Here is a 54305-nt window from a genome sequence, read left to right as displayed (position 1 = left end):
GCGCACAGGTCCAGCCAGTGGGTCCGCACGAACCTCCAGCGCCGCTCGGCCAGCCAGAGCCGCACCACGTAGTCCACCGCGAACGCGGCCCACACCACCCACTCGGTCGCCATGCAGGCGAAGATCAGCGACTCGCCGGCCGAGCTGTACACGATGGGTACGGCGTAGGCGACGGCGAACAGGACCGCCAGCCACAGGAGCGGCCGTTGCGTGCGGCGCTCCCAGCGCTCCCGTGCCGTCGGTTCCTCGGTGCCCACGTTCATGCCCGCATCGTAGGGAAACGGACGAGGGCGGCGGAGCCGCGGCCCCACCGCCCTCGTAGCCGTACGGCGTGCTACGCGTCGCCGCCCGCCACGCCCGGGTCCGCCGCCGTCACGTCGAGCAGCCGGTAGCGGTCGACGGCCTGCTTGAGCACCGACCGGTCGACCTTGCCCTCACGTGCCAGCTCGGTGAGGACCCCGACGACGATGGACTGCGCGTCGATGTGGAAGAACCGCCGGGCCGCGCCCCGGGTGTCCGCGAAGCCGAAGCCGTCCGCGCCCAGGGACTGGTACGTGCCCGGCACCCAGCGCGCGATCTGGTCCGGGACCGAGCGCATCCAGTCGGACACCGCGACGAACGGGCCCTGGGCCCCGGCCAGCTTCCTGGTCACGTACGGCACCTGCTGCTCCTCCTCCGGGTGCAGCAGGTTGTGCTCCTCGCACGCCACCGCCTCGCGGCGCAGCTCGTTCCACGAGGTCGCCGACCACACGTCGGCCTTCACGTCCCATTCCTCGGCGAGGATCCTCTGCGCCTCGACCGCCCAGGGCACCGCGACGCCCGACGCCATGATCTGCGCCGGGATCGAGCCGCCCGTGCCCTCGCTGAAGCGGTAGACGCCCTTGAGGATGCCCTCGACGTCCACGTTCTCCGGCTCGGCCGGGTGCTGGATCGGCTCGTTGTAGACGGTGAGGTAGTAGAAGACGTCCTCGCCGTGCGGGTGCTCCTCGGAGCCGCCGTACATGCGGCGCAGGCCGTCCTTCACGATGTGCGCGATCTCGTAGCCGAAGGCCGGGTCGTACGCCACGCAGGCCGGGTTCGTCGAGGCCAGCAGCTGCGAGTGGCCGTCCGCGTGCTGGAGGCCCTCTCCGGTCAGGGTCGTGCGGCCGGCGGTGGCGCCCAGCACGAAGCCGCGGGCCAGCTGGTCGGCCATCTGCCAGAACTGGTCGCCGGTGCGCTGGAAGCCGAACATCGAGTAGAAGACGTACACCGGGATCAGCGGCTCGCCGTGCGTCGCGTACGCCGAGCCCGCCGCGATCAGCGACGCCGTGCAGCCGGCCTCCGAGATCCCGTCGTGCAGCATCTGGCCGTTCGGGGCCTCCTTGTAGGCGAGGAGCAGGTCGCGGTCGACGGACTCGTACTGCTGGCCGAGCGGGTTGTAGATCTTCGCGCTCGGGAAGAACGAGTCCATGCCGAACGTGCGGTACTCGTCCGGCGCGATCAGCACGAAGCGCCTGCCGATCTCCTTGTCCCGCATGAGGTCCTTCAGGAGACGGACGAAGGCCATGGTCGTCGCGATGGACTGCTGACCCGAGCCCTTCTTCACCGTCGCGTACGTCGCGTCACCGGGCAGCGGGAGCGGCTCGGAGCGCACGACGCGGGTCGGGACGTAGCCGCCGAGCGAGCGCCGGCGGTCGTGCATGTACTGGATCTCCTCGGTGTCCCGGCCGGGGTGGTAGTAGGGCGGGGCGCCGGACTCCAGGTCCTTGTCGGGGATCGGCAGGTGCAGGCGGTCGCGGAAGCGCTTGAGATCGTCGACCGTCAGCTTCTTCATCTGGTGCGTGGCGTTGCGGCCCTCGAAGTTCGGGCCCAGCGTCCAGCCCTTGATCGTCTTGGCGAGGATGACCGTCGGCTGCCCCTTGTGCTCCAGGGCCGCCTTGTACGCCGCGTAGATCTTCCGGTGGTCGTGACCGCCGCGTCCCAGGTGCAGGATCTGGTCGTCGGTCATGTTCTCGACCATTGCGCGCAGCCGGTGGTCGTCGCCGAAGAAGTGGTCGCGGATGTAGGCCCCGGACTCGGTGGCGTACGTCTGGAACTGGCCGTCCGGGGTGGTGTTCATGCGGTTGACCAGCACGCCGTCGCGGTCCTGCGCGAGCAGCGGGTCCCAGGTGCGGTCCCACACCAGCTTGATCACGTTCCAGCCGGCGCCCCGGAAGACCGACTCCAGCTCCTGGATGATCTTGCCGTTGCCGCGCACCGGGCCGTCGAGCCGCTGGAGGTTGCAGTTGACGACGAAGGTCAGGTTGTCCAGGCCCTCGCGCGCGGCGATGCTGAGCTGGCCGAGCGACTCCGGCTCGTCCATCTCGCCGTCCCCGAGGAACGCCCACACGTGCGACTTCGAGGTGTCGGCGATCCCGCGCGCGTGCATGTAGCGGTTCATCCGCGCCTGGTAGATCGCGCCGATGGGGCCGAGGCCCATCGAGACGGTCGGGAACTCCCAGAAGTCCGGCATCGAGCGCGGATGCGGGTACGACGACAGCATGTGCGGCGCCTTGGACTTCTCCTGGCGGAAGCCGTCCAGGTGCTCCTCGGTCAGGCGGTCCAGCAGGTACGCGCGCGCGTAGATGCCCGGTGAGGCGTGGCCCTGGAAGAAGACCTGGTCACCGCCGTCGCCCTCGTCCTTGCCCCGGAAGAAGTGGTTGAAGCCGACGTCGTAGAGGGAGGCCGAGGAGGCGAAGGTGGCGATGTGGCCGCCGACGCCGATGCCGGGGCGCTGGGCGCGCGAGACCATCACGGCCGCGTTCCAGCGGGTGGCGTTGAGGATCTTCCGCTCGATCTCCTCGTTGCCGGGGAAGAACGGCTCGCTCTTGGTCGGGATGGTGTTGACGTAGTCCGTGCTGCGCATCTCGGGCACGGCCACGCGCTTCTCGCGGGCCCGCTCGATCAGCCGCAGCATCAGATAGCGGGCCCGCTCCCGGCCGCGCTCGTCCACGGCGGCGTCGAGGGAGTCGAGCCACTCCTGCGTTTCCTCGGGGTCGAAGTCAGGAACCTGACTCGGAAGGCCGCCAATGATGATCGGGTTGCGATCGGATGCGGAAGCCACGCTGTTCCTTCGCTGTCAGAGGGCCGATTACCGGTTTCTCCCGGTTGTCCGGGCCTGCCCGGGTGTGCGCCGGGAGCCTGCGCCGGACCCCATCGTGTACCCAGCGAGGGGAAACGTCATCTCTACCGTGAGGTAACCGGTTCTCCCGCGGGGATCCGGGGCAAGTTCATTCGAGACTCGTACCCATGGATGGTTCCCAAATACGCAAACGGGGCAGAAGGGTGTGGTGTACGTCACCTTCGGCCGGGATGGCATGGCGGGAGTTGCGGCGACACGGCCGGGATCGTCACCGTTTCGGCGGTCCCAGCCGCCGGGTACTTGCGCGATCCGCCCCGCCCGTGTGGACTACGGCCAATGCTTCGCGCACGCGCGTGGCTGAGTTATTCACCAAGACATGATCAGGAGGCAACCCGTGAGCGCGACCGCGGACCACGCGGAGGAGCGGACGAACCCTGCCGCCAGGCTGGGGTTCCAGCCCGGGCAGGTGGTCCAGGAGATCGGCTACGACGACGACGTGGACCAGGAGCTCCGCAAGGCCATCGAGACCGCCGTCGAGAGCGACCTGGTGGACGAGGACTACGACGACGTGGCCGACGCCGTTGTGCTGTGGTTCCGTGACGACGACGGCGACCTGACGGATGCGCTGGTGGATGCCACCACGTACATCGAAGAGGGCGGCGCGATTCTTCTCCTCACGCCGAAGACCGGACGTTCCGGATACGTCGAGCCCAGCGACATCTCGGAAGCCGCGACGACGGCGGGGCTGACCGCCTCCAAGAGCGTCAGCGTCGGCAAGGACTGGAGCGGCAGCCGGCTGGCGACGCCGAAGGCCGCCAAGTCCAAGCGGTAGTCCCGGCTCCGTCCCCGTGACACGAGGGCGGACGGGCCGACGCCGGTCGTCGGCCCGTCCGCCCTGCCGTCGTACCCCCTGCGTAGGGTGTTCCCAGCGAACAACCCCTCCGAAGGGACGAACACGACGATGGCGATCCAGGTCGGCGACAAGGCCCCCGACTTCGAGCTCAAGGACAACCACGGCGCCACCGTGCGGCTGTCCGACTTCCGCGGCCGCAAGAACGTGGTGCTGCTGTTCTACCCGTTCGCCTTCACCGGCGTGTGCACCGGCGAGCTGTGCGAGGTCCGCGACAACCTGCCGCAGTTCTCCGACCGCGACACCCAGGTGCTCGCCGTCTCCAACGACTCCATCCACACCCTGCGGGTCTTCGCCGAGCAGGAGGGCCTGGAGTACCCGCTGCTCTCCGACTTCTGGCCGCACGGCAACGTCTCGCGCGCCTACGGCGTCTTCGACGAGGACAAGGGGTGCGCGGTGCGCGGGACCTTCATCGTCGACAAGGAGGGCGTCGTGCGCTGGACCGTCGTCAACGGTCTGCCGGACGCCCGCGACCTCGGCGCGTACGTGAAGGCGCTCGACACGCTGTGACCCGACACCGGTGATTTCTCGGCCGCAGGGCCTGCGAGCGGCGGGAACCCGTCACTAGGATCGAATCGTTGATCCGGTATCCACCGCACTTCACCGCACGACATCCGACGCACGACGGGGCGAGGGCGCCCCTGGACACCAATGGAGGACTCGTGGGAGTCAGCCTCAGCAAGGGCGGCAACGTATCGCTGACCAAGGAGGCCCCCGGCCTGACCGCGGTCATCGTCGGTCTGGGGTGGGACGTCCGCACCACGACCGGCACCGACTTCGACCTCGACGCCAGCGCGCTGCTGCTGAACAACGCGGGCAAGGTCGCCAGCGACCAGCACTTCATCTTCTTCAACAACCTCAAGAGCCCCGACGGCTCCGTCGAGCACACCGGCGACAACCTCACCGGTGAGGGCGAGGGCGACGACGAGCAGATCAAGGTCGACCTGGCGAACGTCCCGGCCGACGTCGAGAAGATCGTCTTCCCGGTCTCGATCTACGACGCCGAGAACCGCCAGCAGTCCTTCGGCCAGGTCCGCAACGCCTTCATCCGCGTGGTGAACCAGGCCGGCGGCGCGGAGATCGCCCGCTACGACCTCAGCGAGGACGCCTCCACGGAGACCGCGATGGTCTTCGGCGAGCTGTACCGGCACGGCGCGGAGTGGAAGTTCCGGGCCATCGGCCAGGGGTACGCCTCCGGCCTGCGCGGCATCGCGCAGGACTTCGGCGTGAACGTCTGAGCGAGCACCTCGTCCGTCCGGCGCCGCACGGTTCGCGTGCGGCGCCGGACGTGCAGAACCACCAGGCAGGACCACCCGGGGAGGGATCAGCAAGATGGGCGTCACGCTTGCCAAGGGGGGCAATGTCTCCCTGTCCAAGGCCGCACCGAACCTCACTCAGGTGATGATCGGGCTCGGCTGGGACGCGCGCTCCACCACCGGAGCGCCCTTCGACCTCGACGCCAGCGCGCTGGTGTGCAGCGACGGGCGGGTGATGGGGGACGAGTGGTTCGTCTTCTACAACCAGCTCTCCAGCCCCGACGGATCGGTGCAGCACACCGGCGACAACCTCACCGGTGAGGGGGACGGCGACGACGAGTCGCTGCTGATCGACCTCTCCAAGGTCCCCGTCCGGTGCGACAAGATCGTCTTCCCGGTCTCCATCCACATGGCCGACGAACGCGGGCAGACCTTCGGCCAGGTCAGCAACGCCTTCATCCGCGTCGTCAACCAGGCCGACGGCCAGGAACTGGCCCGGTACGACCTCAGCGAGGACGCTTCCACGGAGACCGCGATGATCTTCGGCGAGGTCTACCGCTACCAGGGCGAGTGGAAATTCCGTGCAGTGGGACAGGGGTACGCGTCGGGGCTGCGCGGCATCGCTCTAGACTTCGGAGTCAATGTTTCGTAAAGCCGAGTACGGCGACGGGGGAGGCCTGCCTCAAGCCGCGCTTGGGGCGGGACCCTCATCAAGGATTGGGTAGCCAGTGGTTCTGAAAACCTTCGGCTGGTCGTTCGCGGTCACCGCGCTCGGCCTGGTCGCGGCGTTTCTCTTCGGGGGGTGGACCGCCTTCGGCATCGTGGCGATCCTCTCCGTCCTCGAGATCTCGCTGTCCTTCGACAACGCGGTGGTCAACGCCGGCATCCTGAAGAAGATGAATGCCTTCTGGCAGAAGATCTTCCTCACCATCGGCATTCTGATCGCCGTCTTCGGTATGCGGCTGGTCTTCCCGGTCGTCATCGTCGCCGTCAGCGCCCAGCTCGGGCCGATCGAGGCCGTCGACCTCGCGCTCACCGACAAGGACCGCTACCAGGAACTGGTGACCGACGCGCACCCGTCGATCGCGGCCTTCGGTGGCATGTTCCTGCTGATGATCTTCCTGGACTTCATCTTCGAGGACCGGGACATCAAGTGGCTGGGGTGGCTGGAGCGGCCGCTGGGCAAGCTCGGCAAGGTCGACATGCTCTCGCCCTGCATCGCCCTGATCGTGCTGCTGATCTCTGCGATGACCTTCGGCGCCCATGCCCACCAGCACGGAGGCACGCACGCCGACAAGGCGGAGACGGTGCTGCTCTCCGGTGTCGCCGGTCTGATCACGTACATGATCGTCGGCGGTCTGTCCGGCTTCTTCGAGGAGAAGCTGGAAGAGGAGGAGGAGCGCGAGCACGAGGCCGAGGAGCAGGCCGCACGCGAGGGCAAGCCCAAGTCGGCGGTTCTGCTCGCCGGCAAGGCCGCGTTCTTCATGTTCCTCTACCTCGAGGTCCTGGACGCGTCGTTCTCCTTCGACGGGGTGATCGGCGCCTTCGCCATCACCAACGACATCGTCCTGATGGCCCTCGGCCTCGGCATCGGCGCCATGTACGTCCGTTCGCTCACGGTCTACCTGGTCCGCCAGGGCACCCTCGACGAGTACGTCTACCTGGAGCACGGCGCGCACTACGCGATCGGCGCGCTCGCCATGATCCTGCTGATCACCATCCAGTACGAGATCAACGAGATCGTCACCGGCCTCGTCGGTGTCGTCCTGATCGGTGCCTCCTTCTGGTCCTCCGTCCGCCGCAACCGCGCGATCGCCGCGGTCGAGGGCTCGCCTCCCAAGACGGAGGTCTCCTCCGGGGTGTGAAACACCCTCCCGGCCCGGGCCGGTTCGCCCCCGGTGCGCCCGCATCGCCGGTGTGAACCCGCCCGCCGTGAGGAACGCTCTTGCGGGGCGGCCGTCGAGGACGACTCCTCGACGGCCGCCCCGTTTTTCGACGCACGGATACGGACGGACGTGGGGGCGGGAATGGGTTTCCTGGACGGACTGTGGCGCGGCCGAGCGACCGACTTCGACTCGGGCAACGCGGCGACCAACGCCATCGAGCTGACCAAACGGCACGGACAGGTCTCCCTGACCAAACAGGGCGCGGCCACCGGCCATCTGCGCATCAACCTGTCCTGGCGGATGCGCACCTCCGACCTCTCGGGCCCGCAGCGGGAGAGCCTGCTGCGGCACCCCCTCAAGGCCCTGAAACCCCCGGAGGTCATGGGCCACAGCCAGAGCATGGTCAACGTCGACCTCGACCTCGGCTGCCTGTACGAGCTCCAGGACGGCACCAAGGGCGTCGTGCAGCCGCTCGGCGGCTTCCTCGGCGACGTCAACGCCCCGCCGTACGTCAAGCTCAGCGGCGACGACCGGTTCGGCTCCGGTTCCGGCGAGACGATGTACGTCAACCTCGACAACCGGGACGCCATCAAGCGGCTCCTGGTCTTCGCGTACATCTACGACCAGACGCCCGCCTTCGACCGCACCCAGGCCATCGTCACGCTGTACCCCAGCAACGGCCCGCGCATCGAGATCAGCCTGGACGAGCGCCATCCGCAGGCCCGCTCGTGCGCCGTGGTGATGATCGAGAACGTCAAGGGCGAGATCCTCGTCCGCCGCGAGGTGAAGTTCGTCTACGGCTTCCAGGGGGAGCTGGACCGGCTGTACGGGTGGGGCCTCCAGTGGGGCAGGGGGTACAAGGCCAAGGCCGAGCGGTAGGGGCCGCGGCCCGACGGCGCGGGGCGCCTACCGCCCGATGAACTGCGGACCCTGCGGCGGCATCCGGAACTCCGGGTCCGGGATCACGGCGGCGGCCGGCGGATAGCCGTAGGCGGGCCCGCCGGCCGGCTGCGGATAGCCGTAGGCGGGCTGCGCGGAAGGCTGCTGCGGATACCCGTACGCCGGCTGGGACGGCACGCCTGCCGCCGGAGGCTGCTCCGGCGGCAGCGGCACGGCCGGGCTCACCGTCGGCGCCTCGGGCGCCACGGGGGCCGCGGGCGCCGGCGCCGGCTGTCCGCCCTCCTCCGCCTCCGACTCGTCCACCGAGATCCCGAAGTCGGTCGCCAGGCCCTGAAGGCCGTCCGAGTAGCCCTCCCCCAGCGCGCGGAACTTCCAGCCCTCCCCGCGCCGGTACAGCTCCCCGCAGATCAGGGCGGTCTCCTCGCCCGTCTCCGGCCGGATGTCGAAGTACGCCAGCGGCTCGCCGTCGGGGGCCGCCGCGTCGTAGAGCAGGATGCGCAGGTCGGGCACCTGGTCGAAGGCGACGCCGTCCGCGGAGGCGACCAGCAGGATGCGGCCGACCGACGGCTCGACGCCGGAGAGATCCGTCTGGATCGTGTCGGTCAGGCCGTCGACGCCGCGCTTCTTGCCGAGCCGCCAGACCTTCCCGGAGGGGTGGCGCGGCTGGTTGTAGAAGACGAAGTCGTCGTCGGAGCGCACGCGGTCGTCCGGGCCCAGCAGCAGCGCGGAGGCGTCGACCTCGGGCACCCCCTGCCGGGGCGCCCAGCGCAGTACGGCGCGTACCGTGGTGGCTTCCAGCGGGACGTTGGACCCCTTCAGCATCGCGTGCGTCATGCCCGTCATCCTGCCCTCTCGGTCCTGGTCACGACAACGCGGGGCGGCCTCGGCGGTTGCCGGTTCCACGGGTGGGTTACCTGAAATTCATGCCCGGTGGGAACCCCGGACACGGGTCCCTACGTACTATTACCGGCCACCTTTGGACGGTTCACAGGTCGCCCACACACCACGGGGGAGTTCATATGCGTCATTTCGGGCATGTTGCGCCTGAGGTGCGGAAGCGTCTCTTCCACAAAGAGCCCCGCGTCTTCACCGCGGACTCCCCGCCCCGGTTGCTGTCCGCCGCGCTGGGCGCCACGCTGTACAGCCCGGCCACCCGCCCGCACCTCGCCGACGACGTCGTCAAGCAGGGCGGACGCGGCGTGGTGTCGATGGTGCTGTGCCTGGAGGACTCCATCGGTGACGCCGACGTGCCGGCCGGCGAGGAGAACGTGGTGCGTCAGCTCACCGACCTCGCCGCGCGCCCCGGGACGGACGTGCCCCTGCTGTTCGTCCGGGTCCGCGCCCCCGAGCAGATCCCCGACCTCGTCCACCGCCTCGGCCCCGCCGTGGGGCTGCTGTCCGGATTCGTACTGCCCAAGTTCACCGAGGAACGCGGCGTGCCCTTCCTGGAGGCGCTCTCCGAGGCGGAGGCGGCGAGCGGGCGCCGGCTGTTCGCCATGCCCGTCCTGGAATCGCCCGAGCTGCTGTACCGGGAGTCCCGGGTGGAGACCCTGGAGGGCATCTTCCGCGCGGTCGACAAGTACCGCGACCGGGTCCTCGCCCTGCGCCTGGGCGTGACCGACTTCTGCTCCTCCTACGGGCTGCGCCGGTCGCCCGACATGACCGCCTACGACATCCAGGTCGTGGCGTCCGTGATCGCCGACGTGGTGAACATGCTCGGCCGGGCCGACGGCACCGGCTTCACCGTCACCGGGCCCGTGTGGGAGTACTTCCGGGTGCAGGAGCGCATGTTCAAGCCGCAGCTGCGGCAGAGCCCGTTCCTCCAGGTGCAGGCCGCCGAGCTGCGCGAGAGGCTGATCGCACACGCCATGGACGGCCTGCTGCGCGAGATCTCCCTCGACCACGCCAACGGCCTGCTCGGCAAGACCTGCATCCACCCCTCCCACGTGCTGCCGGTCCACGCACTGTCCGTGGTCACGCGGGAGGAGTTCAGCGACGCCCAGGACATCCTCCGGCCGGAACGCGGCGGCGGGGGTGTCCTCAGGTCGGCGTACACCAACAAGATGAACGAGGTGAAGCCGCACCGCGCCTGGGCCGAGCGGACGCTGCTGCGCGCCGAGGCCTTCGGGGTGGCGAACGAGGACATCGGCTTCGTGGAGCTGCTCGCCGCCGGACTGCCGTAACGATCATTCACAGCGACCGCAAGGGACACATGAACGACGCACTGGACGACGCGAGGGACGAGGCGGAGCACGTGGCGGCGGACGGCGCCGGGCACGAGGGCGACACCGGGAGGCACGAGCACATGGGCGAAGAGGGCGCACCCGCGGGCGGGCCGGCCGAGGTCTGGTCCGGCAGCTGGGTCGCCGAACGCCTCGGCGTCGAGCTGACCGGTGACGAGCGGCTCCGCGGCCTGCTCGGGCTCGCCCTGCGCCGCAACCCCAAGCGGGCGCACCTGCTCGTCTCCCAGGTGCTGGGCAAGCACGTCCCCCAGTCACCCGCCGTGGTCCGCGGCCACGGCCTCGAGCTGGGCCGGCGGGTCCGCGAGCTGCTCGGCGCCGGGGAGGCCGCCCGCGCCGTCGTCCTCGGCTACGCGGAGACCGCCACCGGCCTCGGCCACTGCGTCGCCGACGGCCTCGGCACCGCCGTCTGCCTGCACTCCACCCGCCGCCCGGTGCCCGGCGTGGCGCGGGCGGGCGGCTTCGAGGAGTCCCACTCCCACGCCACCTCCCACCTGCTGCTGCCCGAGGACCCCGGCCTGCTGGCCGGCTCCGGGCCGCTGGTCCTGGTCGACGACGAGTTCTCCACCGGCAACACCGTCCTCAACACCGTCCGCGCCCTGCACGAGCGCTACCCCCGCGAGCGGTACGTCGTCGTCGCCCTCGTCGACACGCGCTCGCCCGCCGACGCCGGACGGCTCGAGGAGTTCGCCCGCGAGATCGGCGCCCGCGTGGACCTGGTCACGGCCGCATCCGGGACGGTACGGCTGCCGGAGGGCGTGCTGGAGAAGGGGCAGGAGCTGGTGGCGCGGTACGAGCGGGCCGCCACGGGCACCCCGGGCGGTGCCGGACCCGCGGCGACCGCGGCGAACGCCGTGCCGTCACGACCGGCCGCGGAGGACCCCCGCCCGGACGTCGCCCCCGGCCCCCGCGGCGAGGTCCGGCGCGTCGATCTGCACTGGCCCCCGGGCCTCCCCGACGGCGGACGGCACGGCTTCACGCCCTCCCACCGCGCCCGCCTCGACGCCGCCCTGCCCGCGATGGCCGCCCGCCTGGCACGGGCCCTGCCCGCCGGCGCGCGCCGCGTCCTCGTCCTCGGCTGCGAGGAGCTGATGTACGCCCCGCTGCGCCTGGCCTGCGAGCTGGAGCGCACGGCCGGCGCCGAGGTGCGCTACTCCACCACCACCCGCTCACCCGTCCTCGCCGTGGACGACCCCGGCTACGCGATCCGCACCCGGCTGGTCTTCCCCGCCCACGACGACCCCGCCGACGGACCCGGCGACCGCTACGCCTACAACGTCGCCGGAGGCGGCTTCGACACCGTCGTCGCCGTCGTGGACGGCCACGCCGACACCCCCGCGCTGCACGCGCCGGACGGCCTGCTGGCCCGGCTCGCCGCCCACGTCCCGCACGTCCTGCTCGCGGTCGTCCCGTCGTACGTCCCGGGCGCACCCGCCCCCGGAGCACCGTCCGCACCCGGACGGCCGTCCGCCCCCGAAAGGCCCGCCATGCTGCCCGAGCCCCTCCGCGGCCCCGCCTTCTCCTCGTACGCGCGCGAGGAGGTCGGCTGGCTGCTCCAGGACCTCTCGGACGTGACGCTGGAGGCGCCGACCGAGGAACGCGAGGAGGCCATCCAGAGCGGCGGCGCGCACTACGCCGAGTCGCTGCCCGTGGAGTACCAGCCCAGCGAGGAGTACCAGCGGCTGTTCCACTCCGCGCTCCAGGCGTCCGCCGCCCGGCTGGCGCGGGCCGTCGGCACCGTCACCGAACTGGTGCTCGCCGAGAGGTCACCGCGGCCCGTGCTGGTCTCCCTCGCCCGCGCGGGCACGCCCGTCGGCATCCTGATGCGCCGCTGGGCGCAGTACCGGCACGGCCTGGACCTGCCGCACTACGCCGTGTCCATCGTCCGCGGGCGCGGCATCGACGCCAACGCGCTGCGCTGGCTGGCCCGCCACCACGACCCCGCCGACGTCGTCTTCGTGGACGGCTGGACCGGCAAGGGCGCCATCACCCGCGAACTCGCCGACGCCCTGCGCGCGTTCGAGGCCTCCGACGGCGTCACCGGCTTCGACCCGGAGATCGCCGTGCTGGCCGACCCCGGCTCCTGCGTGCGGACCTACGGCACCCGCGACGACTTCCTCATCCCCTCCGCCTGCCTCAACTCCACCGTCTCGGGACTGATCTCGCGCACCGTGCTCCGCGCCGACCTGGTCGGCCCGCACGACTTCCACGGCGCGAAGTTCTACCGCGAACTCGCCGCCGCCGACCTGTCGCCGGTCTTCCTCGACACCGTCTCCGCCCGCTTCGGCGACGTCGTGGACGCCGCCGAGGCCCACGCCAAGGAACTCCTCGCCACCGACCGCACCCCCACCTGGGAGGGCTGGGCGGCGGTCGAACGCATCAGCGCCGAGTACGGCATCGACAACGTCAACCTCGTCAAGCCCGGCGTCGGCGAGACCACGCGCGTGCTGCTGCGCCGGGTGCCGTGGAAGGTGCTGGCCCGCACCGGCGCCGGCCGCGACCTGGACCACGTCCGGTTGCTGGCCGAGCAGCGCGGGGTGCCCGTGGAGGAGGTCGACGGCCTGCCCTACACCTGCGTCGGGCTGATCCACCCGCAGTACACGCGCGGGGCGACCGGCGCCGACGGCAAGGCGGTGACGGCCTGATGACCGTGCTCGTCGCGAGCGACCTCGACCGGACGCTCATCTACTCCGCCGCCGCGCTGGCGCTGACCATGCCCGACGCCCGCGCCCCCCGGCTGCTGTGCGTGGAGGTCCACGAGAGCAGGCCGCTGTCCTACCTGACCGAGACGGCCGCCCGGCTGCTCACCGAGCTGGGCGGCGCCGCCGTGTTCGTGCCGGCCACGACCCGGACCCGCAAGCAGTACCAGCGCATCAACCTGCCGGGCCCGCCGCCCGCGTACGCGATCTGCGCCAACGGCGGCCATCTGCTGGTGGACGGGGAGACCGACCGGGACTGGCACGCCCGGGTGACCGCCCGGCTGGCCGACGAGTGCGCCTCGCTGCACGAGGTGCAGGAACACCTGATGCGGACCGCCGATCCGGTGTGGGTGCGCAAGCACCGCACCGCCGAGGACCTCTTCGCCTACCTCGTCGTCGAACGCGAGCTGCTGCCCGAGGACTGGGTGAAGGAACTCGCCGTGTGGGCCGAGAACCGCGGCTGGACGGTCTCCCTCCAGGGCCGCAAGCTCTACGCCGTTCCCCAGCCGCTGACCAAGAGCGCGGCCGTCCGCGAGGTCGCCCGCCGCACGGGCGCGGGGCTCACCCTCGCCGCCGGGGACTCCCTCCTCGACGCCGATCTGCTGCTCGCGGCGGACCGGGGCTGGCGCCCGGGCCACGGGGAGCTGGCGGACGCCGGCTGGACGGCACCGGCGATCAGCGCCCTGCCCGAGCGCGGGGTGCTCGCCGGTGAGCGGATTCTGCGGGAGTTCCTGAGGACGGCCCGCTCGTCCGGGTGACGGCGGCGGCTCAGTGGCGGCGCCGGGCGCCGGCGCCGGCGTACCGGGTGGTGTCGGCGTGGGCGCCGGTGGCGTGGGTGCCGGTGGTGTCGGCGTGGGTGGCCGGCCGGTCCTCGCGGGGGTCGCGTCCGCCCCGCCTGCGCCGGCCGGCGCCCGGCCGCAGCAGCCGCACCGCGACGAACGCCAGCAGGGCCAGGGCGGCGCAGCCCAGGACCACCTTGGAGTAGGCGGAGGCGACGCTGGTGACCTGGGACCAGTTGTCGCCGAGGGCGTAGCCGGCGAGCACGAACGCGGTGTTCCAGATGGCGCTGCCCAGCGTGGTCAGGCCGAGGAACACCGGCAGCCGCATCCGCTCGACGCCGGCCGGCACGGAGATCAGGCTGCGGAAGATCGGGATCATCCGGCCGAAGAACACGGCTTTGGTGCCGTGCCGCTGGAACCAGGCCTCCGTCTTCTCGATGTCGGCCACCTTCACCAACGGCAGCCGGGCCGCGATCGCCAGGGTGCGGTCCCGGCCGAGCAGCGCCCCCACCCCGTACAGGGCGAGCGCGCCGATCACCGATCCCGCCGTCGTCCACAGCAGGACCGCGAGCAGGTCCATCCGTCCCGAGCTCGCCGCGAATCCGGCGAGCGGCAGGATCACCTCGCTCGGCAGGGGCGGGAACAGGTTCTCCAGCGCGATGGCGATGCCGGCGCCCGGTGCGCCGAGCGTGTCCATCAGGTCGTTGATCCACTGGGGTGCGGCCGTCATACGGCCAGGCTAGGAAACCGGACCTGAAGGGAACCTGAGGAGGGGATTCCGGCGGAGCACGTCCGCCGGCCGGCGGGTCCCGGCCGTCAGCCGCAGCAGCCGCCCCCGCAGCAGCCGCCTCCGCCGCCCGACGGGGGTGCCGGGGCGGACGCGGTGGACGAGCCGCCGACCGCGACCGTCGACAGGAGCTTCACCGTGTCGTCGTGCCCCGCCGGGCAGGGGGCGGGGGCGGAGGACTCCGCCATGGGACGGCTCAGTTCGAAGGTGTCGCCGCAGCTGCGGCAGCGGTACTCGTAGCGAGGCATGCGCACAGGTTAACCGCCCCCGCCGGGCTCGCCCCAGACCGGAAACCGCCCGCTCCGGGCGCGGCCGGGCCCGCAACCGGGCCGGGGCCCGTCCCCGCCCAGGCCGGCGCCCGTCCTCGCCCGGGACGGGGCCGGTCCGCGCGGGACGGGGCCGGTCCCGGGTCAGTGTCCGGCGCCGCGTTCCTCGCGGATCTGGGTGACCACGCGGGCCACCGTCCGCCGGACCGCCTCGGTCTCCGTCAGGAAGTGCCAGTAGTCGGGGTGCCGCCCTTCCAGCGTGGCGACGGCGCGTTCCAGCCGGGCCACCGACTCGTCGAGCGGGCGCGCGTGCCGCGGGTCGGGGGTGTTGCGGCCGGCCATGGCCAGCCGCTGGGCGTCGCGGATCGCGAACCGGGTCCGCTCGATCTCCTGCTGCGGGTCCTTCTGCACGGCGTTCAGCTGCCGCAGCCGGTCGCCGGCGGCCGACACCGCCTCGTCGGTGGAGTTCAGCAGGGCGCGGACGGTCGACAGCAGCGCGGTCGCGTCGGGCCAGCGCTGGTCGTCGCGGGCCGTCTGCGCCTCGGCCAGCTTGCGCTCGGCCTGCCGGACGCTCTCGGCGGCCTGCTCCGGCACGTGCTGGAGGTCCTGCCAGCAGGCGACGGTGAAACGCCGCCGCAGCTCGCTGAGGACCGGTTCGACCTGCTCGGCCCGGGTGGTGAGGGCCTGGGCGCGGGTGCGCAGCGAGACCAGCCGGGTGCTGATCTCCGCGGCGCGCTCCGGCAGCCGCTCCGCCTCGGCACGGACCGCCTCGGCCTCCCGGGTGACCCGTTCGGCCCGCTCCAGGGTCTGCGGTACGCCGTGCCGGCCCGCGCCCTGGTTCAGCTTGGTCAGCTCCGGGCCCAGCCGGGCGAGCCGGGCGGCGAGGTCGTCCGCCTTGAGGCCCGCGCCGCGGGCGGAGTCCAGGGCGTTGGAGGCGGCGAGCAGGGACTGCCGGGCGCGTTCGACGGCGGGGGCGAGCCGGGCCAGCTGGGTCTCGGCCTTGCCGATCAGCGGGCCGAGCCCCTCGGCGAAGCGGTCGAGTTCCTGCTTGACCCGGGCCAGCTCGTCCCTGGCGGCGGTCAGCTCGGTACGGGCGCGGGAGGCGGCGGAGGCCTCCAGGTCGTCCCGGTCCAGGTCGTGGGCGTCGACGGCGGTGATGTAGCGGTGGCTGACCTCGTCGATGCGCCGGCCGAGGGCGGCGAAGTCCTCGACCGCGCGCCGGGCGGCGGGGGAGTCGTCGACGGCCGTGATGGTCTCGATGGAGATCCGCAGGTCGCGCTGGGCGGTGTCCAGCTCGTAGAAGGCCGCGGCGGCGGCGTCCTTGGCGGCCTGGGCCTCCGCCCGCTGGCTCTCCGCCCGGCCGCCGAACCAGCGCCGGGTGCCGCCGCCGGCGAACGCGGCGGGCAGCAGGAGGACGGCGACCAGCGGCAGGCCCATGAGCGCCAGCGTGCCACCCGGCGCACCGCTCCGCCGCCGACGACGCCGGGCCCCGAACGCGCCGCCCGACGCTCCCCGCCGCACCGACGGTCCTCCCGCTGCCGACGCCGACGCCGCCTCTGACTCCGACGGTGAGGCCGACCGCGGGACCGGTGACGGGGCCGACCGTGGGATCGGTGGCTGCGGCTCGCGCGAGGGCGGCGCCGCGTGGGGCGACGGGAGCGACCTGAGCGGCCGGGGCGACCTGAGCGGCCCGGGCTCACGGCCCGCGGCGCGTGGCCCCGACCGTGGGGAAGGCGCGCACGGCATCATCGGCGGCGGTTCCGGCTGCGATGGTGTCGCCGTCACATCCCTCTCCCGTGTCGTCCGCCCTGCCCGGGTTCATTCTCCCACCCGTTAGGGACGAACACACGGCCCGGTCAGTTCGCCGTACGCACCGTGACTTTCCCGTCGCCGCTACGGGCGTTCACCACGTGGGAGGCGGTGTCGTCCCTGGGCACGGACACGTCCACCGCGCCGTCGTCGGTGTCGGCCGACACCCGGTAGGTGGCGCGGGGCAGCTCGACGGTGACCGAGCCGTCGGCGCTGCGGGTCTCCACGAGGTCGGGCACGGCACCGAGTTCGAGGCGGACGGAGCCGTCCTGGGTGTGGGCCCTGACGGTGCGTGCGGAGACCTCCGCGCGGATGGAGCCGTCGTCGCTGCGCAGCCGAAGCGGTCCGGTGGAGTCGGTGACGTGCACGGAGCCGTCCTTGGTGCGGACGGCCAGGGCGTCCCGCAGCCCCCGCGCCCGTACGCTGCCGTCGTCGCTGTCCACCTCGACGGCGACGCCGCGGGGCACCTCGACGCGGTGCCGGGCGGCGCAGTCGGCGACCACGCCGGAGCAGTGCATCCGCAGCACCAGCCGGTCGCCGTCCATCTTCCAGGTCACCTCGGGCTCGTCACCGATCGCGACCGAGCCCTGCCACCACCGGGTGACCGAGACCCGGCCCGCCTCGTTGCCGTCCGCGGCGACGATCTCCAGCGCCGAGTCGTCGGCGTCGACGGTGAGGGTGCGGCCCTGGAGCGCGAAGGACCGGTGCTCGGGGTCGGTGTCGTCCGAGGGGGAGGCACAGGCGCCCAGACCCGCGACGAGTACGGCGACGGCGCCCGTGACGGCGAGCGCGCGGGCGGGAACGGTGCGGGTACGGGCGGGCGTGGCGGTCATGGCGGTTTTCCCCCTGCTGACGGACGGCGAGCCCGGCCGTGCCCACGCGGAACGCGGTGCGACCGGACTCCTCGACCGTACGGAGCGGGGACGCCGCGGGGGATCCGGGACGCTACCGGATCGGGGGTGGGGTTAACCCCAGGCGGAGCCGGTGCCGGCCGCCCGCGGGGTTTGCGGGGCAGTGCCCCGGGCAATGTAGGCTGTCGACTCGTCCTGGGTGCGTAGCTCAGGGGTAGAGCGCCTGCCTTACAAGCAGGATGTCGGCGGTTCGAAACCGTCCGCGCCCACCAGGACCGACGCCGGACGTTAGGCCGGACGTCGGTGCAGAGGCCTCCGGGTGACCTCCCGGGGGCCTCTTCTCGTGCCATCCGTAGGATGGGCCCGTGATCAGTCCCGGGCAGCGCGACCGCCGGCCGCCGACGCGGTGGTGGCGGGCCGTGTCCGTGCTCGGGCTGCTGGCGGGACTGCTGGCCATGCACGGACTCGCCCCCGGCGGCGCCCTGCCCGGCCCCTCCGGCCCGCACACCGGCGCCCACGCCCCCACCGGGGCCCACGCCCACGGCGCTCCCCGTCCGCACGACGGTTCCGGTTCCGTTCACGACGGCTCCGGTCCCGCGGCCGGCGCCGCGGACCACCGCGCCTGTGCCGACGACGGCCACGGCGGCGGCGGGCACGTCCGGCACGCGGACGGCACCTGTGCCTCCGGGGCGGTGAGCGGCGGGCCGGCGCTTCCCGCGCTGGTCCCCGACCCGGTCCCGGCCGTGGCGGGCACCGAGACCGTACGGCCGTACGCTGCCGAGGCGCCCGACGGCGCCCGCGCCCCGCCCTCCCTGGCGGAACTCCAACTCCTGCGGATCTAGACACCGCCGCCGCACCGCGCCCCGGCGGGCGCGATGCTGCCACCTGTCGAAAATCCCTTCCCTCAGCAGGAGTTCACGCATGACGCACACCCACACTCACGTGCACATCGCCCGTACCCGGGCCCGCCGCGCCGCCCTCGCGGTCGCGGCGGCCGGCACCGCCCTGCTCCTCGCCGCCTGCGGCGGCAGCGGCGGCGGCACGGGCGCCGGCGACGGGCACGCCGGCCACGGCTCGGCGTCCGCGAGCGCGACCGCCACGGCCTCGGCGGGCACCGGCGCCGAGGACGGCGCGCACAACGCCCAGGACGTCACCTTCGCGCAGGGCATGATCCCGCACCACCGGCAGGCCCTGGAGATGGCGCGGCTCGCCGCCGGCCGCTCCGCCTCGCCGGAGGTGAAGGACCTCGCCTCCCGCATCGAGAAGGCGCAGGACCCGGAGATCCGGACCATGAGCGGCTGGCTGAAGTCCTGGGGCGAGGACGTGCCGGAGGCCACGGACCCGGCGTCCGGCGCGCACGCGTCGGGACACGGGGGTCACGGCGGGATGCCCGGGATGATGGACGCCGAGGACATGGAGGAACTGGGCAAGGCCGAGGGCGAGGCCTTCGACCGGCTGTTCCTGGCCCTGATGGTCGAGCACCACGAGGGCGCCGTCGAGATGGCCACGACCCAGCGGGACAAGGGCCGCTACGGACCCGCCAAGGCCATGGCCGAGGACATCGTCCGCGCCCAGCAGGCCGAGATCGAGGAGATGAACGACCTCCTCGGCGCGAACTGAGAGCCACCCGCACCAGCCGGCCGGCGCGAGCGCCGTGACCGACCGGCATGAGTGACCGTCCGGACCTGTCCGCCGTCCGGACGGTCACCCTCGCACGGGTTCACGAGCCCCGCCCGGAACCCTCCTCGGGCGGGGCCTCGTGGGCGTGCTTGAGCCGGCTGCGGGCGTCCACCGCGTCCGGACCGGTGAACTCCGACCAGTACCGGTGGGTGCTGACGAAGACCGCCAGCTCGCGCTCCCGCCGCCGCAGCTTCTCCACCTCGGCCTGTTCGTCCTCCGACCAGCCCGGCGAGGCGGGGCGCTCGACCTTGCGCCAGCCGGTGTCGTCGGTGAAGCCGTCCACGGGTTCGACGGACCAGGGGAGCCGTTTCAGCAGGGCCGACAGCTCGGCCCGGACCTGATGCAGTTCCTCCTGACCGGCGAGGAGGTCACTCGGAAAGTCATAGGTCGTAGCCACGGCCCAATGATACTCCTGTTCGATTTTGAGGTGCGCGTTCCGCGGGCTCCTTTCCGGGGTTCACCCGAACGGGTGCCGCGCGGCCCGGGCCGGGGTGAGACTGGGGTCATGTGCCGCAGCATCAAGACCCTTCGCCCGCCCGTGCTGGCCGACGAGGCCACCGAGGAGGAGATCCGGGCCGCCGCCCTCCAGTACGTGCGCAAGGTCTCCGGCTTCCGGGCCCCGGCCGCGCACAACCGCGAGGTGTTCGAACAGGCGGTGGACGCGATCGCCGAGGCCACGGCCGAACTGCTGGCCGGCCTGGAGGTCCGCGGCGCCGGGGCGCGCCGGGCGGGCTGACGCCTGCCGGAGACGCCCCGGCGCGCCTCCGCGTCCCCGGGAGCGGCGCGCCTCCGCGTCCCCGGGAGCCCCCGGGGGGCCGTGGCCTCCGCGTCCCCGGCCCCGGGCGTGCCTGCCCGCGCTACGGGGCCTCGGCCGCCGGTGGCTGCCGGCGCATCACGTACGCCGCGCCCGCCCCCGCCGCGAACAGCGCGGCCAGGGACACCCCGGTCGCCAGCCAGGTCGCGCCCAGCCACTGGCCGCCGAAGTAGCCGAGGGCGACGCTGTAGCCGGCCCAGGACAGGCCGGCCAGCGCGGACCAGGGGAGGAAGTCGCGGGCCCGGCGGCGAGCGGTGCCGGCGACGAGGGAGACGACGGAGCGGCCGGCCGGGGCGAAGCGGGCCAGCACGACGAGTGCGCCGCCGCCGCGGGCCAGGGCACCGCCGAGACGTTCCTGCGCCGTGGTCAGCCGGCGGGACCGGGCGATCGCGCGGTCCAGCCGGGGCCCGCCCCGCCAGGCGAGGCGGTAGGCCACCAGATCGCCGAGGACGGAGGCGGTGGCGGCGCAGAGCGTCAGGGCCAGGATGTCGGGGACGTCCTCGGGGACCGGGGCCGTGGCCGCGCCGGTGCCGGCGGCCGTGCCCGCTGCCGCCGCCGTGGCCGCGGTGATCACCAGAACCCCGCTCGGCAGCATCGGCAGGAACACGTCGAGGAGGACCGAGAGGGCCACCAAGGCATAGATCCACGGGCTGCTGACCAGCGACCCCACACTCTCCAACACCGCGACTCCCCGTGACTCCCCCGTCGGCCGGCCGGCCGCGACGCGCGGGGAGCGGCTGGGGCGGCCATGACAGCCATACAGCGTACGCCCGGGCTGTGACAGAGGGTTCACAGGGGGCTCGGACGACCGCCACGGAGTGTTCACCCGGCTGCCGCTCCCCGGAGGGCGGCGGGGGCCGGTGTCCCGTAGCAACGACGGTGGGGGAGCGCGACGGGGGCGTCACCGCGCCCGGAGCCGACCGACACACCGACACACCGGCAACACTGCCGACGAGGAACGGAACACATCATGGTGGCAGGAATATGCGCGGGCGTGGTCGCCGCGGCCGTGCTGGCGAGCGGCGGCACCGACGGCGTCTCGCTGCGCTCGGACGCCCGCTTCGAGCGGGCCGGCACGCACGGCACGCCGCTCGCGGTGACGTACGACGAGGGACTGGTCCCCGCCGGCGCGTGGATCGAGGTGCGCCAGCGCACCGCCGACAGCGGCAGCACCACGGTCAAACTGCGGGTGAAGGGCCTGAAGCCCGGACACGCGTACGGCGTGCACGTGCACCGCAGGCCCTGCGGTGACGACCCGTCCGCCGCGGGCGGGCACTACCAGCACAAGCCGTCCGACGACCCCCGCGCGGCCAACCCGCGCAACGAGGTCTGGCTCGACTTCACCCCCGGCCCCGACGGTGAGGGCCGGGCCCGCGCCCACCACGACTGGGGCTTCCGGCCGGGGCAGGCCAACTCCGTCGTCATCCACGACGAGCCGGGCAACTTCGGGGCCCGGATCGCGTGCTTCACCGTGCCGTTCCGGTCGGTCCGCTGACCCGGCCGGAGGCGGCGGCGCCCTCCCGCGCGTACCGGACGACGGAACGCGCGGGAGGGCACCTTCGCGGTCGGCTCAGGCGGTGACCGGCGTCTGCTCCCCGGTCGCGCCCTTGCGCCCGGAGTCGCGCCGGGCGAGGAGGCGGTCCAGGCCGAAGGCGCCGGAGCCGGTGAAGACCAGCAGCAGGAAGGCCCAGCTGAACAGGGCGGCGCCCTCACCGCTGTTCTGTATCGGCCACAGCGCCTCGGGCTGGTGGACCGTGAAGTAGGCGTACGCCATCGAGCCCGAGGCGAGGAAGGCGGCGGCCCGCGTGCCCAGGCCGAGCACGACGAGGCTGCCGCAGACGAGTTCGATCACGGCCGCGTACCAGTACGGCCAGGTGCCCGTGCCGACGGTGCCGCCGCTGCCGTCCGCGCCGCCGAGCACGCCGAACAGGCTCATGGCGCCGTGGCAGGTGAAGAGCAGGCCGACGACGATGCGGAACAGGCCGACGGCGTAGGGCTGGGCGCTGTCCAGGCGTCCGGTCATGTGGGGGTGCTCCTTCGGTCGGACCGGCCGTGGGGACCGGTCGCTGGGGAGGACGGAACCGAGGGAGCTCACGTTAGGGGAACCTAACCAATACTTGCAACTTCAACATCTTGGTCGGGCTTCGCCCCGGGCGACCGGTGCCGGGGGCGAGGATTCGGGGTTCTCAGCGGGACGGCGGCGACGGCGGCGACAGCTCCGTCTCTCCCACCTGCCGCAGGGCCGGCCCGCCGCGCCCGGTCCGGGCCCGCTCCAGGCGCAGCCGGGCCGAACGCCCGCGCAGGGTCAGGGTCATGAGCTGGTTGCCGAACCAGGGGCCGCCTCTCTTGCGCCAGCGCACCGTCGGCCGTCGCAGCCGTCCGTGCCGGGCGAAGAACCGGCCCAGGGCGCGCGCCGGGGCGCTCCAGCCGAAGCGGAAGCCGAGGCGGATGGAGGCCGGCACGGAGTTGTGGACGGGCGAGCAGGTCAGCTGCACCACCCGCGCCGCCGGGGTCGTGCCGTCGGCCCAGGTGGGCTCGGCCACGTACGCGTGGTGCACGTCCCCGGAGAGCACGCACACCGTCGCGGGCGCCCCCGGCCCCGCGGCCACCTCGGCGATCATGTCCGCCAGGGCGTCGAAGGAGGACGGGAAGGCGGCCCAGTGCTCCAGGTCGGCGGCGCGCCGCAGCTTCTCGCCGAACCGCGCCCAGCGGGGCCCGCGCTCGCCCGCGCACAGGGCGGCGTTCCACCCCTCGACGTCGTGCACGAGGTGGGGGAGCAGCCAGGGCAGCGAGGAGCCGATCAGGAGGTGGTCGTAGGCGGCGGACCCGTCGTCGCCGCGGCCGTCGAGCAACTGGTCGCGCAGCCACAGGGCCTCGCCGGGGTCGAGCATCGCGCGGCGGTCCTCGGCCAGGACGCGCGCCGCGCGGGTGTCCACCATCAGCAGCCGGACCCGGCCGAAGTCGCGCCGGTAGCTCCAGCGGACGGAGGCGGCGTCGGCGTCGGCCCGCGCGGCGAAGGTGCGCAGCGCGTCGGTGCCGTCGGGCGTGGCCCGGACGGCGGCGTACAGCGGGTCGGCGGCCAGCTCGGCCGGGGAGAGGTTGCCGAGCTGCTGGTAGACCCAGTAGGACATCAGGCCGCTCAGCAGCCGCTCGCGCCACCAGTTCGTGGCCCGCATGTCGGCGAGCCAGGCGGCGGAGGTGTTCCAGTCGTCGACGACGTCGTGATCGTCGAAGATCATGCAGCTCGGCACCGTGGACAGCAGCCAGCGCACCTCGGGGTCGAGCCAGGACTCGTAGTAGAGCCGGGTGTACTCCTCGTAGTCCGCGACCTCGGCGCCCGGCGGCTCGCTCAGGTCGCGGCGGGCGGCGAGCCAGCGGCGGGTGGCGTCGGAGATCTCGTCCGCGTAGACCTGGTCCCCGAGGAGCAGCAGCAGGTCGGGCCGCTCGCCCGCGGGGTCGGCGGCCATGCGGGCGGCCAGCGTGTCCAGCGCGTCCGGGCCGACCGGGTCGTCGTCGCCGGGCGGCGGTGCGGCCCAGCGGCAGGAGCCGAAGGCGACGCGCAGGCCGCCGGTCTCGTCCGGGGTGCTGATCACGGAGGGCGGGAAGGGAGAGTCGGGCAGCGGCCACACGCGCGTGCCGTCCAGGAACACCTCGTACGCCGTGGAGGTGCCCGGGGTCAGGCCGGCCACCTCGACCAGGGCGTAGTGGTGGCCCGCGACCTGGAAGGTGCGGGCCGTGCCGGCGCCGCCGTCGGCGCAGCGCACCTCGGCCGCGCACGGGCGGCTCGCCTCGACCCAGACGGTCGCGGACGACCCGTCGGCGTATCTCAGCAGTGGTCCCAGGCGCAGGTCCGGCATGATCCTCCCCTTCTCCGTCGCCCCGTACCGTACGGAACGACGGAGGCCGACGGGGAGGTTCCGCGCCGATCGGTGTGTGCCCGGGGCTCGCTCGGCGGCGTCGGTCAGCAGCTCGCCAGGTGGTTCTGGAGCGCGGACTTCTCGGCGGAGTCGACGGAGAGGCCGTAGTAGTGCTTCACCTGCACCCAGGCGCGGACGTAGGTGCAGCGGTAGGCGGACCGGGCGGGCATCCAGGTGGCCGGGTCCTGGTCGCCCTTGGCCTGGTTGACGTTGTCGGTGACCGCGAGGAGCTGCGGGCGGGTCCGGTCGTTGGCGAAGGCCTCGCGCCGGGAGGTCGACCAGCTGCCGGCGCCGGAGTCCCAGGCCTCGGCGAGCGGCACGAGGTGGTCGATGTCGACGTCGGAGGCGGCGTACCAGGTGGCACCGTCGTAGGGGGAGTACCAACTGCCGCTGACGGCGGCGCACGAGGAGTTGGTGACGACGTTCACGCCGTCGCGCTTGAGGATCGTCTCGCGGGTGTTGCAGGCGCCGCTGACGGTGGACCAGTGCGGGAAGAGGTCGCGGTCGTAGCCGGAACGATTCTCCGTCTTCACGGTGAGGGAGGCGAGATAGCTGCGGGCGGTGGCCCCGCTGATCGGGGTGGGGAGCGCGGCGGAGGCGGACGGGGCGCCCGCGAGCGCCACGGAGGCCAGGGTTCCGGTGAGCGCCGCGACGATGCCGAACCGTCGACGCGCGTAGAACTTGGGCATGTGAACTCCCTCGTGGGGGTGGGGTTTTCGGGCGCGAGCAGGGGAATGCTCGCGACGCCGCGTTGCGCACGGGTGTGCGGTCGGTAAGAAGCTAGTGACGCGTACATGTCGCGTCTATGGGTCGACGGGAAATCGTTTCGGCGCGGTGACGAGGGGGCGGACCGGGACTTTCGGCCCCTGCACGGTCGTCCGGGGCGTCGCGTACGATGGACGGCGCAGAAGGGGAGTAGCTCTTCGCCGGACCGTCGACATACTGCTCAGCTCGCTGAGCCGGCGCCCGGAGGCGGGTCTCGTGCGCGAGGCCGGCCAGCGAGACCTTCGGCAAGCAGTGCACACCCGTGCCCGTGGCGCGGGTGCCCGTGTGCTGCCGTGCCGAGGTGTCGCGTCGCAGGATCCAGCACTCTCGGTGGGGCGGCCCCGACCGATTGAGGACCCGTTGATCAGCTTGACCGTGACGGCGCTCGTGTTCGGCGTCGTCTTCCTCGCCGAACTGCCGGACAAGACCGCCCTGGCCGGACTCGTCCTCGGCACCCGCTACCGGGCGAGCTACGTCTTCGCCGGTGTCGCCGCCGCCTTCGCGCTGCACGTCGCGCTCGCCGTCGCGGCCGGCAGCGTGCTGACGCTGCTGCCGCAGCAGATCGTGCACGCCATCACCGGGGTGCTGTTCCTCGGTGGCGCGGCGGTGCTGCTGATGAAGAAGGACGAGGACGAGGAGGAGGTCCGCAAGCCGGAGAACCAGTCCTTCTGGAAGGTCTCCGGGGCGGGCTTCATGCTCATCCTGGTCGCCGAGTTCGGCGATCTCACGCAGATCATGACGGCCAACCTGGCGGCCCGCTACGACGATCCGCTCTCCGTCGGCCTGGGTGCGGTACTCGCCCTGTGGGCGGTGGCCGGGCTCGGCATCGTCGGCGGGAAGGCGCTGATGAAGCGGGTGCCGCTGAAGCTGATCACGCAGATCGCGGCGTTGCTCATGCTCGGGCTGGGCGTGTGGAGCCTGTGGGAGGCGGTGGCCGGGTGACCCGGCGGCCGGGCCGCCCGGCGGCCGGGCCGCCCGGCGGCCGGGCCCGCGGCCCGGTGGGAGCCGAACGCCGGATGAACGATGTCCCCGCCCGCTGGCGCTACCCCGGACCTGTTTTGTACCGTAGAGAAACAAAGTGGCTTCCGCCCGCTCTCCCTGACCGGCGGGCGGAGCCGCCTTGTACCCGGGGACACCGCCCCTGTGTCCCTCTCCCGTGTCTTGGAGTCTGCCGATGACGGCCACCGCCACCGTTCTCACCGCCCGTGCCCTGCTGCTGGACATGGACGGCACCCTCGTCAACTCCGACGCCTCGGTCGAGCGCGTCTGGCGGCGCTGGGCCGACCGGCACGGCCTGGACGGCGACGAGGTGATGAAGGTGGTCCACGGGCGGCAGGGCTACGCGTCCATGGCGCTGCTGCTGCCCGACCGGCCCATGGAGCAGAACCACGCCGACAACGCCCGCATGCTCGCCGAGGAGACCGCCGACACAGAGGGCGTCGTCGAGATCCCGGGCGCCGCGGAGTTCCTCGCCTCGCTGCGGGGGCTCCCGCACGCCCTGGTGACCTCCGCCGACGTCGCGCTGTCCACCGCCCGGATGGGCGCCGCGGGGCTGGCGCTGCCCGAGGTGCGGATCACCGCCGAGTCGGTCGGCGCCAGCAAGCCCGACCCCGAGGGCTTCCTCAAGGGCGCCGCCGAACTGGGCGTCGCCCCGGCCGACTGCGTCGCCTTCGAGGACTCCGCCGCCGGCATCACCGCCGCGCGCGCCGCCGGCATGCAGGTGGTGGGCGTCGGCGACCGCGCCGGCTTCTACGGACCGGACGCGCTGGTCCGCGACCTGACGCAGGTGCGCGTCGAGACGGTGGGGGACGGCACGATCCGCCTCCACATCACCGGCTCCGGCTGATCGCGGAGCCGCGGGGCGTCACGGCTCGCGCGTCTCCGACTCCAGGCGGCTCCGGGTCTCCGGGCCGTACTCGCCGAGGTCGTCGGAGCGGATGCCGCGGGCCCACTGGTAGTTGCGCAGGGCGTCCTCGACCTCGCGGTCGAAGTGGCCGTCGACGTCGCCCACGTAGAGGTAGAGCTGACGCAGGCGGTGCTGTAGCTCGGTGACCTCCGGGCCGCTGTCGCCGCGGCGCAGGACCGTTCCGTGGTCGCGGTCGTCGTCCCCGCCGCCCCGGCCGTGCCGGTCGCCGGAATCCTGCCCCGGGTCCTCCGCGCGGGCGGTCGTCGCGCTCTGCGTCGGCTCCGCCGACCGGGACGGCGACGGCGAGGCGCTCGGCGCCGACGCGGACGGCGACGGCGACGGGCTCGCGCTCGGAGAGGCGGAGACGGACGGGGACGGCGACGCCGACGTGGGGGACGCGGACGCGGTGCTCGGCGTCGGGCCGGCCGAGGGCGTGTCGGCCGACGGTTCCGGTACCTCCGCCCGTACCTCCTTCGCCGACGCCCCGTCGCGGGACGGCGTTTCGTACGAGAACAGCCCGCCGGCGTACCCGGCCGCGCCGAGTACGGCCACGACCGCGCCCGCGACGCCCAGCAGTGCGCCGCGCCGGCGGCGTGCGGGGCGGGGGGCCGGTCCGTGCCGGCCGGCGTCCGGGCCGGTGGTCCGCGGGGGCGGCGCCGTGTCGAAGAGCGACAGGTCGGTCGCGCTGGGCGAGGCGGCCGGCGGGGCCAGTGGAGTGGGCAGGGAAGGGGAAGGGGCGGTGGCGTCGCCGGACGCGTCGGCCCCGACGGCGCGCAGCGGCATCGTCGCGTCGGAGGCCGGTGCGGGGCCGCCGTCGGCGCGGCCCTCGGGGGTGCCCATGGCGCGGCCCCTCGGGGCGCCTGCGGCGCGGCCGTTCGGGGGGCCTGCGGCGTAATCCCCCGGGGTGTCCATGGCGCCACCCTCGGGGGTGCCTACGGCGTGGCCCTCCGGGGCGCCTGCGGCGAGGCCCTCGGGGGTGTCCATGGCGTGGCCCTCCCGGGTGCCCGCGGTGGTGTTCTGCGGGTGGGCGTCCTCCGTGTCGGCCTCCGGCGCCCCCTCCAGCTCGACGTACGGCCGGATGCGCAGGGGGTCGAAGTCCTCCGCCGCTGCCGCCTCGGCCGTACGGGCCTTGCGCAGTGCGTCCGACGCGCGGGGGCCGCAGCCGCAGGCAGGGGTGTTGTCGGGCTGCCGGGCTGCCCCGCACTGCGGGCACGGACGGCCCGGCGGCCGAGGCTTACCGGGCCCTTCCGGATGCTCCATGGATCTCGTCCCTCCCCCCGCTCGCGTCCCCTCGCGAACTCCAGAGATTATGCAGACCTTCTCCACGACCCGGCGCCCGCGACCCCCGGAACGTCGGCCTCCGGTCGATTCCGCACCGCCTCCCGGGAGGAGTGAACCGGCCATAACGGGTCACACCGACCTCGAGGGACAGGTGACGAGAACCTCGGGAGGCCGTATGGCCGACGAAGCGCACGAGACGACCGCCGCCGGTGGGGCGGAACCCGGGGAAACCGGGGAGGGGGCCGCCGGGGCCGCTGGGGCCATCAGGCCGAGCGGCTCCACCGGCTCCACTCGGGCCACCAGGGCGAGCGGCTCCACCGGGACCACCGGGGCAGGCGGGGCAAGCGGCCCCACCACGGCCGCCGGGACCACCACGGCCGCCGGGACCGCCGCGGACGCCGGCGACCCCCCGCAGTCGGCCGACGGGCACGTCCCCGGCAACGTCCTCGTCTCCATCGGTGCCCTGCTGCTCGGCATGCTGCTCGCCGCCCTCGACCAGACCATCGTGGCGACCGCGCTGCCCACCATCGTCAGTGATCTCGGCGGCATGGACCATCTGTCCTGGGTGGTCACGGCGTATCTGCTGGCCGCGACCGCCGCGACCCCGCTGTGGGGCAAGCTGGGCGACCAGTACGGGCGCAAGCGGCTGTTCCAGGCCGCCATCGTGATCTTCCTGATCGGCTCGGCGCTGTGCGGCATGGCGCAGGGCATGACCGAGCTGATCGCCTTCCGGGCCCTCCAGGGACTGGGCGGCGGCGGGCTGATGGTGCTGTCCATGGCGATCGTCGGCGACCTGGTGCCGCCCCGCGACCGCGGCCGGTACCAGGGACTGTTCGGCGCGGTGTTCGGCGCGACCAGCGTGCTCGGCCCCCTGCTCGGCGGCCTGTTCACCGAGCATCTGAGCTGGCGCTGGGTCTTCTACGTCAACCTGCCCGTCGGCGTCGTCGCGCTCGCCGTGATCGCCGCGGTGCTGCACATCCCGCGCCGCACCACCCGGCACGTCATCGACTACCTCGGCACCCTCCTCATCGCCTCGGTCGCCACCTGCCTGGTCCTGGTCGCCTCCCTCGGCGGCACCACCTGGCCCTGGGGCTCGCCGCAGATCATCGTCCTCGCCGTGCTGGGCGTGCTGCTGGCCTGCGTCTTCGTCGCCGTGGAGCGCCGGGCGGCCGAACCCGTGCTGCCGCTGAAGCTGTTCCGGCTGCGGACCTTCGTCCTCTCCGCCGTGATCAGCTTCGTCGTCGGCTTCGCGATGTTCGGCGCGATGACCTATCTGCCGACCTTCCTCCAGGTCGTCCAGGGCGTCACCCCGACCATGTCCGGCGTGCACATGCTGCCCATGGTGATCGGCCTGCTGCTGGCCTCGACCGTCTCCGGGCAGATCGTCAGCCGCACCGGCCGCTGGAAGGTCTTCCCGATCGCCGGCACCGGCGTCACCGCGCTCGGCCTGCTGCTGCTCCACCAGCTCGACGAGACCAGCCCCACCGTCGTGATGAGCGCCTTCTTCTTCGTCTTCGGCCTCGGGCTCGGCCTGGTCATGCAGGTCCTGGTGCTCATCGTGCAGAACGCGGTCGCCTACGAGGACCTCGGCGTCGCCACCTCCGGCGCGACCTTCTTCCGCTCCATCGGCGCCTCCTTCGGCGTCGCCGTCTTCGGCACCGTCTTCGCCCACCGCCTCGGCGACGAACTGACACGGGCCTTCGCCGGCGTACAGCTCCCGCCCGGCATCACCCCGGACGCGCTGGAGGCCGACCCGCGCGGCATCGGCGCGCTCCCGCCCGCGCTGCGCCCCGACGCGGTGCACGCCTACGCCACCGCCATCACCGACGTCTTCCTCTACGCCGCGCCGGTCGCCCTGCTCGCCTTCGTCCTGGCCTGGTTCCTCAAGGAGGACCGGCTGCGGGCCTCGGTCACCGCGCCCGACGGCACCGAGACCTTCGCGAGCAACCCGGTGGAGCGCTCCTCCTACGACGAGGTGTGCCGGGCACTGTCGGTGCTCGGCACCCGGGAGGGGCGCCGCGAGGTCTACCGGAAGATCACCGAGCGCGCCGGGTACGACCTGCTGCCCGCGGCGAGCTGGCTGCTGCTGCGCATCCGCCGCCACGGCCGGGTCGAACCGGCGCTGCTCGCCCAGCGCGGCCCGGTCCCGCTGACCGTCGTCCTGGAGGCCGCCCGGCAGATCGAGGTGCGGCACCTGGCCGTGCGCCGGGGACTGGACCTGGTGCTGACCGAGCAGGGCCGCGAAGCCGCCGAGCGGCTGGCGCGGGCCCGCGAGGAGTCGCTGTCCGAGCTGCTCGGCGACTGGTGGGGCCCGGACCGCCCGAGGGACCTTGTCCTGCTGGTGCGGGAGCTGAACGGGGAGCTGTGCGGCTCGGACGCGGAGCGCCCCATGGGCGATCCCCGGCCCCTGGAGCGCCCGGTCTCCGGGTTCAGCTGAGCTCCTTGGCGAACCACACCTCGGCGTACGGGCCGTCGTGGTACGGCTCGGTGTCCGCGTAGCCGAGCCGTGCGTACAGGGCGCGGGCCTCGACCAGGTCGGAGCGGGTGTCCAGCACCATCCGCCGCGCCCCGAGCGACCGCGCCGCGTCCTCGGCCGCCGCCACCAGCAGCGGGGCCCCGCCCTTGCCGCGCAGCTCCTCGGCCACGTAGACCCGGGTCAGTTCGGCCGTCGCGGAGTCGAGCAGGCGTACGCCCGCCGTGCCGGCCGGCTCTCCGTCGTACCGGGCGACCAGCAGCCGCCCCCCGGGCGGGGCCAGGTCCGCGCCGGTCTCCGCGGCGATCTCGCGCTCCAGCTCCTCGGGGTCGGTCCTGCGCCCCTCGTGCAGCAGGTACCAGCGGTCGCTGACCTCGGTGTAGTACGCCCGCCACAGCGCTGCGGCGGCGGGGGAGTCGTACGGTTCCGGGGCGATGGTCCAGGTCATGACCGGCATTGTGGGAGCGGGACGGCCGCCCGGCGCAAGCGTATTTTCGCACCGGTGCGCGGATCGCGCGTCCCGAGTGCCGTTTACGGGCGGTTCCCGGGGCAACCCGGACAGCGAACCGGCCCGCCAGGAGAGCCGGTTGGGCCGAGAACCCGGAAGGCATCCATGTCCACTGGCGTGATCATCGCAATCGTGATCGTGGCGGCCGTGATCGTCGTCGCGGCCGTACTGACACTGCGCGCTCGGGGCCCGCGGGGCGGGAACCTGAAGCAGCGCTTCGGACCCGAGTACGACCGGGCCGTGGCCCGGCACGACGGGGACACCAAGGCCGCGGAGCGGGAACTGGCCGAGCGTGTCGAGCGGCACGGGTCGCTGGAGACCAGGCCCCTGGAACCGGCCGAGCGCGAGCGGTACGAGGCGCGCTGGACGGCCGCCCAGGAGCGCTTCGTCGACTCCCCGGGCGAGGCGGTCGCCGAGGCCGACCGGCTGCTCGCGGAGCTGGCCGGCGCCCGCGGCTACCCCGACGGCGGGCAGTACGAGGAGCAGCTCGCCGCCCTGTCCGTGCACCACGCCCACCATGTCCACGGCTACCGTCGCGTGCACCGCGCGGCGCGCGACGGGGAGACCGGCGGGCAGACCGGCACCGGCGGGCAGACCGGCGGCGCGGGCACGGAGGAGCTGCGTGAGGCCATGGTCGAGGCCCGGGCCCTGTTCGAGGACCTGATGCGCCCGTCGCGGCACGACGGCGGCCGGCACCGGGCCGGGGCGGACGGCGACGGCCGTGCCCGGTCCCGCGGCCACCAGCCGTGGGCGCTGGGCCGGCGCCACCCGAAGGAGAGCTGAGGCACATGTCCGACGTGACCCCCCGTCCGTCCGGCGGCCCGCCCGACGAGCCCGGCCGCCGCCCCGCCCCCGACGCCCGCGGCGAGACGTCCACGGGCACGACCCCGGTGCGCGACGCCCGCGGCGAGCCGTTCCCGGCGGCCGGCGCCCCGGTTCCCACCGGCCCCACCGCACCGGCCCCCGGCGCTCCGGTCACCGCCGGTGCGACGGCCCCGCCCGAGTCCACCGAGGCGGCACCCGGCGCCCACACGGACCGCGCACCCGGCACCCGAGCCGAGCCCGCCCCGGCGGCCACCGCCACCCCGGGCACCACGGGAACGGGTTCAGGAACGGCCGCCGGGCGTGCCGCCCCCTCGGCCGGCCCCGACGCGCCGCTGTTCCCGCACGAGGAGTCCGACGAGTTCGGGCAGCGGCTCCAGCACGCGGTCGCCGGGTTCGTGGACGCGCCCCGGGCCTCCGTCGAGGAGGCCGACCGGGTGCTGGAGGAGATCGCCTCCCGGTTCACGGACGCCGTGAACCGGCGCCGCCGCACCCTGCGCATGTCGTGGCAGGCCTCGTCCGCGGGCGAGGACAAGGCGACGACGGGCACCGACACCGAACAGCTCCGCCTGGCCCTGCGCGACTACCGCGAACTGGCGGACCGCATGCTGCACCTGTGAGCGTGACCCGCCGCGCACGACCGCGGCCCCGCGTACGACCGCGGCCCCGTGTACAGCCGTGAAGTCGACGACGACGCCGGCGCCGGGCCGGGACTAGCCGTCCGCCCGGCGCCGGCGCCAGTCCGCCACGATCTCTTCGACGTCGTAGGGCTTCAGGCCCAGCGGGGGACCGGGCGGCGGCTTGAGCAGCATGTCGCGGATCTTGACGTTGAGTTCCTCGACGATCTTGCGGACGATCCGCTCCGACGGCGCGTCGGCCGCCTTCAGCAGCGCGTCCTCCGCCTCCTTGCGCAGGGCCAGGGCCGGCGGCAGGACCGAGACGCCCTCGCGGGCCATCTTCCGCTTGATCCACCACAGTTCGTCATAGGTGGCGTCCACGTCGCTCGGCAGCGGCTTGCCCGCCCCCGGCAACCGGTCGAACTCGCCGCGCGCCTCGGCCTCGCGGATCTGCTTGTCGACGAAGGACTCGAAGTCGACGCCGGGTGGCTTTCGCTCGGTCATGCGCCCATTGTGCCGGACAGCGCCCCACCGGCCGATCTATCATGCGGCGGCGGCAGGCCGACCGGGCCGTCGCGCAGGGCCGTCTCAGGAGGAGCGCTCGTGCTCGAACTCACCATGGCCACCGTCTCCGGGGCGGACGCGGGCGCCACGGCCGGCATGCAGATGGCCGAGGCGCCCAGTGAGCCGGGCGCCGTGCTGCGGGTGGGCCGGGACCGCGCCGTGTGCCGGCTCGTGACGCCGGACGACTGGCTGTTCGTCTCCCGGGTGCACCTGGAGTTCCGCTGCGGCCCCGACCGCGGCTGGCAGCTGACCTGGCTGCGGGGCTCGCAGGCCGACCCTTCCTCGGAGGTCCGGCTGGTCGTCGGCGAGTACACCCAGCCGCTCGTCTACGGCGGCACGGTGGCGCTGCCGGGCGGCGGCAGCGGCGAGGTCGTCGTCCAGGACCGCACCGGCCCGCGCAGCGTCAACGTCGGCTTCTACCACGAGGCCTGACGGTCACGACGCGCGACGGCGACGGCCGCGCGGCGCGTGACGGCCCGCGGCGGCGACGGGCTCCCTCAGGCCAGCACCCGGGCCACGGCGAAGCCGTCGTATCCCTTGGTGCCGACCGTCTGGATCGCGGTGCCGCTGAGCCGCGGATGGCTGCCGATCATCTCGATCGCGGCCCGGGTGCCGCGGACGTCGTCGGCGGTGGCGGAGGCGTCGGCGACCCGGCCGCCGCGGACCACGTTGTCGAGGACGATCAGGCTGCCGGTGCTGGTGAGCCGCAGCGCCCACTCCAGGTAGTGCGGGTTGTTGCCCTTGTCGGCGTCGATGAAGACCAGGTCGAAGGGCGGCGGGTTGTCGTCGGCGAGCTGCGGCAGCGTCGTCAGCGCCGCGCCGACCCGCACGTCGACCAGCCGGTCCAGCCCCGCCCGCGCGATGTTGCGGACGGCGATCTCGGCGTGGCGCGGGTTGTACTCCAGGGAGACCAGCCGGCCGTCGGCGGGCAGGGCGCGGGCCAGCCAGATGGTGCTGTAGCCGCCGAGGGTGCCGATCTCCAGGATGGTGCGGGCGCCCTGCACGCCGGCCAGGAGGTGGAGGAGCTTGCCCTGGGTGGCGGTGACGTTGACCGGCGGCAGCCCGGCGGCCTCGCTGTCGCGCAGCGCGGCCTGGAGCGCCTCGTCGTCCGGCGCGAGGTGGGAGGTGAAGTAGTCGTCGACGTCGTCCCAGACCTGCGACTCGCTCATGCGTCTGCCCTTCGTGTGTCCGGATGACCCTCGTGCACCGGGCGGGGCCCGCCGCCGACGGTCGGCAGCCACACCGGCACCCCGCCCAGCGTAGGCAGCGGGCCCGGCGCACCACCTCCCGACGCCCGGACAGAATTCCGGACAAAAGGCGGGCGGCCGTCAGGTGAAGCATGGGTGGCTCGCGTCTCTCCCCGGGGGTGGTGCGGGCCATAGGCTTCGCAGAAACACTCCGCGCAGCAGACGCGTGGGACGGACGGGGCGGGAGGACGACGGGGCGTGGCGAATGCGGAGCACAGTGGGCGTCCGGCGGGTGTCCTGGCGGCGACGGCCGCCGACGCGGGCCGTCTGCGCGTGGTGCGGCTCGGGCTGTGGCTGGTCGCCGCCGTTCTCGCCGCCCGGCAGCTGGCCGTGGTCCTCGGCACTCCGCGCGGCGAGCGGCTGACGGACCTGGAGACCTGGGTGGGCCCGGACGGCGTGCTGCACGTCGAGGGCTCCCTGTACGACTCCACGGCGTTCACCGGCACACCCTTCACGGGCCTGGTCCTCAAGCCCTTCACCCGCGCCGCCGAACAGGCGCTCGGCTGGGGCTGGACCTTCGGCACGCTGCTGCTGGTCGTCGCCCTCGGCCTGGTCGCCGCCCGCGCCCTGCCCCAGCCGGTCGGCCGCCGCACCTCGCTGCTCGCCGCACCGGTCGCCGTCAGCCTGCTGATGCTGTCGCTGCCGGTGCGCAACACGTTCTGGCTCGGCCAGACCAGCATCATCCCGGTGCTGCTGGTCCTGCTGGGCTGCTTCGCCGTGCGCGGCCAGCGGTCCGGCGGTGTGCTGATCGGGGTGGCCGCCGCCTTCCAGCCGGCCGTCCTGCTCTTCGTGCCGCTGCTGTGGTTCACCGAGCGCCGGCGGGCGGCCGTGACCACCGGGGTGACCTTCGCCGCCTGCACCGCGCTCGCCTGGGCGGCGATGGCGCAGGACTCCTACCGGTACTGGGTGCACCACATGGCGGGCGTCGGCCTCGGCGCCCCCGCCGACGACCTCGCCAACCAGTCGCTGCACGGCGCCCTGCTGCGGATCGGCCTGACCGGCCCGCCGGAGACCGCCCTCTTCCTCCTGCTCGGCGCCGCGGTCGCCGTCCTCGCCCTGCGCCGCGCCGTCCGCTACGCGCGCGACGGCCAGTTGCTGCTGGCGGTGGCGATCACCGGCTGCGCGGCCGTCGCGGTGTCGCCGACCACCTGGCAGCACCAGCTGCTGTGGGTGCTCCCGGCGGTCGTGGGCCGGGTCGGCAAGCGCGCCTCCGACCGGTACGTGTGGCCGGTCGCCGTCGTCCTGGTGATGACGCTGCCGGCGAAGATGATGCTGCCGAACATGGCGGCGCTGCACCCGCTGCGGGACAACATGGTGCTGTTGGCGGCCCTCGCCGCCGCCGTCGCCGTGCCGTTCCTGACCCGCACCTCGCCGTACTTCCAGGCCCCGGTCCCGACCGAGTACGCCCCCGCCGTCCCGGCCCGCCTCCGGCACATCCCGCTGCTGCCGTTCCTGCGCCGGGTGCTGACCCGGCCCAACCTCCTGCTGGAACTGCTGCTGCTCCGCGTCACCTACGCCGCCTACTCCCAGGTCCGGCTGGCGGCGACCGGGGGCCGGGACCGGGCCGAGGAGCACGGCCGGCAGATCCTCGGCCTGGAACGCGTACTGCACCTCGACATCGAGCACGCGATCAACCATGCCGTCGTGAAGATCGACTGGCTGCGGCAGTTCTTCGACTTCTACTACACGTCGTTCCACTTCGCGGTGCCGCTGGCCGTCCTCGGCGTCCTGTACTGGCGCCGTCCGGCCGACTACCGCTGGGCCCGCTCGACGCTGGGCTTCACGACCCTGCTGGCCCTGCTCGGCTTCTGGCTCTACCCGCTGGCGCCGCCGCGTCTGATGCCCGGCCTCGGCATCATCGACACCGTCCACGGCGTGCAGGACTTCTCCAAGCCCGACTACGGCACGCTGACCGCGCTGACCAACCAGTACGCGGCGATGCCCTCGCTGCACTTCGGCTGGTCGCTGTGGTGCGGCCTGGTCGTCGCGATCATCGCGCCGAAGGCGTGGATGAAGGCCCTCGGCCTGCTGCACCCGCTGTTCACCGTCGCGGCGATCGTCGCGACCGGCAATCACTGGGTGCTGGACGCGGTCGGGGGCGCGCTGGTGGTGGTCGCGGGCTTCTGCCTGGCGTACGTGTTCCAGGGCCCGCGGGCCCTGACGACGAAGGGGGCGGTGCCCGCACCGGCGTCCGCGCCCCCTCAGGCGATCTCCTCCGCCGACCGGACGACGACTCCGTAGACACCGGCGACGGCGTGCACCGTCAGCGGGCCGCCGTGCCCGCCCAGCCGACGAAGGCGGCGAAGGCCGTCGGGGCGACGGTCAGGACGGGCCCGCGGTGACTTACGCCACTGGGTCCCGGTCGGAATGGCGTTGCTCTCCGCCACGACCGTCGCCGCCGGCGTGTCACGGGCGCTCAGCCGCCAGTGGCCGAGCCGCGGGCCGCTCCGGGGGGTGTCAGTGGCGCAGGCCCGTGTCCAGGCGGCGGTGGAGCGCGCCGAGGCGGGTGCGGCCGGTGTGGTCGGCCGGGAAGCGCCGGACGACCTCGCGCACCGCCGGTGAGGCGTGCTCGATCGCCCAGCGGATCTCCCGGTCGCCGACGGCCGGGTCGCCGCCGGCCGCGTGCTCGCGGGCCAGCGCCTGGTGGATGGCCGGGTAGAGGACGTGCCGGATCTGGTGCGGGGTCGCCAGGGCGTGGATGTACGGGCTCGCCGCCGCGTATCCCGCGGCGCGGGCGGCGGCCGTGGCGATGGGATCGGCGGACTCGCGGGCCGCCGCGAGCGCCGCCCAGGCGAGCGGGCGCAGCCGTCCCTTGGGCCGGTCGCCGAGGGCGTAGGAGCGGACGCCCTCGATCGCCTCGCGCGGCCGGGTGTCGGAGGGGTTCCCCGTCTCGAACAGGGGCAGCGCCCGCTCGGCGCAGTCGGCGGCCCAGAGCCCCACGAGCCGGCGGTCTTCCTCGCTCAGCCTCACCCCGGCGGGGGCGCGCATGTCGGTGTCCATGCGTATGAATCGTATCGTTGAACAAACGGGTTGAGGCTTTGCGAGATGCGAGAGCCCTGTTCGTTGCTGTCGTGCGGGACCAAGTCTCAAATCGCGGGTGCGAGTGGGCCGGGGTGCGACGAAGGCGGCGGCCCCGGGGATCAGGGGGCCGCCGCCTTCGGCTCTGCCGTGGGGCGGGTCAGTACCAGCCGTTGGCCTGCCAGAAGCTCCAGGCGTCACAGGCGCTGCCGTACCGGTCCTTCATGTAGTCCAGACCCCACTCGATCTGGGTGGCCGCGTTGGTCTTCCAGTCGGAGCCGGCCGAGGCCATCTTCGAGCCCGGCAGGGCCTGCACCAGGCCGTAGGCGCCGCTGGAGGCGTTGGTGGCGGTCACGTTCCAGTCGCTCTCGTGGTCGACGATCTTCGAGAAGCACTGGTACTCGGCCGAATCGCCGATCATCTTCTTCGCGGTCGCCTGGGCCGAGGAGGCGGGCGTCGCGGCCTGGGCGGGCGCGGCGGCGATCAGGGTCCCGCAGGTGGCGGCGGCCACGGCGGCACCGGCGAGGGCCATCTTCGGAGCGGCGGCACGGCGGAGGAGGGAAACGGCGGACAAGGCGGACGCCTTTCGTCGGGGACGGGGGTGTCGGCACGCGGGGGGCATGCGTGGGCGCCTCGGCCCCGAGGGGGCGTCGGCGCCTGGCGACCCGTCCACGGAAACAGGCCGGGCCGCCGTCCGCAATCACCCCGTTTGCTAGTGGTGTTCGTATGTGGGGGAAAGGTCCGCCGTGTGGTCCGCGTCTCACTGCGCAGGTCAGGGCGGTGGCGAGGGGAGAGCGGCGGGGGTGCGCCGACTACGGCCCCGGGTCGTAGGTGAAGCAGGTCACGTGGGGTGCTTCACCTTCGCCGGGTCCTCGAACGTGACCGGCGCCTCGAACGCCGCCCTCCGGGTGGCCCGGCGCAGGGCGCGCAGCAGCGGCGCGCCGAGGGTCAGGGTGAGCACGACGGTGACGGCCGCGCGGCCCAGGTCCCAGCCGAGGGACGTGGCCAGGCAGTAGGCGACGAAGCGGGCCAGGTTGGCGGGGACCGAGGCCTCCGGGTCGAAGCCGATGCCCGAGACGAGGCCGCTCATGAAGGGCCAGCCCGCCATGTTCATCACCGTGCCGTAGGCGAACGCCGCCAGGAAGCCGTACGCCGCCAGCATCACCAGCTCCGTCCGCCCGCGCAGCCGGTCGGGGAAGGGCAGCAGGCCCGCCCCCATGGTGAACCAGCCCATCGCCAGCATCTGGAACGGCATCCACGGCCCGACCCCGCCGGTGAGCAGCGCGGACGCGAACATCGTGACCGAGCCCAGGACGAAGCCGAAGCCGGGGCCCAGGACCCGGCCGCTGAGCACCATGAGGAAGAACATCGGCTCCAGCCCGGCCGTCCCCGCGCCCAGGGGACGCAGCGCCGCGCCCGTCGCCGCCAGGACGCCGAGCATGGCGACCGCCTTCGGGCCCAGTCCGGACTCCGAGATCGTCGCCGCCACCACGGCCACCAGCAGCACCAGCAGCCCCGCGAACAGCCACGGCGCGTCCTGGGCGTGCGCGCTGACCTGCGAGGTGGGCGGAGCCAGGAACGGCCAGCCGAAGCCGGCCACCCCCACCGCGCTGACCAGCGCCAGCGCGGCCGTGGAGCGGGGGCCGAGGCGGATCGCCCGCGCCTGGCGCTGCGGGGGCGGTGGCGGGGTGGGGGCCGGGGGCCGTGGTGATGTCGGTTGCGGTGTGGGCTTCGGTGAGGTCATGCCAGTGCCTCCCGGACCTCTGCGACCGTCAGCCACTTCTGCGGCGCCAGGATCTTGGCGACCTGCGGGGCGAAGGACGGGGACGTCACCGCCACGTCCGCCGTCGGACCGTCGGCGATGACCTCGCCCTGGGCGAGCAGGACCACGCGGTGGGCCAGCTCGACGGCCAGTTCCACGTCGTGCGTGGCCAGCACGATCGCGTGGCCCTGAGCCGCCAGGCCGCGCAGGATCTCCGTCAGCCGGGCCTTCGCCGCGTAGTCCAGGCCGCGGGTCGGCTCGTCCAGCAACAGCAGCGGCGGGCGGGCGGTCAGGACGACGGCCAGGGCCAGGGTCAGGCGCTGGCCCTCCGACAGGTCGCGCGGGTGGGTGGTGTCGGCGACGCCGGGCAGCAGCTCGGACAGCAGGGCCCGGCAGGTGCCGGGCGCCGCGCCCGCGTCCGCGTCGGCCGCCGCGCACTCGGCGGCGACCGTGTCCGCGTACAGCAGGTCCCGCGGCTCCTGCGGGACCAGGCCGACCCGGCGGACGAGGTCGCGCGGGGACGTGCGGTGCGGGACGGCACCGGCCGCGCGGACCGCACCGGCCGACGGCGCCACCAGGCCGACGAACGCGGACAGGAGCGTGGACTTGCCCGCGCCGTTGCGGCCCATGAGGGCGACCGTCTCGCCGGGGGAGACGGTGAGGTCGACGCCGTGCAGCACCTCGGCCCGGCCTCGACGGACGGAGAGGGACCGGGCCTCGGCGGCGGGGACCGGGCCGGGGGCGGGAGCGGGGCCGGGGGTGTCCTGCCGTGGCTTGCGGCGGAGGAAGGGCAGGCGGCGGGTGGGGGCCGGGGGAGATGCCGCTGCCGCTGCCGCTGCCGGGGCCGATGGGGGCGTCGGGGGCGTGGGTGCGGGTGCGGGCGCCTGTGCGGTTGCGGGCGTGGGCGTGGGGGCCCCGGGTCGGGGACGGCGGCCGGTCAGGCGCTCTCGTAGCGGGGCCGCGCGGCGGCGGGCGTCGCGGATCGTCAGCGGCAGCGGGGACCAGCCCGCCAGCCGGCCCAGCTCCACCACCGGGGGACGGACCGGGGAGACCGCCATCACCTCGGCCGGCGGACCGACGACCGGTGCCGCGCCGGGGGAGGGCAGGAGGACGGCCTGATCGGCGTACTGGATGACGCGCTCCAGGCGGTGTTCCGCCATCAGGACCGTCGTGCCCAGGTCGTGGACCAGCCGCTGGAGGACCGCGAGGACCTCCTCCGCGGCGGCCGGGTCCAGCGCGGACGTCGGCTCGTCCAGCACCAGCACCTCCGGGTGCGGGGTGAGGACCGAGCCGATCGCGACCCGCTGGCGCTGCCCGCCGGAGAGGGTGGCGATCGGGCGGTCGCGCAGCTCCGCCAGACCCAGCAGGTCGAGGGTCTCCTCGACCCGGCGGCGCATCACCGCGGGCGGCAGGCCCAGGGACTCCATGCCGTAGGCCAGTTCCTCCTCCACGGTGTCGGTCACGAAGTGGGCCAGCGGGTCCTGGCCGACCGTGCCGACGATGTCCGCGAGGTCGCGCGGCTTGTGGGTGCGGGTGTCGCGGCCGGCCACCGTCACCCGCCCGCGCAGGGTGCCGCCGGTGAAGTGCGGCACCAGGCCGCTGACCGCGCCCAGCACCGTGGACTTGCCGACGCCCGACGGGCCGACGAGCAGCACGAGTTCGCCCTCGGGGACGGTGAAGTCCACGCCCTCGACGGTGGGGTGGCTCGCCCCGTCGTACGTCACGGAGACGTCCTCGAAACGGATCACGACGACTGCTCCTTCACGGGCCGGCGGTCGGGGGCGGGGGTGACGAAGGCGGGGACCAGGCCGAGCAGCACGGCCGCGGCGGGCCACAGGGGGAGGGTGGGCGCGGTGAGCGGGGTGACGCCGGGGTCGAGCGCCGCCGGGTCGTGGGCCGCGGCGGCGAACAGCAGTGCCGCGACCGCCGTCCCGGAGGCGGTGACCAGCCAGGCGCGGGCGTCGAAGCGGTCGGGGCGGTAGCGGGTGCGCGGAGAGCGGCGCCCGCCGAGCCACAGGCCCGCGAGGGCGGCGGCCAGACCGGCGAGGAGGACCGGGACGCCGTACGTGCCGCCCTCGGCGGTGAGCATCCCGTACGTTCCCGCGCAGACGCCGAGCAGGCCGGCGAGGGTGAGCGCGGCGGTCGTACGGCGTACGGCGGCGGGGACCCGGGCGGTGCGGCCGAAGCCGCGGGCGTCCATCGCGGCGGCGAGGGCGACGGAGCGCTCCAAGGCGCCCTCCAGGACCGGCAGTCCGACCTGGAGCACCCCCCGGACGCCCTTGTCGGGGCGGCCACGGAGGCGGCGGGCGGCGCGGAGGCGCTGGACGTCGGCGATGAGGCTGGGGGCGAAGGTCAGGGCGACGACCACGGCGACGCCGGTCTCGTAGAGGGCGCCGGGGAGGGACTTCAGGAGGCGGGAGGGGTTGGCGAGGGCGTTGGCGGCGCCCACGCAGATGAGGAGGGTGGCCAGTTTCAGGCCTTTGTACAGCGCGAAGGTGAGGCCCTCGGCGGTGACCTTGCCGCCCAGGCGGATGCCCTGGGCCCAGTCGGGGAGGGGGACTTCGGGAAGGGTGACGAGGACGTGGGTGCCGGGGATGCCGGAGCCGAAGACGACGGAGAAGGCGAGGTGGATGGTGAGGACGAGGAGGGCGAGCTTGACGAAGGCGGAGTAGGAGCGGGACCAGGGGGCGTCGGGGCGGCGGGTGGTGACGACGTAGGCGGAGACGGTGATGAGGAGGGCGAGGAGGAGGGGGTTGGTGGTGCGGGTGGCGGCGACGCCGAGTCCGAGGGCCCAGAGCCACCAGGCGCCGGGGTGGAGGGGGGTGCGGGTGCGGTGGTGGCCGGGGGTGGGTCCGCTTGCCGGCGCGAGCAGGGTGCCGCCTGCGCCCACCCGTGCCGCCCCAGCGGCACGACTGCCCGCAGGCTGCGCAGGCTGGGCGGGCTGCGGGCGGCTGCCTGCGGGCTGGGTGGGCTGCGTGCGGCTGGCCGTGGGCCGCGTATGGCTGGCCGGCGGCTGCGTGGGCTGCGGGTGGGCGCCCGGTTGGGTGGGTGGCGTCGGGGTCGGGTGGGGGGTGTCAGTCATTCCTGTGTCGCCTGGAGTGCCACAGGGCTGCCGCGGCCAGGGCCGCCACCGCCGCGGCGCCGGTCAGGAGGCCCAGGGACGGGCCGCCGCCTTCGGACTCGTCGGGCCGGTCCTGCGACGCCTGGGTCGCCGTCGGGTCCGGCTTCTCGTCCGTGGCCACCTGTTCGCCGCACCCCGTCTTCGGGTAGCCGGCGATCGCGCACAGCAGGGCGTTGGTGTTGTAGCGCAGGGGGCCGGCGACGGCGGCCAAGGCGTCCGCCGTCGTCGCGTCGGGGGAGATACGGGCGCAGGCCGTGCGGCCGGCCGGCGGGGTCTCGCCGGACGGGGCGTCGGCCGCGGTGCCGAAGTCGAGGACGAGCCCCACCCGCTTGGTGCCCTCCTTCGCCGGCGTCTTGGCGCAGATCGCCGCGAAGTCCGCCGTACCGCGCGGCTGCGCCCCGTCCCCGGAGTTCTCGCTCACCGAGAAGCGGAAGCCCTGGACGTCACCGTCGGAGGGCCGGGCGGTGGACGGCCCCTGGGTGGCGTACGCCCAACTGCCGTCGGCGCGCTCCCAGAAGGACCAGTAGCGGTAACCGGCGGCCTGCGCGCCGCCCGCGCCCGCGACGACGCCGCCGAGCAGCACGAGCGCGGCCAGGGCCGTGAGGGCGACGCGGCGGATCACGGCTGCTGCTTCCGCTTGCGGCCGCTGAGCAGGAAGCCGATGCCGATGCCGACGACGAGGAACACGCCGACGTACCACCAGACACCGAAGGCGTCCTCGCCCTGGTTCTCGTCCTTGTCGCCCTTGTCCGCCTCGGCGTCCTTCGCCGTGGCCGTGTCCTCGGCCTTCGCGCCCTGCGGCGCCGGGCCCGTCGCGTTCAGCCGCTCCACCAGGTCCGTGCCGCCGAAGTCGCGCGGGTCGGTGCCCGTGGCGTGGGCGGCGAAGACCAGCTGGGCGTAGGCGGCGGGGCCGCTCTGCTTCGCCCAGTCCGCCGCGTTCTCCTTCAGCCAGGCCAGGGGCTTCGCCGCCGCGTCGGCGCCGCCCTGCGCGGCCAGCGCGACCACCGCGTCGGCGGTGTTGCCGTAGTCCGGCTGCGCCTCGCCGCCGCCGAGCGCCGACGTCAGGTGGCCCTTGTCGGCGACGGCGCCGGCGAGGTGGGCGGCGCCGTTGGCGGCGACCTGCTCCCGGGTCGGGGCGTCCGCGTCCGTGCAGGAGGGCTGTGCGGCGGAGCCGGCGGGCGTGACGACCATGCCCCGGCCCAGCGCGCCGAGGACGCCGGCGGCCGTGGCGTCCGCGTTGGGGAGCAGCTTGCCTTCCTGGTCGGGGAAGGCGAACGCGCCCTGCGTCTTCCCGCCGCAGGGCAGCGCCAGCCCGATCAGCGCGTCGTAGGGCGACTTGCCCTTCTTGGTGACCTGCTCGGGTCGTTCGCCGGCGGCGGTGAGCGCGCCGATGACGACGGAGGTCGAGTTGGGTTCGCTGGCGGCGCCGGGGGAGTAGCTCCAGCCGCCGTCCTCGTTCTGCACGGACTTCAGCCAGGCCAGGGCGTCCTCGACGACGTCCCCGCGCCCGCCGAGCGCGGCCAGTGCCTGCACGGCGGCGGCGGTGCTGTTGGTGTCGACCGGCGTCTTGGCGTCGCACGGCTTGGAGGTGTCGGCGCGGAAGGGCGCGAAGGCGCCGTTGTCGCACTGCTGCCCGGCCAGCCAGTCCACGGCCCGCGGCGCCGGGAGCACGCCGGCCGTGTCCTGGGCGAGCAGGGCGAGGGACTGGCGCCAGACACCGTCGTACGTGGGGTCGGCGGTGCCGTACAGGCCGGCGGGTGCCGACGGAGACGGCGAGGGGGTGGGGTCGGCGGCTGCGGCGGGCGCGGCTGCGGCGCCCATCACGGCTATGGCGGCCAGGACCGCGGCGCTGCGGCGGACGTTCATGGGCGGCGGGTGCCTTTCGCTGCGAGGAGCCGGGCAGCAGGGGGCACCCCCGGCGGCTCGGCTCCGTATACCTCGACGGTGCCCGTGCACCGGCGGGCGCCGGGCACGTGAGCCGGTCACGGTCCCGTCCCGGGGCGATCCGGCTCACCGTCCGAGGCGGCGACTGCCTTCGGTGACGGCTTACGGTGGGGGTACCTCCCAGGCCCTCAGGGCACTGGGGGAGGGTCAGCGCCGGAATTGCACCGGCTTCCCCCCGTACGGGTGTGATGACGACCCGCTCACTTTACCCGGCGGTGTGCGCGCCGCCGTGGGGCACCGCTCACACCGCCCGCCCGGGCCCGTCCCCGCGCCGGTCGTCCGCCGACGTCAGGTCGATCAGCCGGCACGCCGTCTCGATGTCGACCTGCACCTGCGCGATCGAGGCGCGGCCCGAGAGCCAGGTGATCAGGGCCGAGAGCCAGGTGTGCTCGATGACGCGGACCGCCGAGAGCTGCTCGGGGGTCGGATCGGCGCTGCCCATCGCGTCCAGGATGATGGCCGTGGTCTGCCGCGAGACCTGGTCGACCTCGGGCGAGACGCTGCGGTCGGCGAAGGTCAGCGCCCTGATCATCGCGTCGGCCAGCTGCGGGTCGCGCTGGAGCGCGCGGAAGGCGCGCATCAGGGTCCGCGCCACCCGCTCCGCCGCCCCGTCACCCTCCGGGGGCTTCCTGAGCAGCGTGCCGTGCAGATGCTCCAACTGGTCCTGCATCGTGGCGACCAGCAGATGGATCTTGGACGGGAAGTAGCGGTACAGCGTGCCCAGCGCCACCTGGGAGGACTCCGCGACCTCGCGCATCTGCACCGCGTCGAAGCCGCCCCGGCCGGCCAGCCGGGCGCTCGCCGCCAGGATGCGCCGCCGACGCGCCTCCTGGCGCTCGGTCAGGGGCGGGGTCACGGGGCGGGTGCCCTTGTCCGCCCTGGTCACCTTGGTCACGTTGGCCGCCTTGTTCACCCTGGGTTCCGTGGCGCGAATCACCTGATCCACTGGTCACAGCATCCCTACCGGCCGGTAGATTCGGAGCCTCCGAACGATCAAGTCTGGAACTTGTTCTAGATTAGCGTCCCGGCGTACTCTCGCGGGACGAAGCAGGCAGAAGGGGGCCCAGAGTGACCGCTGAGGCCAGTCAGGCGGGTCCCCGCCCGGACCTCGCCGCTGACGGCTTGCGACCGCTCCGCATCGCACTCCTCACCTACAAGGGCAACCCGTTCTGCGGCGGCCAGGGCGTCTACGTCCGGCACCTCTCCCGCGAACTGGCCCGCCTCGGCCACCGCGTCGAGGTGATCGGCGCCCAGCCCTACCCCGTCCTCGACGTCCTGGACGGCGACCGGGACGGCGGCGCCGGCAGCCCGCGGCTGACCGAGCTGCCCAGCCTGGACCTGTACCGCCAGCCCGACCCGTTCCGCACCCCGGGGCGCGACGAGTACCGCGACTGGATCGACGCCCTGGAAGTCGCCACCATGTGGACCGGCGGCTTCCCTGAGCCGCTGACCTTCTCCCTGCGCGCCCGCCGCCATCTGCGGGCCCGGCGCGGCGACTTCGACGTCGTCCACGACAACCAGACGCTGGGCTACGGACTGCTGGGCGACATCGGCGCCCCCCTGGTCACCACCGTCCACCACCCGATCACCGTCGACCGGCAGCTGGAGCTGGACGCCGCCGGGACCTGGCAGCGCCGGTACTCGGTGCGCCGCTGGTACGCCTTCACCCGCATGCAGAAGCGCGTCGCCCGCCGCCTGCCGTCCGTGCTGACCGTCTCCGGCAGCTCCCGCCAGGAGATCGTCGACCACCTCGGCGTACGGCCGGACCGCGTGCACGTCGTCCACATCGGCGCCGACACCGACCTGTTCTCGCCCGACCCGTCGGTGCCGCAGGTGCCGGGCCGGATCGTGACCACCTCCAGCGCCGACGTGCCGCTCAAGGGCCTGGTCTTCCTCGTCGAGGCGCTGGCCAAGGTGCGCACCGAGCAGCCCGACGCCCACCTCGTCGTCGTCGGCAAGCGGCCCGCCGAGGGCCCGGTCGCCCAGGCGGTCGAGCGGTACGGCCTCGAGGGCGCCGTCCGCTTCGTCAAGGGCATCTCCGACGCCGAACTGGTCGACCTGGTGCGCTCGGCCGAGGTCGCCTGCGTGCCGTCGCTGTACGAGGGCTTCTCGCTGCCGGCCGCCGAGGCGATGGCGACCGGCACGCCGCTGCTGGCCACGACCGGCGGCGCGATCCCCGAGGTCGCCGGGCCCGACGGGGAGACCTGCCTGGCGGTGCCGCCCGGCGACGCCGGTGCGCTGGCCGCCGGGCTGGGCCGGCTGCTCGGCGACCCCGGGCTGCGCGAGCGGCTCGGCCGGGCGGGGCGCGAGCGGGTGCTGGCCCGGTTCACCTGGGCCAGGGCCGCCGAGGGCACCGTCGCCCGGTACCGCGAGGCCATCGACTCCGCCGGCGGCGCCGCGTCCCGCCCCGCCGCCCAGGAGGGCCCTTCTCCGGCCGCCGAAGCCGTTGACGTTGTACCCGACCGCGAAAGCAGGGCCACGTGCTGACCGTCGACTTCTCCCGGTTCCCGCTCGCCCCGGGCGACCGCGTCCTGGACCTCGGCTGCGGTGCGGGCCGGCACGCCTTCGAGTGCTACCGGCGCGGCGCCCGGGTCGTGGCCCTCGACCGGAACGCCGAGGAGATCCGCGAGGTCGCCAAGTGGTTCGCGGCGATGAAGGAGGCGGGCGAGGCCCCGGCCGGCGCCACCGCCACCGCCATGGAGGGCGACGCCCTCGCCCTGCCCTTCCCCGACGAGTCCTTCGACGTCGTCATCATCTCCGAGGTGATGGAGCACATCCCCGACGACAAGGGCGTCCTCGCCGAGATGGTGCGCGTCCTCAAGCCGGGCGGGCGCATCGCGGTCACCGTGCCGCGCTACGGCCCCGAGAAGGTCTGCTGGGCGCTGTCCGACGCCTACCACGAGGTGGAGGGCGGCCACATCCGCATCTACCGGGCGGACGAACTCCTCGCCCGGATGCGGGAGGCGGGCCTGAAGCCGTACGGCACCCATCACGCGCACGCCCTGCACTCGCCGTACTGGTGGCTGAAGTGCGCCTTCGGCGTCGACAACGACAAGGCGCTGCCCGTGCGCGCGTACCACAAGCTGCTGGTCTGGGACATCATGAAGAAGCCGCTGGCGACGAGGGTCGCCGAGCAGGCCCTGAACCCGCTGATCGGCAAGAGCTTCGTCGCCTACGCGACCAAGCCCCACCTCCCGCCGGTGGACGCCGCGTGACCACTCCCCGGACCGAACACCTGGTCCTGCCCGGGGTGCTCACCGCCGCCGAGGCCGCCGCGACCGTGCGCGGCATCCTCGGCGTCCAGCGGGAGGACGGCGCCATCCCCTGGTTCCGCGGCCACCACCTCGACCCCTGGGACCACGTCGAGGCGGCGATGGCGCTCGACACGGCCGGCGAACACCGGGCCGCCGAGCGGGCGTACACCTGGCTCGCCCGCCACCAGCAGCCCGACGGCTCCTGGTACGCCGCCTACGCCGACGGGGACCCCGCCGACGTCACCGACCGGGGCCGGGAGACCAACTTCGTCGCCTACGTCGCCGTCGGCGTCTGGCACCACTACCTCGCCACCGGTGACGACGCCTTCCTGGACCGCATGTGGCCGACCGTGTTCGCGGCCGTCGAGTTCGTCCTCGGGCTCCAGCAGCCGGGCGGGCAGATCGGCTGGCGGCGCGACGACGACGGCACGCCGACCACGGACGCGCTGCTGACCGGCAGCTCCTCGATCCACCACGCGCTGCGCTGCGCGCTGGCCGTGGCCGAACAGCGGGAGGAGCCGCAGCCCGACTGGGAACTGGCCCTCGGCGCGCTGCGGCACGCCATCCGGCGCCACCCCGAGCGGTTCCTGGACAAGGGCCGCTACTCGATGGACTGGTACTACCCGGTGCTCGGCGGCGCGCTGACCGGCACCGAGGCCGAGGCACGCATCGAGGAGGACTGGGACCGCTTCGTCGTGCCCGGCCTCGGCGTGCGCTGCGTGGTGCCCAACCCGTGGGTCACCGGCGGCGAGTCCGCCGAACTCGCCCTCGCGCTGTGGGCGATGGGCGAGTCCGACCGGGCCCTGGACGTCCTGAAGTCGATCCAGCACCTGCGGGACCCGGACAGCGGCCTGTACTGGACCGGGTACGTCTTCGACGACGACGCCATATGGCCGCGGGAGCTGACCACCTGGACGGCCGGCTCCCTGCTCCTCGCCGTCGCCGCCCTCGGCGGCCACGAGGCCACGTGCCGGGTCTTCGGCGGCGACGACCTGCCGCGCGGCCTCGACCCGGACTGCTGCGCCTGACCGCGCCGGGCCCGGCTCAGCGCCGGCCGAGACGGTTGGCGACGGCGTGGCCCACGAACAGGTAGACCACCGCGGCCAGCCCGTACCCGGCGACGACCCGGGCCCAGGCCTCGTCGAAGGTGAACAGGTCACGCGACCAGGCGGCCAGCCAGTTGGCCGCGTCGTGGACGAACTGCACCAGGTCGTTGCCCCGGTTGGCGTCCAGCAGATACAAGAGGATCCACAGTCCGAGGATGAAGGCCATGATGTCCGCGATCACCGCTATGGCCGTCCCGGCGGAGTTGGAGCCTGTGCGTGTTCTAGGGGACATGCCTTCCGTCTGGCCCCGCAACCCCGCCTGAAACCCCCTGGGCCCCGGCCAGCCCGAACAGGGACCCCGCCGCCGCGGCGAGGCCGCCCGCGCACCCGGCGGCCGGCTCGGCCGGTACGGCCATCCGCCGCAGGACGCCGGAGACGGCGTCCTCCAGCAGGGCGAACCGGGCGATGAGCAGCCGCGGTCCCGCCGCGCCGCGCCGGTCCCGTTCGGTCACGGCGGTCAGCACCTCCTGCGCCCGCAGCCGCAGACCGGCGAGGGCCTGCCAGGAGTCGGCGCGCTGCCCGGCGGGATGCGGGCCGGCCAGCAACTCGTGCAGCCGGTGGCCGAGTTCCGCGTGCCAGACGCCCAGCGCGCCGGACATCTCCGCGTACAGGCCGTCCAGGCACAGCCGCAGCGCGGCGGCACCGGTCCCGACGTCCACCGGCGCCGGGGCCCCGGCCCCGCTCCCGCGCCGGACGGGCGGCGGTGCGCTCGCGCCCAGGTAGTGGCGCAGCACGACGGGCATGACCTCGGCGGGTGGCGCCTCCTCCGCGGAGGCGGGCGGCGCGACGACGGCCCGCACCGGGGCGAGACAGTGCGCGGCACGCTCCGCGGCCGAGCGGCAGGCGTGGTCGGTGGGCATGCCGAGGAACACGGAGGCGAGGGGCGCTCGGTTCAGTACGGCAACGGCCCCCCGCCCGCGAGGGCGAGGGGCCGCTGAGCACGCAACGTGCCGGACGTCAGCCGCGCTGGATGCCCGAGGTGTCCTGGAGCACACCGCGACGGCCGTCCTGCGTCTGGGCGACCAGACCGGGGCCCCGCTGCTCGACGGCCAGGTACCAGGTGCCCGGCGCCAGTTCCGCGATCGGCGTCGGCGAGCCGTCCTCCGCGAACAGCGGACGCGGCACCGGCACGGCGAACCAGAACGGTGAGAAGTCCCCGGCCGGCTGCGCCTGCGGCTGCTGCGCCTGCTGGGGCTGGCCCGGCTGGCCGCCGTACGGCTGCCCCTGCTGCTGGGGCTGGCCCGGCTGACCGCCGTACGGCTGCTGCTGCGCGCCCGGGTAGCCGTAACCGCCCTGCGGCTGACCGCCGTAGGGCTGCGGCTGGGCCGGCCGGGACGCCGGGATCAGGGAGCCCTTCAGGGCGGGGACGAGCGGGGTGGCGACGGCGGCGCCGGCCATGACGAGCGTGGCGATGAGAGCGAGGATGAGGCCGATGCCGGCGCCGATGTTGTCCAGGCCCCCGTCGTTGTCGAACGCGCCGGCCGGGTCGAAGATGTTGCCGAGCGCGCACCAGGCGGCGAAGACCGTGAAGGCGACGCCGAACTGGCCGAGGTCCACACCCGCGACCTTGCGCGGCTGGGCCTGCCCCCGGGCCACGACGACGAGCGCGGCGCCGATGATGCCCGCCAGCACGACACCGAGCACGACCGGCCCGCTGCCCCACAGGCTGGGGATCTCGGCGTCGTCCGAGGCACCATCGATCGAGTAGATGTCGAGGAACGACGCGATGAACAGCAACACCGCTGCTCCGATCACCACGCCGTCGCCTCTAGTGAGGGAGCGGATATTCACTTCAGGTCCTTCGTAGGTCGTCGTCTCGTCGTCGGTGGAGGCGTCGCTGTCACCATGTCGCCGTCAGGCCCCGGTGTGAAGCGCGGGGGTGGCCCCTCATCGTAGGGACGACACTATCGCCCGTACGATCGGGCTGTCCGCCGGGATCAACGTGTGGACAGCTACCCGCCCAGGAATCCCACAATTCCCTCAGAGATCCCTTGCGCCGCTTTCTGCCGCCATGTCGCACTGGTCAGCAGAGCCGCGTCCTGGCTGTCGCGCATGTTGCCGCACTCGATGAACACCTTGGGAACCGTGGAGAGATTGAGACCGCCCAGGTCCGTGCGCGTGACGAGTCCGGTGCCGCCGCCCACGTAGTTGGCCGGCGCGCTGCCCGTGACGCTCACGAAGCGGCCCGCGATCCGGGTTCCCAGCTCCCGGGAGGGCCCCACGATGGCGCGGGTGTCGGCGGCGCCCTTGTGCACCGGCCCCGGCAGGATCACGTGGAAGCCGCGGTTGCCGGCCCCCGCGCCGTCGGCGTGGAGGGACACCGCCGCGTCCGCGCCGGCCTCGTTGCCGATCCGGGCCCGCTCGTCCACGCACGGCCCGTACGGCCGGTCGGCGTCCTGCGTCAGCTTCACCGTGGCGCCCTGCGCGGTCAGCAGGTCGCGCAGCCGGTGCGCCAGGTCCAGGGTGAACTTCGCCTCGGGCCAGCCCGCGTTGGTCGCGGTGCCCGTCGTGTCGCACTCCTTCCAGTTCGTCCCGATGTTCACCTTGCGGTTGATCTCGGACGGGTGCTGGAAGTTGCCCGGGTTGTGCCCCGGGTCGATGACGACGACCTTCCCCTTGAGCGGACCGGAGGCCGGCGCCGGCTTCGAGGCGGGGTGGGAGGGGGCCGGGGAGTCCGAGGGGGCGGGGGACCCGGACGCCGGGTCCGTGGCGGAGGGCGAGCCTCCGCTCGGCTTCTTGCCGTCGTCCGCGGAGCCGCCCGTACCGGCGGACGGCGCCGGGGACGACGTCCGTGCGGTCGCCGCCCGGTCCGCGCCGGTGCCGTCACCGTCGCCGGGGCCGCCGACGGCCGCGTACACCCCCCACCCGAGCAGCGCTCCGGGCACCAGCGCGGCCAGCGCCACGGTCAGCGGGCGGCGCAGCGGGGAACGGCGCGCCTGGGGTGGTTCGAACTCCGGGCCTGTGTACGACACGTCTGCCACCATACTGGGTGTCCACGGCGTGCACAGGGATTGCCGCAGAAGACGAAATCCCAGGTCAGTGGCGATTCTGGCCGCTTCACGCACACAGGTTGTGAGACAGATGTGAGACGGCGTACTGCAGGCACAGAGGAACGACAGAGGGCCCGCTCACCGATACGAGCGGGCCCTCTGTCGTGATGAGTGCTACGGCTTTTCGCCCTCGACCTGCCACAGCCCCGGCGCGTAGACATCCTCCCAGACCTCCAGGGGACCGTCGTCGTCGTGGAACACGTTCACCAGCACGAGGACGGGCACGGCCGCGTTCTCGGGCACTTGGACGTCGAGCAAGTCCAGCTCGTTGGCGGACGCGAGGCGCGCCGTCCGGCGTTCGGGCGACTTCGTCGTCTGCCGTCCGGTGCGCTCGCTGTAGAACTCCTGCCAGAAGCGGTCGAACGGGCGCGGCTGGAGCAGCTCGGGGACGGCTTCGAGTGCCCGGGGGTGGATGACGGAAAGCGCCGCTACGGCCGGCTTGTCGTCGCGGAGGAACACCCGGCTGCGGATCACGACCTCGTCCCCGATGTCGATGCCGAGCTGCTCCGCGATGTAGGGGTCGTAGCAAGCTCGTAGTTCCGCGGTGTGGTTGATGGAGGTCTCGCCGGGCGCGTAGGCCTTCCCGGTGCGGGCAATGCGCTGGAGCCTCGCCGCGCCAGTGGCGGCCACACGGGGTCGCTCGGCCACCATCGTTCCCGTTCCGGGCTTGGGGACGGTCAGCCCTTCGTCCTTCAGTAGCCGGTAGGCGCGGTTGACGGTCGTGATCGTGACGCCGAACTCGTCCTTGACCTGGCTCATGGGCGGCATCGTGTCGCCGGGGCGCAGCGTGCCGTCCTCGATCAGCTTCCGGTAGTGCGCGGCGATGTCCGCGTAGCCGGGGCTGGCTTTCTCCATGCGGTGCTTCCCTTCGGTCGGTGTAGCGCTCTGCCTCTCTCTCAACATACTCGGTAGAGCGCTTGACGTCGATACGTATAGCGCTCTACGTTGAGAGCACGGAAAAGCCCCAACCGGTGAGCCTGGCAGCGGACCGGAAGGGGCCTGGATCTACCTGCCTAGACAGGAGACCGCTATGGCTCAGTCTGCCATCAGCCAGCACGTCGCCGCTCTGTCCGGCGCCCTGCCCGCCATCCCCCAGCAGCCGTCGGCTGCGACCGTCCACCCCTTCCCCGCGGTGAAGCCGGGGTACCGGCTGGTACCGGCGAAGGTGGGCCGCACGGACGCCAGCTCGGCCATCGTCTACATCGAGTGCCCGACGTGGTGCACCCAGGACCACGTCGACGAGGCGGTGCGGGACGTCGAGGACGTCCTGCACGTGGGCGACTCGGTCGACGTGCACGTGCCGACGTTCGGCTACGGCGCCTACCCGGTGCAGCTGCACGCGTGGATCGAATGCGACCCGATCGCCAAGGACGCCCGTTTCAAGGCCGCGCACATCGCCGTGTCGGACGCCTCGGGCGACGAGGGCTCCCGCATCACCCCGGAGATGGCGGAGAAGCTGGCCGACGACCTGATCGGCTTCGCCTCGGAGCTGCGGCACATGGCCCGCACCGCCCGCCAGGTGAACGCGGCCGGCGTGCGCACCCGTGAGGGCGGTGTCGCCTGATGCCGCGCCGTAACAGCAACGTCGACCGCAGCCGCTACCAGACCGTGGATTCCGTCGACCTCACCCGGGTCGAGGAGACGCCGGCTCTGCCGCCGCTGCCCCGCAAGGCTGCTTCCCGTCGCCGCGCGATGCGCGTCCGCGGGTGGTGACGGCCATGGGTGACGACGTCCGCGACCTGCTCGCCGCCGTGCTGGAGGCCATCGACCTGCCGCACCCGGCAACGTCCAGCGGTGCCGAGGTCCACGACCGGCTGCTGTCGACCCGTGTGGTGCACGCCCGGATCGCCCTGCGGAACCTGCTCGACGACGAACCCGACCTGGGGCCCGGCTGGACGGCGAAGTACCTGCGCGAGCAGCTGGCCAGGCATCCGATCGCCGGTTACGTGACCGTCGACCAGGCGCAGGCCGCGCTCGACGCCGGCAAGTCCTGGTCCGAGGCTGTCGCCCTCCCGGCTGGGGAGGCGCAGTGACCAAGTCCCGCACGGTCGTCCTGGAGACGATCGATCACGGGCCTGTGGAGTTCACCTGCCCGTCGTGGTGTATCGGCCACGGCTGGCAGGTGGGCGCCGGGATCGGCCGTAACGACATCGTGCACAACTCGATTCGGGTGAAGGCCGCCTCGGACACCTACTCGCACGGCTACGCGACGGTTCTGCGCACGTGGATGACGTGGGCGCCGTTCGTCGAGCTGGTGCCGAGGGTGTCGGTCGAGGTCGACATGCAGGGCGACTACGAGGCCGAGGAGATCACCCACCTGGCCGGTGTCCTGCGCACCGCGGCCAAGCGCATGGAGCAGGTCGCCGCCCAGGCGATTCAGCTGCGGGGCGAGATCTCGTGACCGCGAAGTGGCCTGTGCGCCGGCCGACCGAGCATGCCGCCCTGCGCGCGGTGTGCCGGTCGGCCCGGCCGACCCCGTCTGTTCCTGCCCTGATGGCCGCGCTGCTCGACGCTAGCGAGCGCCGGGACCGTGAGGGCGTCTGCCTTGCCGCGCACCGTGTGGTGCGCGCTGCTGCCCCGGAGGTGGGCGAATGAGCAAGCTGAAGAAGGCGGCGCCGTGGCTGCTGCCCGCCGCCCTGACCGCTGTTGCCGTCGTGTGGGCCGTCGCTGCCATCGGTGACACCCTCACCGCTCAGGCGCATCCCGCGTTCGCGTACAGCGTCGCTGTCCTCTACGACGCCGTCTGGCTGTACGCCCTGGCGCAGGAGACCGCGCACCGCCGGCAGGGTTCCAGCGCTCGCCTGCCGAAGGCGATCGGGTGGGTGTTCCTGCCGCTGACCGTCGCCGTCCTGGCCGTGCACGGCCTGCTCGCCGGGGACGTCCTGGCCGCCGTGGTCGGCGCCCTGATCCCCGTGCTGGCGAAGGTGACGCTGGTCATGGCCATCGACCGGGACCGCACCCGGATCAGTGCGC

At 73.6% G+C, this 54305-nt stretch carries 57 protein-coding genes and 1 tRNA gene (2 of these 58 running past the window's edge); 29 read left to right on the top strand and 29 right to left on the bottom strand.

Annotated elements, in window-relative coordinates:
• Positions 1-263 carry the start of a potassium channel family protein gene (locus ACZ45Q_RS06675; protein ID WP_468255888.1) on the bottom strand. 487 nt of this gene lie to the left of the window's left edge, so only the first 263 of its 750 coding nucleotides appear in the window; the start codon lies at positions 261-263; its stop codon lies beyond the left edge, outside the window.
• Positions 264-334: 71 nt separating this feature from the next.
• Positions 335-3082, bottom strand: coding sequence for a pyruvate dehydrogenase (acetyl-transferring), homodimeric type (aceE, locus tag ACZ45Q_RS06670; RefSeq protein ID WP_468255885.1), 2748 nt, complete (start codon positions 3080-3082; stop codon positions 335-337).
• 412 nt (positions 3083-3494) lie between these two features.
• Here aceE and ACZ45Q_RS06665 point away from each other — a divergent pair, with 412 nt between their 5' ends.
• The 6 genes from ACZ45Q_RS06665 to ACZ45Q_RS06640 all read left to right on the top strand — a co-directional run bounded on the left by ACZ45Q_RS06665 (position 3495) and on the right by ACZ45Q_RS06640 (position 8031).
• Complete coding sequence (locus tag ACZ45Q_RS06665; RefSeq protein WP_468255882.1) at positions 3495-3932, top strand: DUF3052 domain-containing protein; 438 nt, start codon at positions 3495-3497, stop codon at positions 3930-3932.
• A 129-nt stretch (positions 3933-4061) separates the two neighbouring features.
• Positions 4062-4520 carry a peroxiredoxin gene (locus ACZ45Q_RS06660; protein ID WP_468255879.1) on the top strand — a complete coding sequence of 153 codons (459 nt, stop codon included), beginning with the start codon at positions 4062-4064 and terminating at the stop codon, positions 4518-4520.
• 152 nt (positions 4521-4672) lie between these two features.
• Positions 4673-5248: a calcium homeostasis/redox stress adaptation protein gene (locus tag ACZ45Q_RS06655; RefSeq protein WP_468255876.1), complete on the top strand. Its 576-nt coding sequence runs from the start codon at positions 4673-4675 to the stop codon at positions 5246-5248.
• Between the two features lie 94 nt (positions 5249-5342).
• Positions 5343-5918, top strand: coding sequence for a TerD family protein (locus ACZ45Q_RS06650; RefSeq protein ID WP_332882631.1), 576 nt, complete (start codon positions 5343-5345; stop codon positions 5916-5918).
• 76 nt (positions 5919-5994) lie between these two features.
• Positions 5995-7131, top strand: coding sequence for a DUF475 domain-containing protein (locus ACZ45Q_RS06645; protein WP_468255873.1), 1137 nt, complete (start codon positions 5995-5997; stop codon positions 7129-7131).
• Between the two features lie 162 nt (positions 7132-7293).
• The gene (locus ACZ45Q_RS06640; protein WP_468255870.1) at positions 7294-8031 is read left to right on the top strand and encodes a TerD family protein; all 738 of its coding nucleotides are present in this window, start codon (positions 7294-7296) and stop codon (positions 8029-8031) included.
• 27 nt (positions 8032-8058) lie between these two features.
• Here the strand turns inward: ACZ45Q_RS06640 and ACZ45Q_RS06635 are convergent, their stop codons facing one another.
• Positions 8059-8886, bottom strand: coding sequence for a TerD family protein (locus tag ACZ45Q_RS06635; protein WP_468255868.1), 828 nt, complete (start codon positions 8884-8886; stop codon positions 8059-8061).
• Between the two features lie 185 nt (positions 8887-9071).
• Here ACZ45Q_RS06635 and ACZ45Q_RS06630 point away from each other — a divergent pair, with 185 nt between their 5' ends.
• From ACZ45Q_RS06630 to ACZ45Q_RS06620, 3 genes are all read left to right on the top strand, one after another.
• On the top strand, positions 9072-10235 hold the full coding sequence (locus ACZ45Q_RS06630) for an HpcH/HpaI aldolase/citrate lyase family protein (RefSeq protein ID WP_468255866.1): 1164 nt from the start codon (positions 9072-9074) through the stop codon (positions 10233-10235).
• Between the two features lie 122 nt (positions 10236-10357).
• On the top strand, positions 10358-12937 hold the full coding sequence (locus tag ACZ45Q_RS06625; RefSeq protein WP_468256466.1) for a phosphoribosyltransferase: 2580 nt from the start codon (positions 10358-10360) through the stop codon (positions 12935-12937).
• Positions 12937-13749 carry an HAD family hydrolase gene (locus ACZ45Q_RS06620; protein WP_468255863.1) on the top strand — a complete coding sequence of 271 codons (813 nt, stop codon included), beginning with the start codon at positions 12937-12939 and terminating at the stop codon, positions 13747-13749. Before ACZ45Q_RS06625 ends, ACZ45Q_RS06620 begins: the two co-directional genes overlap by 1 nt.
• Positions 13750-13759: 10 nt before the next feature.
• Here the strand turns inward: ACZ45Q_RS06620 and ACZ45Q_RS06615 are convergent, their stop codons facing one another.
• The 4 genes from ACZ45Q_RS06615 to ACZ45Q_RS06600 form a co-directional block, all read right to left on the bottom strand.
• Positions 13760-14500 (bottom strand): DedA family protein, encoded by a 741-nt coding sequence (locus tag ACZ45Q_RS06615; RefSeq protein ID WP_468255861.1) that lies wholly within the window; start codon positions 14498-14500, stop codon positions 13760-13762.
• An 86-nt stretch (positions 14501-14586) separates the two neighbouring features.
• Positions 14587-14805 (bottom strand): FmdB family zinc ribbon protein, encoded by a 219-nt coding sequence (locus tag ACZ45Q_RS06610; RefSeq protein ID WP_468255859.1) that lies wholly within the window; start codon positions 14803-14805, stop codon positions 14587-14589.
• Between the two features lie 162 nt (positions 14806-14967).
• On the bottom strand, positions 14968-16260 hold the full coding sequence (locus tag ACZ45Q_RS06605) for a hypothetical protein (protein WP_468255856.1): 1293 nt from the start codon (positions 16258-16260) through the stop codon (positions 14968-14970).
• A gap of 419 nt (positions 16261-16679) precedes the next feature.
• A complete protein-coding gene (locus ACZ45Q_RS06600; protein WP_468255854.1) occupies positions 16680-17465 on the bottom strand; it encodes a DUF4097 family beta strand repeat-containing protein in 786 nt (261 codons plus the stop codon).
• Between the two features lie 215 nt (positions 17466-17680).
• Between ACZ45Q_RS06600 and ACZ45Q_RS06595 the strand changes: the two genes are divergently transcribed.
• The 3 genes from ACZ45Q_RS06595 to ACZ45Q_RS06585 all read left to right on the top strand — a co-directional run bounded on the left by ACZ45Q_RS06595 (position 17681) and on the right by ACZ45Q_RS06585 (position 19103).
• Positions 17681-17755: transfer RNA gene (locus ACZ45Q_RS06595), tRNA-Val, on the top strand.
• A gap of 93 nt (positions 17756-17848) precedes the next feature.
• Positions 17849-18325 (top strand): DUF6153 family protein, encoded by a 477-nt coding sequence (locus ACZ45Q_RS06590; protein ID WP_468255852.1) that lies wholly within the window; start codon positions 17849-17851, stop codon positions 18323-18325.
• Between the two features lie 79 nt (positions 18326-18404).
• Complete coding sequence (locus ACZ45Q_RS06585) at positions 18405-19103, top strand: DUF305 domain-containing protein (RefSeq protein ID WP_468255849.1); 699 nt, start codon at positions 18405-18407, stop codon at positions 19101-19103.
• Between the two features lie 100 nt (positions 19104-19203).
• On the opposite strand, the gene ACZ45Q_RS06580 is transcribed toward ACZ45Q_RS06585, so the two are convergent.
• On the bottom strand, positions 19204-19560 hold the full coding sequence (locus ACZ45Q_RS06580; RefSeq protein ID WP_468255847.1) for a hypothetical protein: 357 nt from the start codon (positions 19558-19560) through the stop codon (positions 19204-19206).
• Between the two features lie 108 nt (positions 19561-19668).
• On the opposite strand from ACZ45Q_RS06580, the gene ACZ45Q_RS06575 reads away from it, so the two are divergent.
• On the top strand, positions 19669-19899 hold the full coding sequence (locus ACZ45Q_RS06575) for a DUF2277 domain-containing protein (protein ID WP_468255844.1): 231 nt from the start codon (positions 19669-19671) through the stop codon (positions 19897-19899).
• A 121-nt stretch (positions 19900-20020) separates the two neighbouring features.
• Here ACZ45Q_RS06575 and ACZ45Q_RS06570 read toward each other — a convergent pair whose 3' ends face one another.
• On the bottom strand, positions 20021-20659 hold the full coding sequence (locus tag ACZ45Q_RS06570) for a DedA family protein (protein ID WP_468255842.1): 639 nt from the start codon (positions 20657-20659) through the stop codon (positions 20021-20023).
• Between the two features lie 288 nt (positions 20660-20947).
• On the opposite strand from ACZ45Q_RS06570, the gene ACZ45Q_RS06565 reads away from it, so the two are divergent.
• Positions 20948-21472, top strand: a complete 525-nt coding sequence (locus ACZ45Q_RS06565; RefSeq protein WP_468255839.1) for a superoxide dismutase family protein — start codon at positions 20948-20950, stop codon at positions 21470-21472.
• Between the two features lie 75 nt (positions 21473-21547).
• Here ACZ45Q_RS06565 and ACZ45Q_RS06560 read toward each other — a convergent pair whose 3' ends face one another.
• The 3 genes from ACZ45Q_RS06560 to ACZ45Q_RS06550 all read right to left on the bottom strand — a co-directional run bounded on the left by ACZ45Q_RS06560 (position 21548) and on the right by ACZ45Q_RS06550 (position 24583).
• Complete coding sequence (locus tag ACZ45Q_RS06560; RefSeq protein ID WP_468255836.1) at positions 21548-22000, bottom strand: DoxX family protein; 453 nt, start codon at positions 21998-22000, stop codon at positions 21548-21550.
• A 163-nt stretch (positions 22001-22163) separates the two neighbouring features.
• Complete coding sequence (locus ACZ45Q_RS06555; RefSeq protein ID WP_468255833.1) at positions 22164-23834, bottom strand: alkaline phosphatase D family protein; 1671 nt, start codon at positions 23832-23834, stop codon at positions 22164-22166.
• Positions 23835-23938: 104 nt separating this feature from the next.
• The gene (locus ACZ45Q_RS06550; protein ID WP_468255830.1) at positions 23939-24583 is read right to left on the bottom strand and encodes an HNH endonuclease family protein; all 645 of its coding nucleotides are present in this window, start codon (positions 24581-24583) and stop codon (positions 23939-23941) included.
• Between the two features lie 436 nt (positions 24584-25019).
• Between ACZ45Q_RS06550 and ACZ45Q_RS06545 the strand changes: the two genes are divergently transcribed.
• Complete coding sequence (locus ACZ45Q_RS06545) at positions 25020-25601, top strand: TMEM165/GDT1 family protein (protein WP_468255828.1); 582 nt, start codon at positions 25020-25022, stop codon at positions 25599-25601.
• 232 nt (positions 25602-25833) lie between these two features.
• Positions 25834-26505 carry an HAD-IA family hydrolase gene (locus ACZ45Q_RS06540; protein ID WP_468255826.1) on the top strand — a complete coding sequence of 224 codons (672 nt, stop codon included), beginning with the start codon at positions 25834-25836 and terminating at the stop codon, positions 26503-26505.
• Positions 26506-26523: 18 nt separating this feature from the next.
• On the opposite strand, the gene ACZ45Q_RS06535 is transcribed toward ACZ45Q_RS06540, so the two are convergent.
• The gene (locus ACZ45Q_RS06535) at positions 26524-27825 is read right to left on the bottom strand and encodes a peptidoglycan-binding domain-containing protein (protein WP_468255823.1); all 1302 of its coding nucleotides are present in this window, start codon (positions 27823-27825) and stop codon (positions 26524-26526) included.
• Positions 27826-28021: 196 nt separating this feature from the next.
• On the opposite strand from ACZ45Q_RS06535, the gene ACZ45Q_RS06530 reads away from it, so the two are divergent.
• Positions 28022-30283, top strand: coding sequence for a DHA2 family efflux MFS transporter permease subunit (locus ACZ45Q_RS06530; protein ID WP_468255821.1), 2262 nt, complete (start codon positions 28022-28024; stop codon positions 30281-30283).
• Here the strand turns inward: ACZ45Q_RS06530 and ACZ45Q_RS06525 are convergent.
• A complete protein-coding gene (locus tag ACZ45Q_RS06525) occupies positions 30276-30776 on the bottom strand; it encodes a GNAT family N-acetyltransferase (RefSeq protein ID WP_468255819.1) in 501 nt (166 codons plus the stop codon). The two genes, ACZ45Q_RS06530 and ACZ45Q_RS06525, sit on opposite strands and share 8 nt — an antisense overlap.
• 156 nt (positions 30777-30932) lie before the next feature.
• Here ACZ45Q_RS06525 and ACZ45Q_RS06520 point away from each other — a divergent pair, with 156 nt between their 5' ends.
• Both ACZ45Q_RS06520 and ACZ45Q_RS06515 read left to right on the top strand, forming a co-directional pair.
• Positions 30933-31610, top strand: a complete 678-nt coding sequence (locus ACZ45Q_RS06520) for a hypothetical protein (protein ID WP_468255817.1) — start codon at positions 30933-30935, stop codon at positions 31608-31610.
• 5 nt (positions 31611-31615) lie between these two features.
• The gene (locus tag ACZ45Q_RS06515; protein WP_468255814.1) at positions 31616-32269 is read left to right on the top strand and encodes a hypothetical protein; all 654 of its coding nucleotides are present in this window, start codon (positions 31616-31618) and stop codon (positions 32267-32269) included.
• A gap of 93 nt (positions 32270-32362) precedes the next feature.
• Here ACZ45Q_RS06515 and ACZ45Q_RS06510 read toward each other — a convergent pair whose 3' ends face one another.
• Positions 32363-32770, bottom strand: a complete 408-nt coding sequence (locus ACZ45Q_RS06510; RefSeq protein ID WP_468255812.1) for a DnaJ family domain-containing protein — start codon at positions 32768-32770, stop codon at positions 32363-32365.
• Between the two features lie 99 nt (positions 32771-32869).
• Between ACZ45Q_RS06510 and ACZ45Q_RS06505 the strand changes: the two genes are divergently transcribed.
• Complete coding sequence (locus ACZ45Q_RS06505) at positions 32870-33262, top strand: FHA domain-containing protein (protein ID WP_468255809.1); 393 nt, start codon at positions 32870-32872, stop codon at positions 33260-33262.
• A 65-nt stretch (positions 33263-33327) separates the two neighbouring features.
• Here ACZ45Q_RS06505 and ACZ45Q_RS06500 read toward each other — a convergent pair whose 3' ends face one another.
• Positions 33328-33999 carry an O-methyltransferase gene (locus ACZ45Q_RS06500; RefSeq protein WP_468255807.1) on the bottom strand — a complete coding sequence of 224 codons (672 nt, stop codon included), beginning with the start codon at positions 33997-33999 and terminating at the stop codon, positions 33328-33330.
• 276 nt (positions 34000-34275) lie between these two features.
• Here ACZ45Q_RS06500 and ACZ45Q_RS06495 point away from each other — a divergent pair, with 276 nt between their 5' ends.
• Positions 34276-36318: a bifunctional glycosyltransferase 87/phosphatase PAP2 family protein gene (locus tag ACZ45Q_RS06495; protein ID WP_468255805.1), complete on the top strand. Its 2043-nt coding sequence runs from the start codon at positions 34276-34278 to the stop codon at positions 36316-36318.
• A 216-nt stretch (positions 36319-36534) separates the two neighbouring features.
• Here ACZ45Q_RS06495 and ACZ45Q_RS06490 read toward each other — a convergent pair whose 3' ends face one another.
• From ACZ45Q_RS06490 to ACZ45Q_RS06455, 8 genes are all read right to left on the bottom strand, one after another.
• On the bottom strand, positions 36535-37077 hold the full coding sequence (locus ACZ45Q_RS06490; RefSeq protein WP_468255802.1) for a putative immunity protein: 543 nt from the start codon (positions 37075-37077) through the stop codon (positions 36535-36537).
• Between the two features lie 178 nt (positions 37078-37255).
• Entirely contained in the window at positions 37256-37669 is a 414-nt protein-coding gene (locus tag ACZ45Q_RS06485; protein WP_468255800.1) for an aggregation-promoting factor C-terminal-like domain-containing protein, read from the bottom strand.
• 267 nt (positions 37670-37936) lie between these two features.
• Entirely contained in the window at positions 37937-38839 is a 903-nt protein-coding gene (locus ACZ45Q_RS06480) for an ECF transporter S component (protein WP_468255798.1), read from the bottom strand.
• Positions 38836-40605, bottom strand: a complete 1770-nt coding sequence (locus ACZ45Q_RS06475; protein ID WP_468255796.1) for an ABC transporter ATP-binding protein — start codon at positions 40603-40605, stop codon at positions 38836-38838. The genes ACZ45Q_RS06480 and ACZ45Q_RS06475 overlap by 4 nt, the downstream gene beginning before the upstream one ends.
• Positions 40602-41747, bottom strand: coding sequence for an energy-coupling factor transporter transmembrane component T (locus ACZ45Q_RS06470; protein ID WP_468255793.1), 1146 nt, complete (start codon positions 41745-41747; stop codon positions 40602-40604). Before ACZ45Q_RS06470 ends, ACZ45Q_RS06475 begins: the two co-directional genes overlap by 4 nt.
• Before the next feature lie 184 nt (positions 41748-41931).
• Complete coding sequence (locus ACZ45Q_RS06465) at positions 41932-42600, bottom strand: SCO2322 family protein (protein WP_468255791.1); 669 nt, start codon at positions 42598-42600, stop codon at positions 41932-41934.
• Positions 42597-43844 carry a prenyltransferase/squalene oxidase repeat-containing protein gene (locus ACZ45Q_RS06460; protein WP_468255788.1) on the bottom strand — a complete coding sequence of 416 codons (1248 nt, stop codon included), beginning with the start codon at positions 43842-43844 and terminating at the stop codon, positions 42597-42599. The genes ACZ45Q_RS06465 and ACZ45Q_RS06460 overlap by 4 nt, the downstream gene beginning before the upstream one ends.
• Before the next feature lie 319 nt (positions 43845-44163).
• On the bottom strand, positions 44164-44817 hold the full coding sequence (locus ACZ45Q_RS06455; protein ID WP_468256464.1) for a TetR family transcriptional regulator: 654 nt from the start codon (positions 44815-44817) through the stop codon (positions 44164-44166).
• 173 nt (positions 44818-44990) lie between these two features.
• On the opposite strand from ACZ45Q_RS06455, the gene ACZ45Q_RS06450 reads away from it, so the two are divergent.
• From ACZ45Q_RS06450 to ACZ45Q_RS06440, 3 genes are read left to right on the top strand one after another with little or no spacing between them, the layout of a single operon-like run.
• On the top strand, positions 44991-46409 hold the full coding sequence (locus ACZ45Q_RS06450; RefSeq protein WP_468255786.1) for a glycosyltransferase family 4 protein: 1419 nt from the start codon (positions 44991-44993) through the stop codon (positions 46407-46409).
• Positions 46403-47137 (top strand): class I SAM-dependent methyltransferase, encoded by a 735-nt coding sequence (locus ACZ45Q_RS06445; RefSeq protein WP_468255783.1) that lies wholly within the window; start codon positions 46403-46405, stop codon positions 47135-47137. Before ACZ45Q_RS06450 ends, ACZ45Q_RS06445 begins: the two co-directional genes overlap by 7 nt.
• Positions 47134-48204: a prenyltransferase/squalene oxidase repeat-containing protein gene (locus tag ACZ45Q_RS06440; protein WP_468255780.1), complete on the top strand. Its 1071-nt coding sequence runs from the start codon at positions 47134-47136 to the stop codon at positions 48202-48204. The genes ACZ45Q_RS06445 and ACZ45Q_RS06440 overlap by 4 nt, the downstream gene beginning before the upstream one ends.
• Positions 48205-48220: 16 nt before the next feature.
• Here ACZ45Q_RS06440 and ACZ45Q_RS06435 read toward each other — a convergent pair whose 3' ends face one another.
• From ACZ45Q_RS06435 to ACZ45Q_RS06415, 5 genes are all read right to left on the bottom strand, one after another.
• Positions 48221-48514 (bottom strand): hypothetical protein, encoded by a 294-nt coding sequence (locus ACZ45Q_RS06435; protein WP_468255777.1) that lies wholly within the window; start codon positions 48512-48514, stop codon positions 48221-48223.
• Positions 48504-49142, bottom strand: coding sequence for a hypothetical protein (locus ACZ45Q_RS06430; RefSeq protein WP_468255775.1), 639 nt, complete (start codon positions 49140-49142; stop codon positions 48504-48506). The genes ACZ45Q_RS06435 and ACZ45Q_RS06430 overlap by 11 nt, the downstream gene beginning before the upstream one ends.
• 97 nt (positions 49143-49239) lie before the next feature.
• Positions 49240-50073: a hypothetical protein gene (locus ACZ45Q_RS06425; RefSeq protein WP_468255773.1), complete on the bottom strand. Its 834-nt coding sequence runs from the start codon at positions 50071-50073 to the stop codon at positions 49240-49242.
• A gap of 161 nt (positions 50074-50234) precedes the next feature.
• Positions 50235-51254: an N-acetylmuramoyl-L-alanine amidase gene (locus tag ACZ45Q_RS06420; protein WP_468255770.1), complete on the bottom strand. Its 1020-nt coding sequence runs from the start codon at positions 51252-51254 to the stop codon at positions 50235-50237.
• Between the two features lie 192 nt (positions 51255-51446).
• Entirely contained in the window at positions 51447-52187 is a 741-nt protein-coding gene (locus tag ACZ45Q_RS06415) for a GntR family transcriptional regulator (RefSeq protein WP_468255768.1), read from the bottom strand.
• 175 nt (positions 52188-52362) lie between these two features.
• Between ACZ45Q_RS06415 and ACZ45Q_RS06410 the strand changes: the two genes are divergently transcribed.
• From ACZ45Q_RS06410 to ACZ45Q_RS06390, 5 genes are all read left to right on the top strand, one after another.
• Positions 52363-52896, top strand: coding sequence for a DUF6907 domain-containing protein (locus tag ACZ45Q_RS06410; RefSeq protein ID WP_468255766.1), 534 nt, complete (start codon positions 52363-52365; stop codon positions 52894-52896).
• Positions 52896-53045, top strand: coding sequence for a hypothetical protein (locus ACZ45Q_RS06405; protein WP_468255764.1), 150 nt, complete (start codon positions 52896-52898; stop codon positions 53043-53045). The genes ACZ45Q_RS06410 and ACZ45Q_RS06405 overlap by 1 nt, the downstream gene beginning before the upstream one ends.
• A 5-nt stretch (positions 53046-53050) precedes the next feature.
• Positions 53051-53365, top strand: a complete 315-nt coding sequence (locus ACZ45Q_RS06400; protein WP_468255762.1) for a hypothetical protein — start codon at positions 53051-53053, stop codon at positions 53363-53365.
• Complete coding sequence (locus ACZ45Q_RS06395; RefSeq protein WP_468255759.1) at positions 53362-53733, top strand: DUF6907 domain-containing protein; 372 nt, start codon at positions 53362-53364, stop codon at positions 53731-53733. The genes ACZ45Q_RS06400 and ACZ45Q_RS06395 overlap by 4 nt, the downstream gene beginning before the upstream one ends.
• A gap of 190 nt (positions 53734-53923) precedes the next feature.
• Positions 53924-54305 carry the 5' end (the start) of a hypothetical protein gene (locus ACZ45Q_RS06390; protein ID WP_468255757.1) on the top strand. The gene runs 551 nt beyond the window's last position, so only the first 382 of its 933 coding nucleotides appear in the window; it begins with the start codon at positions 53924-53926; its stop codon lies off the right edge, out of view.

The sequence above is a fragment of the Streptomyces sp. NPDC031049 genome (assembly GCF_055571015.1).
This window is presented reverse-complemented; position numbering and strand designations above follow the sequence as displayed.

Coding starts and splice junctions, on each gene's coding strand:
- ACZ45Q_RS06625 (WP_468256466.1), top strand. CDS start 10,358: ATGGGCGAAGAGGGCGCACCCGCGGGCGGGCCGGCCGAGGTCTGGTCC.
- ACZ45Q_RS06480 (WP_468255798.1), bottom strand. CDS start 38,839: ATGACCTCACCGAAGCCCACACCGCAACCGACATCACCACGGCCCCCG.
- ACZ45Q_RS06640 (WP_468255870.1), top strand. CDS start 7,294: ATGGGTTTCCTGGACGGACTGTGGCGCGGCCGAGCGACCGACTTCGAC.
- ACZ45Q_RS06520 (WP_468255817.1), top strand. CDS start 30,933: ATGTCCACTGGCGTGATCATCGCAATCGTGATCGTGGCGGCCGTGATC.
- ACZ45Q_RS06620 (WP_468255863.1), top strand. CDS start 12,937: ATGACCGTGCTCGTCGCGAGCGACCTCGACCGGACGCTCATCTACTCC.
- ACZ45Q_RS06565 (WP_468255839.1), top strand. CDS start 20,948: ATGGTGGCAGGAATATGCGCGGGCGTGGTCGCCGCGGCCGTGCTGGCG.
- ACZ45Q_RS06615 (WP_468255861.1), bottom strand. CDS start 14,500: ATGACGGCCGCACCCCAGTGGATCAACGACCTGATGGACACGCTCGGC.
- ACZ45Q_RS06515 (WP_468255814.1), top strand. CDS start 31,616: ATGTCCGACGTGACCCCCCGTCCGTCCGGCGGCCCGCCCGACGAGCCC.
- ACZ45Q_RS06585 (WP_468255849.1), top strand. CDS start 18,405: ATGACGCACACCCACACTCACGTGCACATCGCCCGTACCCGGGCCCGC.
- ACZ45Q_RS06575 (WP_468255844.1), top strand. CDS start 19,669: ATGTGCCGCAGCATCAAGACCCTTCGCCCGCCCGTGCTGGCCGACGAG.
- ACZ45Q_RS06490 (WP_468255802.1), bottom strand. CDS start 37,077: ATGGACACCGACATGCGCGCCCCCGCCGGGGTGAGGCTGAGCGAGGAA.
- ACZ45Q_RS06610 (WP_468255859.1), bottom strand. CDS start 14,805: ATGCCTCGCTACGAGTACCGCTGCCGCAGCTGCGGCGACACCTTCGAA.
- ACZ45Q_RS06540 (WP_468255826.1), top strand. CDS start 25,834: ATGACGGCCACCGCCACCGTTCTCACCGCCCGTGCCCTGCTGCTGGAC.
- ACZ45Q_RS06460 (WP_468255788.1), bottom strand. CDS start 43,844: ATGAACGTCCGCCGCAGCGCCGCGGTCCTGGCCGCCATAGCCGTGATG.
- ACZ45Q_RS06500 (WP_468255807.1), bottom strand. CDS start 33,999: ATGAGCGAGTCGCAGGTCTGGGACGACGTCGACGACTACTTCACCTCC.
- ACZ45Q_RS06400 (WP_468255762.1), top strand. CDS start 53,051: ATGGGTGACGACGTCCGCGACCTGCTCGCCGCCGTGCTGGAGGCCATC.
- ACZ45Q_RS06430 (WP_468255775.1), bottom strand. CDS start 49,142: ATGCCCACCGACCACGCCTGCCGCTCGGCCGCGGAGCGTGCCGCGCAC.
- ACZ45Q_RS06410 (WP_468255766.1), top strand. CDS start 52,363: ATGGCTCAGTCTGCCATCAGCCAGCACGTCGCCGCTCTGTCCGGCGCC.
- ACZ45Q_RS06510 (WP_468255812.1), bottom strand. CDS start 32,770: ATGACCGAGCGAAAGCCACCCGGCGTCGACTTCGAGTCCTTCGTCGAC.
- ACZ45Q_RS06535 (WP_468255823.1), bottom strand. CDS start 27,825: ATGGAGCATCCGGAAGGGCCCGGTAAGCCTCGGCCGCCGGGCCGTCCG.
- ACZ45Q_RS06405 (WP_468255764.1), top strand. CDS start 52,896: ATGCCGCGCCGTAACAGCAACGTCGACCGCAGCCGCTACCAGACCGTG.
- ACZ45Q_RS06605 (WP_468255856.1), bottom strand. CDS start 16,260: ATGGGCCTGCCGCTGGTCGCCGTCCTCCTGCTGCCCGCCGCGTTCGCC.
- ACZ45Q_RS06550 (WP_468255830.1), bottom strand. CDS start 24,583: ATGCCCAAGTTCTACGCGCGTCGACGGTTCGGCATCGTCGCGGCGCTC.
- ACZ45Q_RS06415 (WP_468255768.1), bottom strand. CDS start 52,187: ATGGAGAAAGCCAGCCCCGGCTACGCGGACATCGCCGCGCACTACCGG.
- ACZ45Q_RS06525 (WP_468255819.1), bottom strand. CDS start 30,776: ATGCCGGTCATGACCTGGACCATCGCCCCGGAACCGTACGACTCCCCC.
- ACZ45Q_RS06660 (WP_468255879.1), top strand. CDS start 4,062: ATGGCGATCCAGGTCGGCGACAAGGCCCCCGACTTCGAGCTCAAGGAC.
- ACZ45Q_RS06560 (WP_468255836.1), bottom strand. CDS start 22,000: ATGACCGGACGCCTGGACAGCGCCCAGCCCTACGCCGTCGGCCTGTTC.
- ACZ45Q_RS06555 (WP_468255833.1), bottom strand. CDS start 23,834: ATGCCGGACCTGCGCCTGGGACCACTGCTGAGATACGCCGACGGGTCG.
- ACZ45Q_RS06530 (WP_468255821.1), top strand. CDS start 28,022: ATGGCCGACGAAGCGCACGAGACGACCGCCGCCGGTGGGGCGGAACCC.
- ACZ45Q_RS06600 (WP_468255854.1), bottom strand. CDS start 17,465: ATGACCGCCACGCCCGCCCGTACCCGCACCGTTCCCGCCCGCGCGCTC.
- ACZ45Q_RS06630 (WP_468255866.1), top strand. CDS start 9,072: ATGCGTCATTTCGGGCATGTTGCGCCTGAGGTGCGGAAGCGTCTCTTC.
- ACZ45Q_RS06635 (WP_468255868.1), bottom strand. CDS start 8,886: ATGACGCACGCGATGCTGAAGGGGTCCAACGTCCCGCTGGAAGCCACC.
- ACZ45Q_RS06650 (WP_332882631.1), top strand. CDS start 5,343: ATGGGCGTCACGCTTGCCAAGGGGGGCAATGTCTCCCTGTCCAAGGCC.
- ACZ45Q_RS06435 (WP_468255777.1), bottom strand. CDS start 48,514: ATGTCCCCTAGAACACGCACAGGCTCCAACTCCGCCGGGACGGCCATA.